This window comes from Paenibacillus taiwanensis DSM 18679 (assembly GCF_000425125.1).
In the GTDB taxonomy this organism is placed as follows: domain Bacteria; phylum Bacillota; class Bacilli; order Paenibacillales; family Paenibacillaceae; genus Paenibacillus_B; species Paenibacillus_B taiwanensis.
This window is the reverse complement of sequence record NZ_AULE01000031.1, coordinates 173015-230685: the sequence shown is the minus strand read 5'-3', so window position 1 is coordinate 230685 and position 57671 is coordinate 173015. Positions and strand designations below refer to the sequence as shown.

Here is a 57671-nt window from a genome sequence, read left to right as displayed (position 1 = left end):
CGGGAGCAGGCATCGCTCATAGCACGGAAGCTGCGAAAGATTTTGAGGCGCGTGAAATTCCAACATTTAAGCAAGTGCTGCTTGATCTTGTTCCATCGAATCCTATTAATGAGATGGCAACTGGAAAAGTAGTACCTGTCATCCTATTTGCTTTCGTTATTGCGATTGCTATTACGTGGGAAGGCGCACGCCATCCAGAGCGTGTAGAACCGGTGCGGAACTTCTTTCAATCATTCTCTCACATTATGTTCCGCGTAACGAAAATCATTATTAGGTTGACTCCTTACGGGGTGCTTGGCCTAGTCACTTCAATGGCAGCTAAATATGGCCTAGAGACGCTTAAAGAGTTGGCTTGGTTTATCGCAGCGGTCTTTATCGCTTGCTTGATCCATATGGTTGTTACTTATGGTTTGCTGGTTACTTTTGTAGCCAGAGTAAATCCTCTTCGCTTCTTTAAGAAGGCGTATCCTACGATTGCGGTAGCATTTACGACTCGCAGCAGCTATGCGACCCTGCCTGTCAATCTGGAGGTCATTACTAAGCGGATGAAGGTGTCCGAACGTGTTGCAAGCTTTGTGGCTCCGCTTGGAGCCACGATTAATATGAACGGTTGCGGCGGTCTTTATCCAGCCATCGTTGCGGTATTTGTAGCCAAAGTATTTGGCATCGAGCTTGGCATTACCGACTATTTGCTTATTATTGCAGTGGCTACGCTAGCATCGGTTGGTGTTGCAGGTGTACCAGGTCCAGCATCGATCTCTACGACGGTAGTGTTAGTTCAGGCAGGATTGCCATTGGAGGGCTTTGCGCTGGTGCTTGGCGTAGACGCTATCGTGGATATGGCACGTACTGCGGTAAACGCGACGGGTACGACAGTAGCCTCGCTGCTCGTAGGCAACAGCGAGGGTGAGTTCGACCGTGAGGCGTTTAATAACGAGCCTGACGAAGATATCGGCATCGGGCAAGAGCGTGATACCAGAGGCGGTGGAGTCGTAACGGCAGGTTAGTGGACGTATAAAATGGGGAGTCTAGCAAAGGTTTTGCCTTGCTAGACTTTTTTATGACTAATTTTGCATCACAACATGAGTAGAAATAACGCTTGATGTGCAATCTATTATAAATATGTAAATGATGACTGTGACCTAATTCTTTTAATCCGTTATAATAGAGTCTCCATCTAATAGATTAGATCGAGCCGCGGAATGAAAGGATGATCGAAATGAAACAGCATAAACAGCGGCGGTTAGCTGCCGTCTGTATGATAGTAGCACTTGGTGCGACTCTATTGATAAGCGGGTGTTCCAACGAGCCTGCGCCTACGACTGAAGGGCAAAAGACACCGCAGACAGGTTCAGGGCAAGTAGATCCAGCCTTGACACCGCAGACGGGAGAGGATGGCAGCAAAGGGGACGAACAGGTGGACAAGCTTGCCTCCGTTAAGAGTGAGGCTGCAATGGCGACTACAACGGAAGAGCACAATGGCAAGTCTGTTGTAACCAATCCTGAGTCCATCTATGTCGTGGTAAACAAACAGCGTTCCCTGCCAGATGGATACGAGCCGACAGATTTGGTGGAACCAAATGTGAAGTTCTCATTTAGTGAGGCCCATGAGAAGCGGCATATGCGCAAGGAAGCGGCAGCGGCGTTAGAGCAATTGTTTGCTAGTGCAAATGAGAGTGGCATCGAACTGAATGCGGTATCGGGATACCGTTCCTTTAAGCGTCAGCAATCATTGTTTAGTCATTATGTGGATACGCAGGGTCAGGAATATGCTTCACGTGTTAGTGCTGTACCAGGTACGAGCGAGCATCAGACAGGATTGTCGATTGATGTATCGAGTCCGAGTGTGAGCAATGAATTGGAGCAAGTATTTGGGGATTCCAAGGAAGGAAAATGGCTGGCGGAGCATGCACATGAAGCGGGCTTTATTATTCGTTATCCAGAGGATGGAGAAGCAGTCACAGGTTATATGTATGAGCCGTGGCATATTCGGTATGTTGGTGTGGAGGCAGCGACAGCTATTTATGAGCAGAAGACTACGCTAGAACAATTTCTCAGTGAATAAATGTCCGCAGGGCGAGATTTGATAAAAGTGTACCTCATCAATGGAAGTTAACGATGAGCAGCATCCTGAAAGAGAGAGCTTGCAGGCTATGTAACAGCGTGCAAGCTTTTTTCTGCGACCAGTCCGATAATTGAGCGTATAAAATGGTGCAGATGGAGCGTGGTGTACATATGCTTTTGCATGAAACGTATTGCAGCGTGTAAGATAAGGCTGGGCAAACCATTAGCGTTCAACCTTTGTGTCCAGTTTTTCATTTTAGAAGGAGGAGTCCATGTGGCATTCGGTGCGCGGGTGCTGAAGACGGGTATTGCGGTTACGCTTGCCCTTTATATTACGATGATTTTGCAGCTTCACACGCCAGTCATTGCGGCAGTAGCTGCGATTTTTGCCATGCAGCCTTCGATTTACCGTTCATGGCGTTACTTTCTGGAGCAGCTCCAGACGAACACTTTAGGCGCAGCTATAGCCTTGTTGGCGGGGATGGTCATATCCAACAATCCGATAGTGGTTGGTCTTATATGTATTCTGGTTATTATGATCTGTCTTAAAATGAAAATGGAAGAAACGGTCGGCCTAACCTTAGTAACGGTCATCGCGGTAATGGAGGCATCTGGGCAGTGGGATTTTGCATTAGCAAGATTTGCACAAATTCTGGTAGGGATTGGCTCGGCGTTTGTTATAAATATATTATTTTTCCCACCGAATCCTAAAGTTCAATTCAATCAACAACTAGAGGCTGCATTTCGTCGGATGTCGCTGCTCTTAAGAACAGTTGTATCTGATGAGATGAAAGAAACGGCGTTCCGGTCAGAGAAGGACGTGCTCGAAGAAAACCTCAAGTCGCTGGGCGATAAATTCAAGTTATTTGAAGAAGAGACAAAAAAGCTGAGACGGGCCGGATATCGGGAGTCCAGACATATCGTTGTTCACAAACAATTGCTATACACACTTCATAAAGGAATGGAAGTGCTGGAAGCGATGGACAATCATTATTTTCAGTCGGTAAGAGAAGAGGGGATCGACCGTTTATTTGACGCTCATCTGGAATTGCTGATTAAAGGACATGAGCACGTGTTGTTAAAGTTGGAAGACAAAGTGAAGCAGGATAGCCATGAAATTGAGCGGCTGCAACAAGATAACGAAGCATTTTTACATGTGCTGATGACACAATGTGTACAAGGTGAGGAAGGCTCGCGGCGCTTATCTATCGTGGCGGCGGCATGTTATGAGTATGGCTTTCAAATTTGTCGTCTGGATCGGTTAGTAGGGCATGTGGAATCAGGGCAGGATAAGAAAAAGTGAAAAAGTGAAACCTAAAGAGCCTGCATACGGTGTCAGGTGGAATTCCTTATACCATATGCGGGCTCTTCTTAATACTACTTCAGATTGTCGTAAGACACGACGACATCAGGGGTATTTCGGGACGCTAAGCAAGGTCAGATAATGACGTCACCTAGCGTCAGTCATTAGCATGGTTTCATCCGTATTGATTAATACAAGGCAATATTTAGAAACACTCGTCAAATGACCCTAAAGGAGTCTAAGACTGCGAGTGCTTGGTTACGTTAACAGCTTCAACCCTAGTATAAGGTTTAGTGTCGTTTAAGACGTCTCCCAGTCCCTCGGACAACCCCGAAATCCACTCTTCTTGATTATAGGATAAAATCTCTTTACGCAAATCAAGCATTTTGCGATCCAGCTCATCAACGGCTTTGGCGGCCTCGGTAAGCTCATTGATGACATGCTGCGGCACTTGCTGCTGGAATTTATAATAAATGATGTGCTCCAGACTGGCCCAGAAATCCATCGCCAACGTGCGCAGTTGAATTTCAATGTATACCCATCGTACATCGTCAAACAGGACAAGGGGCACCTGTACGATGACGTGTAAACTTTGGTAGCCATTTCCCTTTGGGTTGGCAATGTAGTCTTTAATGTCGACCACGCGAATATCATCTCGTGATTTTAAGTGATCGAGTATTAAATAAATATCTTTCACAAAGGCACACACAATACGCATGCCTGCTACGTCATATATTTTGCTTACAATAGAGTCTAAAGTTAGGGGTAACCCTTTGCGCTGCAATTTATTAAAAATACTGTTCGGTTCTTTTAGTCGGGTCTTGGTATGCTCAATCGGAGAATATCCATTGCGTATTTTCCATTCTGCTTGAATAATCTTAATCTTCGTCTCAAGCTCTTCCAATGCCAACTGATACAATGTAGGCAACTGCTTTACTTGTTCATACTGCTTCAAAATCATATCAGACTTGGACATGTAAAATCTCCTTCTTGCGTGTTATCGCAGATCATGGACGCCCAGCATCTCCAACCAATTTCACTGCGTCTACTGTCTATTGTAATGGATAGCAGGGGACAATTTCAAAATACAAAATAAACTTTCTCCTATTTACAAATTTATAAATCGCGTAGCCGTGCTGAGGAAGCGCCCTTGTATTCATACTATGATGTCACTTAGCGGGCGGTACAGACGAATTGGGCGCAGGACCACGCCATGCATCCATCAAGAACCGACTGACCTCTTGCTTCTTACCATGCACGATGACTGGCGAGCTAATGTAGAGCTCCTGTCTTGCACGTGTAATGCCAACATAGAGCAGGCGCCGCTCTTCCTCTAGCAGTGTTTGCTTGACATCAAGTGCGCTAGACGATGTGTCTGTGATGGCATGGACAGGGCTGTCAGCGTGAACGGCAGATGCACGTTTCCCATCTCCGTCAATACTTCCGATATTGCTGAAATCAGAATCACTGTCCTCTCTGCCCTCATAGCTCGTACGAGTCGATCCACTGGACTGTGCTGTGGTGGCTTGCATGGCAGAAAACTGTTCCTTCTCTGCGGGTGGCTTTTCCCGCAGCGATATTCGATGCGGCAGCAATTCCTCTGTGATGCCAATTAAAAATACGATAGGAAACTCCAGTCCTTTAGCACGATGAATCGTCATGAGTGTAAGCGTATCGTGTTCGTCTGAGGGCTGCTGACCGGCAGGAGCAGCTTTCGAGGCCGGCGCTGACCGCCTGTTCGCTTTTGATGGCGGGTGTAAGGCTGCTGCGGCAGCATAGCGTTCTCTCAGGTCATCAATATGGCTTAAATAGGCTTCTACCGTGTCAAAGCGCTGAGCTGAGCTTTCCAGTTCTTCTAACGTTTCAGCAATGGTCTCTTGATAGGCCGTTGCTTTCTCCCCGGCCATTGCTGTTGTATATTTATCGTAAAATTCACGGCGCATGTCACGTATAGCTAGCTGTGGCTTCATTTGAGCCAACTTTTTGATGTAACGGATACGAGGCTTGACCGCTGCTTGTTGAAATTCAGCAAGTCCAGGACAGGTCGCCAGATGTACAAGCGGGTATTTCTTTGCACGACCTTGATCTGCTTGCTGCACATACGTCATACAGGAATCTTTGGGAACGTACAAACAGGCGATGGCACTGCCGAGTGCATCAACATCACGCGGCTTTAAGGCGAGCCGCAAATGATCAAGAAGCGGCTTAACTAGTGCATGTTCATAGAACAGCGGCTCCGCACCTAATTGCTGAAAGGGGATGCCGCTCATCGTCAGATGCTCCACTAATGCACGGCTTGTATGGCCCGTACGATACAAAATAGCGATGTCTGCATATCGCCACTTACCTGATGATACAAGCTGTTGAATGTGATCGGATAATAGCCGTGCTTCTTCCTCACCATCTGCGGGTCGTAAATAACGGGGCATAAATACAGCATTCGCCCCAAGCGCGTATGAATACGTTTCTGCACCGTCTCCTCCGTTACGTTGCGGGAGAGCTGCGACACCTTGCATAGTTTTGGCTAAACGTTCTTTATTATGTTCGATGACCGCGTTTCCCAATCCGACAATGGCCGGATTCGATCGAAAGTTCATATCGAGTGTCACTTGAACTGCATCTGGGTATGTTGTACAGAACTTTGTCATATATAAATGACAGGCCCCGTTAAAGGTATAGATCGTCTGATCATCATCTCCGAATACAGCCAGATTGCGATGTCCGTCTGTTACATGGCGAAGTAACTGAATCTGGACAGGAGTCGTATCCTGAAATTCATCGACCATGACATAGCGGAAGCGACGGCGGAGCTTTGCCACGAGTGTTTCATCACGGTCTAACAGTTGGACGAGATCTACAAGCAAATCGTCGAAATCCTTTAAGCCTCGCTCTCGCTTCTGATCTTCGAAGCGCATCATGGCGCGCTGCATGTCGCGCTCCGCGTAGCCGTCCGGTCGCCAGTCCGCAGGGGACTGGCAGCGCGCTTTCAGCGCGGAGAGCGCGGCAAGCACGGTCTCGGCCTGCAGCGTGTCGTGCAGGCCAAGCTCGCGCAACACACGGCGCATAAAGCCGTGGCGCGCCCGCTCTTCCGCGAGCAGCGTGAACGGCGGCGCGTACGCCTGCAATAAGGCAAGTGCGAACGAGTGGAACGTTCGTGCTTGCACGCCGCGTGCCATGCCTGAGGTAACGCCTGGCAGTCGTGCTAGTCGCGAGCGCATCACTGCTGCGGCTTTGTTCGTAAACGTGACCAGCCACAGTGCCTCAGGTGCAGTGCCGCGCACGGTTAACAGGTAAGCAGCGCGTGCCGTCAACACGGACGTCTTGCCTGAACCGGCGCCTGCAAGGCAGAGTAGCGGTCCTTCTCCGTGACGGACCGCGTTGCGTTGTGCGGCATGCAAGGTTAGGCCCTGATCCGCAAGCCCTTGAAAAAACCAGGCATCTTCCTCAGCAGGAGCTGCTGCCGCAAGGCGGATCTGGTCAGCCGTATTTGCAACGGGGACAGGTGCTGCTGCCGTGATCCCGTCAGGTCTTGACCGCCAAGATGCAGCAGCACGATGTTCTTCTTTCTTCATGTGAGCAATTCCTTTCTTATAGTAAAGGCCATAATAACAGCTAGCCCCTAAACGTTCTGTTGTGGCTGCTATAAGAAGTATTCTTATGAAAAGCAGCCTCTTCTATTATGATAGCAGAAGGCAGACACCGCAAAGGCCATATCTTCCTGAAATTAAAAATGTTTAATAGAAGAAAAAATATAGCACAACACAAACATGTTTTTACACGTATAAGCATACGTTGTCCTTAGATCGAATGAAGGGGAGGCCCTTTTGAATATGAACGAGGGAAGGGAAGTGCGATCATTCACACGTCTAACGATACAGATGAATGCTAGGTGTTAAATAATTAGCGGATTTACGATTTCTAGTTTCAATGGTCATGTCTTTGTTTAAAGGTTATCAGGGTATGCTGAACTGTGCGAGAAGCGATAAATCACCTCCGTTTGTTGGCAGGAAGTAGCAACTTAGATGTACTTGTAAAAGCGGGACAAACATACTATGTTTATAATCGATCAATTTGAAAAGTGGATGGAAGTTTGGTGTGACAGGAAAGGAGGGGCCAGAGGATGAATCGTTTTTTGCAGAAAATGAAAGAAGGGGCGTCCAAGGCATCTGAGAAAGCTCAAAATGTAGTGGAGTTAAATCGGATTCAATCCCAAATTGAATCACTCCGCAAAGAATGGGAGCAAAATACATATGAGATAGGCTGTCTGGCCTATGAAGCATATAAAGCGAATGAACTTTCGATTCTCGAACATAAGCTGGCTGCTCTTGCTCGGGTTAATGCGCGTGTGGAGCAGGATATCGAGCAGTTGGAATGGAAAAGGTGCGAGCTGCGCCACGAAAAGCGATGTGATTGCGGTGAGATTGCGCCGTGGACGGCAAATTATTGTGCGAAGTGTGGCACGAAGCTGCCTGATCCGCCAGGCAAAGGCGACGAGGCAGCGGCTGCCACCGAGCAGCAGGGTGAAGTGGCGGAATTGAGGCCATTTGAGTATAAGTCTGGTCAATATGGACAGCCCAAGCATAACGACACAGAGAATGCTTTTCATTCATTAGTAGAGGAGCAGCAGTATCCTCGTTATACGGTGCCTCAGAAAACAGATTCGTTTGCTGACGAGGATGACTATTCATTTGACGAGGAGCAGTTCCTGCTGCCTCGCTCTCAGCATCGACAACACACGGTGACGGATACTTTCCAGAAGTCGGAAGTACCGATTCCTTACGATGGCCACATCGGCACGAAACGTTTTGAGGCAGGGCCTGAGCCACTACCGGAAGCCAAGCCTTGTACAGCTTGCGGCTCCTTTGCTCCACTGGAGGCCAAGTGGTGTGAGCGCTGTGGTTCTCCATTCGTATAAACGGTAGTCCAGCATCAACGTTTATTTGCATGAGTAGTACGTTGCCGCTGAAGCTCCACTCAAGTCTTATGATTGTGACTTGGATGAAGCTTCAGCGGTTTATTTTTATTTACAAAGTATAGCTATAACTTGTTGATGTGAGCTTATTGTTACTAATGATCGACAATTGAGCCTGATTTCAATAGATGTTCACTACATTGCAAATAAGTACCTGCAACGGTTTGTTGTTCCTGCCGTAAGGGATAATATACACAGCACAGCGTTTATGATAAAGCGAAGAAGGATACATTAACCTTTGCATAGCGTGTACACTCTGCTGTCTGATATTGTGCAAGAGGAGGGATTAGGATGAAAGAATGCATCATCCATTTTGATTTACAAGAACGTAACGGTGAAATAGAAAAACTTCGTGGTCTCGTTATGATTGAGGAGGGGAAGAAACCTACTGCTGCACAGGTACTGGATATGTTGGATATGATGGGGTATAAGGCTGCGATAGAGGACGAAGATCATTACGTATTTGCCCCTGCCAGTGGCAACAGCACATTCGACAAAATTGTAGTCAAGAAGATGGATGCTGGGGAAGAGTCATTTACGCCTGATCCGTTCTTAAAAGCGATTGCTGAATCAATGATGGAAAAAAACAGAAGATTTCTTTAACTGCATATAATTCGATATATTAAAGTCAAAAGACCGTTGCTCGCAAAGAGACGTGGATAAGCCATGCATCTCTCTGTGAGAACGGTCTTTATAGTATAATCACCTGTTGTTTAGACTGTAGCTGTTTCGGATTCGTTCAGCATGGAAGTACAGCTTGGGCAGCGTGTTGCTGCCTTTGGAATCTCGGAAACACAGTAAGGACATGCTTTTGTTGTAGGCTCTTCGACAACTTCCTCTTTATCTCTTTTGCGGTGCATGACATTGATGGCTTTAACCATGACAAAAATAGACAGCGCAATAATAATAAAGTCGATAATTGTGCTTACAAAAGAGCCGTAGGCAATAACAGCTGCACCTTGCTGTTGGGCTTGTGCCAAGGATGTGATTGCAGAACCGTCTGGCATAAGTTTGCCATCCATTTGCCAGAATAGATCCTTAAAGTTAACACCACCAAGCATATAACCGATAGGCGGCATAACGAGATCGTTCACGATGGAGGTAACGATCTTGTTAAAGGCACCCCCGATAATAACACCGACTGCCAAGTCGATCACATTACCACGCAGCGCAAATTGCTTAAATTCCTGCGCCAGTGTTCTTACTTTTGATTCTCCCACTTTCTTGTCCTCACTTTCTAATGTGTACATGATTCATTACACCACGCCGACTATTTTGAATCGACGTAAGGTGCGTATATGTTCAGCTTCCCAGGATGTATACAAGCAGTGAAGGGTGTGGTCCCAATCCGTTCTCCATCTCCGATAGATACGATAGACTGTGATGACTGCACGTGAATGGTGGACCCTCGCTTCATAGACACATAACGCAGCTTGACATGTTTACCTGAAAATACAGTTGGAAGTAGTCGAATGAAGGTAAACCGGCTACAATTATGGACAATACAAATATCAAGCTTGCCATCGTCTGCGCTGGCATCAGGACATATTCGAATCCCACCACCATAGCTGTTGACATTTGAGATAGCGGTTAACCACACGTTGCGATACAACGATTTATCGCCATCAACGTTAATTTCAACATCAGTAGGTCGATAAGTAAAGAGCATGTGGACAATACCGATTAAATAAGCGACAGGTCCTATTTTTAACAGGTTGCACCAACGTTTGTAGACACTTCGATTAACGATATCGGCGACTGCAGCATCAAAGCCATTAGCAATAGCTGTTAGTGTCCATCTATCATGAGATTTCATCAGATCAATCAAACGTCGCTCTCCACCAAGCATGACTTCTAGCGCGCCAATCGGCTCTGAGGGTATGCCAAAACCTCTTGCGGTATCGTTGCCCGATCCTGCTGGAATAATACCTAATGTGGCATGCGTTCCTGCCAACAGCGGGAGCATACGATGGATAGTCCCATCTCCTCCGATGACGATCACATCGGCATAGGGGTACGTGACCAAGTGTGCTTTAACCTGTTCTTCTGCTTGCTCTGGGGTAGTAGACATACATGCGATATATGGGATGCCTAGTTTCTTATATCTAGGCTCAATGTCCGCCCACACATGTTGTCCATTGCCATTTCCTGCATGTCGATTAATGACAAACAAATTCAACTTCCATCTCTCCCATGATAGCGTAATTTGTCGTCCTTTATAAGATTACTGCAGAACTGCTTACCTATTATAGCATTCATCATTTCCTTGCCAACCCTTTTTACATAAAACAACAACAATCATGAAACATTTTCCAAATACAACCCGTATTATCAGGAGACAGTGAAGCGAAAGAGCCTGTCATTCATATTGAGTAGTAGTTTCAATCCTTAGGCGGAGGTCATGACATGTCCATGTTTAATCGCTTGTTAGCAAGTGTAGGGATCGGTAATGCCAAGGTAGATACGCTTCTTGAGCACGCACGTTATGCGCCGGGTGATCAAGTGCAAGGTGTCGTCAAAATAGTAGGTGGGCAAGTGGCGCAGCAGGTGGATGGAATTCGATTGACGCTGATGACACAATATTTAAAGGAGAGTAACGATCATAAGCATTGGGTAAATTGCGAATTGGCACGATATCGTGTGAGTGAGGCGTTTACGCTTCAGCCTAATGAACAGCGTGATTTTCCGGTTCATATTATTCTGCCCCAGCAGACACCACTTACGATTGGCAAGGCACCGGTCTGGTTGAAGACGGAGCTTGACATCGCAAGTGCGGTTGATCCATCTGATCATGATCGAATCGAAATTGTACCTAGTGTTGAACAAAGTATCGTGATTGATGCTTTGAATCGACTTGGGTTCCGCCTTCGCAAGGCTGAATGTGAACATGCGCCGCGTCTAGGGCACAGCTATCCATTTGTACAGGAGTTTGAATTTGTACCGACGTCTTATTTTCGGGATGAGTTGGATGAATTGGAAGTAATCTTTTATCCGACAGAGCACCAATTGGAACTGCTGCTCCAGATTGACCGCCGAGCACGTGGCTTGGGCGGCTGGTTGTCGGAGGCTATGGATACGGATGAGTCTTTTGTCCGCTATCGCCTGAGCAGGGATGAATGGAGAAGACTGGGAGCGGAAAAGGTATCCACACAATTAGTTGAGCTTATCCGTAAATATGTATAAGTCCAATAAAAGCGGCCCGAGCGTAAATGCTGGGCCGCTTTTATGGGGGCGGATATAATAGGCTCCTAAAGTGATAAGACGAATGTCCGCTATTTGTCGCCGCGATCTGTATGCTTGCGAGGGTGATTCTGTTTTGGCGCGGGCATATCTTCGTCCGCCTTGGCAACGAGCCGGACGTCTGTTTGGCCGTCATGGTGGTTATCATAAATAAATTGCGTTAGCTCCCACTCCGTCGCGCCGAGCTGCGGGTCCGAAGGATAGTGTTGACCACGGTGCAGCACTTCTTCTCGACCCCATTCATTTGTGTAGATCCCGTCAACTTCCACTTTTTCGCGCGAAACCGGATTCATGCGATCGCGTTCTTTTGACATAAGGGCTAGGCTCCTTCCTGATATCGGTTAAATGTCTAAGTTTAACGTTCCCAAGAAGAAGACTGACTATCCCCTCGTATGTTCTAGGTGGTGTGATATCTTGCTTCCAGCTTCTTGCCGCCAAACCACAGCAGTGCAAACACTGCAATGGCGAGCGCAATACGCCATGGTTGATGAATAAAGCCCTGCCAGTCATGGCCGATAAAGGCCATCATAAAGATCATCAATGATTTGCCAGCAAGTACGGCAATCATAAACGTACGGAACGAAAGCGTGCTGAGACCAGCCGCAACATTAATTAAGGATGACGGTGTAAATGGGAAGCACAGCAGAATAAAGATAGGGGTAAACCCCTTAACTTCAATCCAGTGAAAGAAGCGCTTGGTACCTGGCATTTTGCGTTGGACGTATGCGTTAAATTTGCCCCCAAACAAGCGTGCAATCCAGAATATAGCAAATGAGCCTGCGCAAACTCCAATCCAAGAGTACAGAAAGCCGAACCATAGCCCATATGCTGCCGCATTGGCCATCACAAACACGATGAGCGGCAGAAAAGGTAAGAAAGCTTCCAAAAACGGAAGCAGAATCCCGGGAATCGGTCCTAAATTAGAATAATGTTTTAACCAAAGCTCTACTTGATTCATGTCGATATGTTTTAACGTTGTGACGACTTGTTGCAACCAATCCCACATGGCTAGCATTCATCCTCTCCCAGACAATACGACTGTTCCTAATCCTGGCGCTAATGTTCAGCAAACCAGCGGGATGGGAACAGCAAATAGACAATTGCAATAATGCCAAACAGCCCTGCACTAAGCCAAACGACTGTGGCCGCTGAGAACTTATCAGCTAAAACACCGCCTATGACGGGGCCAATCAATACACCAATTCCTTCTACTGTTGACAGTAGACTCCAACCTAATCCTTTTTGACCAGGTGGCACATAAAGTGCTAGCAATGCATTCCACGCTGGCAGAACAGCCGCGTAAGAGACGCCCAATATTACAGCAAGCAGGTAAGCCATCCATACAGCAGGCTGTAGGGATAATGAGGCAAGCGTTAAGGCAAAGATGCCAAAGCCGATAATAAGAAATGGCTTACGCCCATGATGGTCAGACCACTTCCCCATAGGCACCAGTCCAAGCACTGTACAGCCGCCCCCTATTAGAAGCAGTAACGAGTACTGCTTGTTAGACAGCGACAGACTGGCCTCTGCAAAAGTTGGTAGTATGGGGACGAGCATACTTGCGCCAAGCGTTTGCAGAACCATGCCTGGCAGTAATGGCTTAATGGCGCGTAATCGCTCCTTAAGTGCAACCCATTGTTCATGGAAAGGGATCGGTGTCGTTGGCGCCCCTGTCTGTCTGCCCCCTGGAACAGCAAAGCTGATTAGCCACGCAAGCCCAGCTAGCACAAGCAGCAATATAAATGCCATTGCAGGTTTGTAATCCAGAATGACGTTTAATACAACGGGACCTGCCCCCATACCGACCAGCCATATCGTATACAGAAAACCCATCTGAGCGGCACGCTGCTCTTCCTTTACTTTAGTGAGACAAACAATCCAGACTGGCGAGATGCCCACGCCATAAAGGGCCGCAGCTAATATGAATACCCAATTCAAGTCTCCCCAGGCAAAAAGTCCAATCCCGATCAAGGATATAAGTAAACCTACATTAATGATCAAACGAGCGGACCAACGATCAAGTAAATATCCGATCCCTGTCTTTAACACCGTGTCTGTCAAATAATGAGCTGTAATAGCAATGCCGATAATGGCCAGACTGTTGTGAAGTTCATTTTTACCATATATGGGGATAAAGCTGACGATTGCTGCTCCGCGAACGAATTCAACAAGGAATAAGATAACAGATAGCAAAATGATGTCAGTCCCCAAGCCTAATGCACGAATGGATTTCAATACAGGTCGCTCCTTTAATGCCGACTTCTTGTTCTCCTGTCTTATCCAAGATTGAGAACTGTACCCATTATATCGTGCTGTACAAGCCAATTCCAATGGGATTGTTAGTAACGGCATGTTAAACATTTGTATGGGCGGCGTAGAGGCTGCTTAGAGATTGTTGTGCTATCCGTGCGTTATGACGAAAGACACTAATCTCTATCCTTCATTAAGGTAAACAAGCGGGCAGTAAATACTGCTCTAACCATAGTCTCGGATGGCGCCATCTTCTTACTTGCGCATTGCCTGCCAGTACGACCACGATATCCAGCTCAGGTACGATATAAATTAGCTGTCCGCCATGTCCCAATGCACAAAAGGCGTCATATGCGTGTAATCGGTGTGACCATCCCTGATAGCCGTAGTTGCCGTACGTATGAATACCTGTATGATGGCTGCGCATCGTTTCGGAAATCCATTCGGACGGTATTACGTACGCAGTGTCTATGCTGTTGCTTACATTGTTGTCACGTATGCTCCCTTTGTTGAGCATCATTTGTCCGATTTTTAACATATCTCGCCCTGATAGATGAAGACCGATGTGACCTGTTGTATCCCCATCAGGTGACACCGCCCAGTGATAGTTGATAATCCCAAGGGGGCCAAATAAATGTCTATTGGCATATTGATCTGCGCGCATGCCAGTTATACGTGAAATCAAGACTGACAATAAATGGGAATCGACACTTCTGTACTGAAACTGATTCAACCAGGCAGCGTGTACAGGCAAACGAAGAGCAAAGCGAGTCCAACTGACACTATTGTGGAAGCGATGAATCCATCGCTCGCCAAGCTTGGGACCGGTCTGCCAGTGGAGGCCGCTTGTCATCGTAAGCAGATGATACAGGGAGATGCTGCTCCATAGTGGATCATTTCGGTTGCCTTGAGAAAGTTCTGCTTCGAAATAGGGCTTGATCGATTCGTGAAGTGTCGGCATTTGGCCGCGGCTTGATGCGATCCCAACAAGTATGCCAACGATCGTCTTCGTTGCAGAGCGAAGCTCGTGAAGCGACGTTTCGTCACAGTCGACGTATACTTCACATATAACGTCTCCCTGACGGGCTAACAGAAAGCAGCGCAGGTTGGGATGCAGCTTGTAAAGTGCCGCGATTGCTGCTTCTAGTCGGTGATGATGGATTTTATGTTTTTCGAGTGAAGAAGCCATCCAGCATTTTTTATTGGTCAAGTCAGAAGAGGCATTGCATATGGTCATAAGAGAGGATTCGCTCCTTTGAAGTTAATGAACGAGCTGTACAATATTTTTTAGAAAGGCGATAAGTTAAAAAATCAAAAATCGAAACAAAATGCTTGTCCTGTAAAGAAAAATGGAGCTGATATGGTCAGTATGCCCAATAAACAGGTGTACAAGTAAAGATTGTGTGTTTTTGTTGCTTTGGGGAATATGATATAATAGGAACTATTATGCAGTTAATTCCAGCGTTACAAGCGAGTCCGAAGTCCGTTAGTTCTCCGTTGCGGAGCCTGATCTACAACGCTTTGGGAGGGAATTTTCATGGCTACAAAAGGTCACAACGAAGTGAAAGAGAGCTTGTTGGAGATGACGCGGATCTTCCGACCTAAGAATCCTAGGAAATTCGTAAAGGAATATATCCGGAAGTATCGGATTATGGGAGGCTATGAAGACGAATTAACTCAGCTTGTAGAGTTGGAACTTGGTAAGATTGACAGCAGTGTGTCTTGACGGAATTGTTTTAGATGACACCTGATATATAACTTGTTGAACAGGGCGTCCCATAAGGGATGCCCTGTTTGAATTTGGATATAGACGTTTTGGGCACAGTGTATGCGTCTACATTAAAGTAAAGAACGGTAGTACGTCCCTAATGGCTGCGCATGGGATGTAAGGTTAGAACGACATGTCGTCACAAATTTCCACATGTCATCACACGCGACTACATCCATAAGTATCTGCTGTCATATAAAAGTTAGGCGCGGAATAAGTCTACTAGAAGGATCTCATGAGCATGTAAATACGCCTGCGGACAAATTGGGGGAGCGACTATGTTGGAGCTTAAAAACGCGGAGCAGATTGCGAAAATACAGGCCGCTGGTCGATTAGCTGCCAGATGCCATCGTGAGGTGGCTTCTCGGCTGGCACCAGGGGTCACTACTAAAGAAATTGATGCTTTTGTAGAGAAATGGCTGCAACGTGAAGGCGGATATCCGTACCAGAAAGGCTACAATGGTTTTCCATACTCGATCTGTGCTTCCCGTAATGACATCGTATGCCACGGTTTTCCTACATCCATCCCACTACTCTCAGGGGACATTGTAACGATAGATTTAGTCGTTGAATATAAAGGCTGGTTGGCTGATCTGGCTTGGACTTATAATATTGGGCGCGTACGTCCAGAAGTAAAGGCACTTGTTCGTCATACGTTAAAAGCACTTCGCTTAGGAATGGAGAAAGCACGTTCTGGCGGCCGAGTGGGTGATATTTCACATGCGATTGGCACGTATGGACGGCTGAGCGGTTATGGGGTAGTTCAAACTTTAGTTGGTCATGGTATAGGCAGACAACTCCATGAAGCACCAGAGGTGCCGAATGAGGGCAGTACGGGGACAGGTATCGTGCTCGAAGAAGGACTGGTCATTACCTTGGAACCGATATTTACGCTAGGTGGAAATGATGATGTATGGCTTGGACGTGACGGTTGGACAGTACGGACGATGAATGGCCAGTGGGCAGCACACTTTGAGCATACTATAGCGATAACGAAGCAAGGGCCACGTATACTGACAACAGCGGCGAGCTCTTTGGCACAGGTTAGCGGATTTAGCTCGCGACGCTTGCGTCAGTGATATCTGGTGAGCAGGCATTAAGGTATCGTGACCGCCAACCTAATAGGTGGCGGTCACGAAAACGGAAACGTGAATTTTCACTTCCCCGTTTCCTTGTGCAATAGAGCTGTTGGAGCTAATGCACAGAACCAATGCACATAGGACTGTTACATAGGACTGTTACACATAACTGTCACACATAACCATTGCATTTGAACATTTGATCTATTGCATATAGCGGTTAATGATCTGTTTCAAAGAATCGGTATATGACTCAAGCGATTCTTGCGGATAAACCTTCATCGATAGGGCGCTTATATGATTGAAGAAATCTGCATTTGCACTGATGTAAACATGTCGAACAGCAGGCAGCTGTTCTCTGACGGCGGTAGCGACAGTTTGTTTAAATTCGTGCGAGAGGTGCTCGCTATGCGCCTCTGAGGACGTTTGACTGCTTGGATTCACAATCTGTGGAACAGGCTGATCCACTCGTTGTTCCGAAAGCTTGCTTGGATCGGAAACGTTGGTATCCCGTTGTTCTCGCGCAGAGTGACCGCCCACACCTTTAGTGCCCAGTCCAGTGGCATCAAGCGTTAAGGCAACATAAGCATTGTGATTCAGGTCAATGACATAAGCGAGCGCGACTCCGCTTACCTGACTCACATGATGGCTTGCTGCCTTGGCAACTCTTGCAAGGGGGACAGATGGTGTACGGGCTGTTGCTTTGTACTTGTTATCGTGTAATGGTATTTCCCCAATCATATTGCCGTGTAGATCGTTATACGAAGGATGATTGGAAATACGATAGTCTCTTGTTGTACGGTCAGCATAATTGGATGCTAGGTCTTTGGTCGATTTGCCGCCATTTTCATTATACGAACGACAGCCTGACAACAGGGCTAAACACAGGATGAGAGATAATATGACAATATTGTGAACGAAACAGTTTGATTTCCATGTTTTAACTTTACAGAGTTGGCCAAAATGTGAATTCACGTCAGTACACTCCTTTCGATGTGCTGCTATTTTTCCGAAAAAGGATAAAACATATGCAACACTTGGAATTTGTAATAACTAGATAAGCGGTAAAATGACACAATTATTAGCGTTTCGACACTACTTATAGAGGTGTGAACGGTAAACTGCAAACGCTTACAAACGTTGATTTGACGCGAAAAAACAGACTTTTCGAACAATTTGTGAACTAGGCGGGAAACATTGACAAATAAAATTATGGAAATTATATTTAGGTGAGTGATTGTGTTTATTGACAGGATTAAGACATCCGTGCTAGAGCCGGTGACTCACCTTTTATGGACCGATAGGAATCTGAGGTGCCTTCTGCAAAGGTTTTCCAAGGATTTGACTCGGCCGCAGCCTCCTTCACACAGCATATCGGGCATATGTTCGCTCACCATGAACGTCATTTGTGCGTTAGAGTGTGCTAAGGAGTTGAAAAGGGCATGAGATGCGATAATCTGCGAAAAAGTAAAAAGTGGGGTTGATCAATGATGAAACGGTGGCATGCTGTGAAACGACTCCTTCCGCTATTCGCTGGGCTCGTCTTGCTCTTGAGTGCTTGCGGTCGTGCGGATCTTTCCGCTCTCAACCCGCAAGGTCCTGTTGCGGAGAAGCAGTTCGGGCTCATGCAGTTGTCCATTATAATTATGACGCTTGTCGTCATAGTTGTATTCGCCATCTGCTTTTATGTCGTTGTGCGCTACCGTCGAAAACCGGGGCAGAACGATATTCCGAAGCAAGTAGAAGGTAGTCACAAGCTCGAAATCATTTGGACAGTAATACCGATCATTCTTCTTATCATCCTGGCTGTTCCAACGCTAAAGTATGTATTCGCTTTCGCAGAGGACTACAGCAAAGACAAGGAAGCCGTCAAGGTGAATGTAACTTCTCATCAATATTGGTGGGAATTCGAATACCCTGAGTTGGGTGTTCGCACGGCACAGGATCTGGTCATACCTGTAGGCAAGAAGATTGCGATTAACTTGAAGACACAAGACGTGCTTCATTCCTTCTGGGTGCCGGCACTCGCGGGCAAGATGGATACGAACCCTGAAGGAAACAAGAATAAGATGTTCTTCGAAACAGCGAAGGAAAATGTATACCGCGGCAAGTGCGCCGAGTTATGCGGACCTTCCCATGCGTTTATGGATTTCAAAGTGAAAGCTGTAAGCGAAGCGACGTTCACTGCTTGGGTTAGCGAGATGAAGGCTGAGCCGAAGCCGTTTGTTGGTGACGCGGCTGTCGGAGAAAAGTTCAAAACAAGCTGCTTGTCCTGCCATGCTGTCGAGAACGCGGGTTCGTTGGGGCCGAACCTGAAAGGGATCGGGGCACGTGAATCGGTTGGGGGCATATTGCTGAACCGTGACAATGCGGATGAAGCGATTGACCAAGGCAAACTGGAGAAGAATCTGCACGATTGGATTGCAGATCCGGACAAGTTGAAGCCAGGCAACAAGATGCACAAAATTCCGTTGACAGATACTGAACTGGATCAGATCGTTGACTACTTGGCGAACTACAAGCTGGATTCATTAAAGACAGTTAACAAGCAATAAGGTGAACAATAAGCATCTTCTAGGGGAGGGTAACGACCTTGGCTCACACGGCACACACAGTGAAGCGGTATCGCGGCTTAATGGATTGGCTGACGACGGTCGACCATAAGAAGATCGGTGTCTTGTATCTCATTGCCGGCGCACTATTCTTCGGTATTGGCGGTATTGAAGCGATTCTGATTCGGATACAGTTGATTAAACCAATGAATGATTTCGTTGATCCGCAAACTTTTAACGAACTAATCACCATGCACGGAACCACGATGATCTTTCTCGGCGTCATGCCGATTATATTTGCATTAATGAATGCAATTGTCCCACTGCAGATTGGCGCACGCGATGTAGCATTTCCATTCCTGAATTCCCTCGGCTTCTGGACGTTTTTCTTTGGCGGCTTGCTCTTGAACTTGAGCTGGCTGATCGGTGGAGTGCCAGACGCAGGGTGGACTTCGTACGTTCCACTTTCAAGTACCGAGTACAGCCCGCATCACGGGGTAGACTTCTACACACTAGGACTTCAGATTTCCGGTATAGGTACACTTATCGGGGGTATCAACTTCCTCGCTACGATTATTAATATGAGAGCGCCAGGCATGTCCTTCATGCGGATGCCGATGTTCACGTGGGCATCATTTATTACTTCCGCATTGATTCTGTTTGCGTTTCCCGCAGTAACAGTTGGGCTTGTCTTACTAACGTTTGATCGTTTATTCGGCGGCAACTTCTTCTATATTCCGAATGGCGGCAGCATTGTACTGTGGCAGCATATTTTCTGGATATTTGGTCATCCCGAAGTATACATCTTGATTTTGCCAGCGTTTGGTATTATCTCGGATGTCATTAGCACATTCTCTCGCAAGCGCTTGTTTGGATACAGCTCGATGGTATTTGCGACAGTGCTTATCGGGTTTCTGGGCTTCATGGTTTGGGCTCACCACATGTTTACGGTTGGTCTCGGGCCAGTTGCGAATGCCTTGTTCTCCATCGCTACGATGCTGATTGCCGTTCCTACTGGGATTAAGATATTTAACTGGTTGTTTACAATGTGGGGCGGTTCCATCAAGTTTACGGCTGCCAACTTGTATGCAGTCGGCTTTATCCCGACATTTGTAATGGGGGGCGTTACGGGGGTAATGTTGGCGTCAGCTCCAGCTGATTTCCAATTCCATGACACCTATTTTGTTGTAGCTCATTTCCATTACGTAATTGTCGGTGGTCTAGTTTTGGGCTTGTTCTCTGGCCTCCACTACTGGTGGCCTAAGATGTTCGGGCGTGTACTTGCGGAAGGCTTGGGGAAAGCTACGTTCTGGATGTTCTATATTGGCTTCCAATTAACGTTCTTTGTTCAACATTTCCTTGGTTTGACAGGAATGCCTCGTCGTGTCGTCACTTATTTGCCGAATCAAGGCTTTGATACGATGAACCTGATTAGTACAGTTGGAGCGATTATGATGGGTATTGGCGTATTGATGTTCTTGTATAACATTGTTATTACAAGTCGCAAACCTGCTAATGCTTCAAATGATCCTTGGGAAGATGGACGTACGTTGGAGTGGACAATTCCGTCGCCTCCACCAGAGTACAACTTCAAGCAGACTCCACTTGTACGTGGTTATGATGCTTGGTGGAAAGAGAAGATGGACGGCAATACGGAAATGAAGCCGGCGGAACCAATTGGCTCGATTCATATGCCATCACCTTCAATATTACCGTTCTTTATGTCCATCGGTTTGTTTATTGCAGGTTTAGGTTTTATGTTTGCAAAAGATGAGTTTGGAAGCGGCATAGTCGGCTTCTTATTTAACAACTACATCATTTCGGGCTTAGGCCTGTTGATTACATTTGGCTGCATGTTCTTGCGCTCAGTAATTGATGACCACGGTTATCATATTGAGAAGGAAGAGCTGGAGGATAAGGGGGTTAAAGCATGAGCGCATCTGCACACCACGCAGAAGAGCACTGGCCTCACGAACCGGAAAAGGCAACGTTAGAAGGCCGCAACAAGGTGCTCGGCTTCTGGCTGTTCCTTGGCGGAGAGTCGGTATTGTTCGGTACGCTATTTGCTACGTTCCTGGCTCTCCGCGATCAAGTGGGAGACGGTCCTACGGCAGCAGAGTTGTTTAAGCTTCCGATGGTCGCAGCAGCAACCATGATTTTGTTGGTAAGTTCGTTAACGAGTGTATTTGCGGTTCAGGCTTTACATCGTAAAGACGTAAAGGCGATGTTGAACTGGCTAATCGTAACGGTTATTCTCGGCTTCGGATTCCTTGCATTGGAAATTTACGAGTTTGTAGAATATATACATGAAGGGCACACCTTTACCACTAGTGCTTTTAGTAGTGCATTTTACACGTTAGTTGGTTTTCATGGTGCTCACGTTGCGTTCGGGGTAGCGTGGATTACAATATTAATTGTTCAAATTTTCAAAAAAGGACTCAACTTCGTCACGGCGCCTAAAATCTATGTTTCCGCGATTTACTGGCATTTTATCGACGTAGTATGGGTATTCATCTTCACCGTCGTCTATTTAATGGGAAAGGTGGGCTAACGGATGGCAACACAACAACTCACTTCGGACGACACGAAGCGTCGTCATAAGCACGAGGGTCCGCAAAAGCATATTATTGCGTTTATTTTCTCGATTGTGCTGACGTTGATTGCCTTTGCAACGGTTGGTGCGGCTGGTGAAGTTAACCCTACATTTACCATTATCATTTTGCTTGTTATGGCAGTGCTGCAAGTCATTGTCCAGATGGGCTACTGGATGCATATGAAAGACAAAGGTCATATGCTCCCTATTGTTTTTATGATTATAGGTGCGTTTATCGCATTTACGTGTATTGTAATGGGTATATACTGGGTATGGTGGCCTTAACATTGTTAAAGAATGAGAGGTGACGCAGCGGCGTCGCCTCTTTTTCCATAAGAAGGTAAAATGTGGCGAAAGTATGACAGCAGGGGAGCAAGGGGAGGGGGCGCAGCATGTTTGGCTTGGAGCAGTTCACTTTTGCGGATCTGTGGAGTCCGTTAATTCTGGTTGCAGCCGTACTTATTATCATTTTATATTTGGGGTTAACAGGCCCATTTCGCTCTCGATTCGAGGGTGCTGAACCAGTAGGCGCTTGGAAGAAGTTTATGTTTATAATCGGTATTGTGCTGCTCTATCTTGTACAGGGTGGACCGATTAACGTTATGAGTCATATGATGTTTACGTTTCATATGGTGATGATGTCGGTTTCTTATATTATTGTACCCCCGCTGCTTATGTTAGGGATGCCTAGCTGGTTGTGGCGTTATGTACTGGATCGTCCAGTGATGCGCAAGCTCAAATGGGCGATGCACCCGATTTTGACGGCCCTGCTGTTTAATGTTCTGTTTTCGTTTTACCACGTTCCAGCTGTGCATGATTATGTGATGTTGAATTATGGTGTCCACGTTATTTACTACATCGCTTTGTTTATTACTGCTGTTATGATGTGGTGGCCAATTGTTACACCAGTTCCAGAATGGGTGATCATAACGGACGTCAAAAAGATGGGTTATATCTTTTTGAACGGTATGTTGATTACACCGGCATGTGCGTTAATTATATTTGCGGATACCCCGTTGTATTCAACTTATACAGATCCTGATACTTGGGCGCAGGCAATGGGCTATTGTGTTGCTGGTGACCCTAAGGCGTTGCTCGCTGCATTTGGAGGACCTCAATTTTTTAATTGGTTTGATGGGGCAGAAGACCAGCAATTAGGTGGTATTTTAATGAAAATGGTTCAGGAATTGATGTATGGCGCTATTCTTGCCTATGTGTTTTCACAATGGTTCCGCAGAGAGGGTAAGGATGATGAGGATGTCGTAGAATCGACACTGGAAGGCCGTCTCAACCAAGCATAATCCGTTATAATATTAGGATGACAGGTTCAAGCTATAGTTGCAGCCAGTTGCGGCAGTTGAAGCCGCGTTTCATTAGCGCGTCTTCATCGCTTAGGTAGACTGCCTATAAGCTCTGTTGGACAACCTCTATAAGGGAAGGTGCGGACATTCGTGGATATTTTCAACATTATGCCGACGATCAGCACAGCATTTATCGTCATCAGCGCCGTGTTGGTTGCGATCGGCTGGAGTCAAATTATTAAAGGCAAACGTGAACAGCATAAACGCACGATGACGATGGCGGCTATTGCAGCTATTATCTTTTTTGTTATATATGCGTCGCGAACTATCTTTGTCGGAAACACAGCATGGGGTGGTCCTGATAACTTAAAGACGATTTATTTAGTCTTTTTGTTATTCCATATCGTATTGGCGACAGTGGCTGCCGTATTTGGCTTGACTACGTTGTATACGGGGTACAAAGCCAAGTATAGCAAGCACCGTAAGCTGGGTAGAGTGACTTCTGTGATCTGGTTTATTACGGCGATTACAGGCGCAACTGTGTATGTATTACTTTACATTTTATATCCAGGTGGGCATACAAAGCCGGTAATTGATGCGATCCTAGGCTGGTAACCTTATGCTATATCAGGCATTCTAATGAAATAGATAGCTCAGCAAGTAAAGCCCGTCAGGCTCCTTCCATTATGGAACAAGTCTGACGGGCTTTACTTGTATTGCGGAATTGCTTGCAATTAGCAAATGTAAGTGTATGTGTATGTGGAGCATTTGCCGTGGAACTCTACAGGCTGGTCGTAAAGAGAGACGTTATCAATAGGATGAATGGAACTGAATAGGGTCCCCCACACGAATGAGCCCTGGTGTCTGGACAGCTGCGTATACTCCAAAATGGATTGCATTTTGTCGTGCCACATGTTTGAGCAAATGAGGGGTAATGATGCCGCTTAACGGTTCCACATTAATGATAGAACAACGTGGACAATTACCTGTCACTTGGATTACGGCTTCGCCCACAAGGAGGTGACGATCCTGCCATGAGCCTTCCACATAGGCTGTTGCGTCTTCGGTCGTCAGACGAAGGTGTAAGTTCGGTCGGAACCGTCTTATATCGACAGGGACGCCGTGTAGGGAGCTTAAAGCGGCTAAGCTGTGGCTAGTCGTTAACAGCAAGTCCCCATCTTCAATGGCCCCTTTGGGAACATGGCCACTAGGCGCTTCCCAGCGTTGCATCTTGATGCCGGCTAGCTGCTCCAGTTCAGCGAGCCATGTTTCTTCTTCCCAATTGTACGCCCTTCCATCAGGCGTATAGATGGTGATCTCCGGCCAACCCGGTTGATGGCATGTCTTGATCTGTAGCTCCGCTCGATAAGCTGCAAGTTGTGGTATTTGTGTAATTGTCACAAATTGATCCGGGTTGTCTGCACGGACGAGACCTCTGGCTCGGTCACCGTATAAGCCATAGGATTGGACCGAAGCTTCTTGCAGCAACTGTCCGGTCATAGACTTTACAGGGTGCACGTACAATTCCTCAACAAGCCCAATTATATTTGACATAAACATCATCCTTCTCTCTCAGGATGCAGTCCCTGAATGTGCTTATCGTTATTGACGATTCCATTCCTATCATACAAAAACGCGTATCTTATTTTCTACAAAAAAGAAATTTGAAATCAAAAATTCCCTTAAAATGTATTGACATCAATTGGATGTGGTCTTTATACTGTATATAAAGATATACACAGTAGTCACAGTGATCATAACAGAAGATTACACGACATTTGTAAACTCCATCGTGCGACAACGATTGTGGATCAGACACCTGATGGCATAATCGTGAAGATAATAGAGATAAAGCGAGGGTGTGCTTATGAAAGGGAAACGCTGGAAAGATGCATGGATGCTTTGCAGGAGAGACTTGCAACGGTATTGGGTAGGCTTACTGTTTACATTTTTATTTGCCGCGTATATGGCAGTATGCACGTTGCCGATGTTAGGAGCTAACTTGGGCCAAGAGGAAGATTCAGTAATTATACGATGCATGCTGGATTTTGTGAGCTTAATAATGATAGGCAATCTAGGCTTTGTCTTTAATCGAAGAGGGCGCAGATATTTGGCTGATGACTCGCACCGAAAGCATATCGTGAAGTTGAGAACGTTGCCAGTGGAACTTAAAACGATAGTGCTCTCGCGTTTTATGCACCTCAGTCTTGCAACACTAATTAATGGAACGATATATTTTTCCATACAATATGTGTTTATGCGGGATTTAAGACAATTGCTGCCTATAGGTAATTTTCTTGTATATGTGTTGGCTTTAATGACGTTTGCCGTACTTATTCATATGTTCTATCTTGCTTTCGAATGGAGCGTAAGCGGGAAACGTTACATGATCATCGTGTTGCTGATGATGATTGGATATTTGCTCATTTCAATCGGGGTGTCCTTTACAGGGCAAAGTCTGATGATCATGCTCATCAATAGCTCGAATCAGTATGCGCTCGCCGTTGGCGTGATCTCGGTTGCTGTACTGATCCAGACGTATACATATAGCGGGAAAATTATGCTTGGCCTGCTTAAACGAAAAGATCTGATGTAAGATGATGCGCGGGATATGAACTGTGAAGTCGCTCCTTTGAGTAACTCCTTTGAGCAGCAGGGACGAAGTAATTCAGGATAGAGAAAACATCAGGGTACATCTATTATTTTTAACATTCAATCCATGATTCCACTAGATAGCACGACATAGGCAGGAGGTGAGACAGACTGTGTTTATGCCCATCCAAGTGAACGAAAACAGTGCAGAACCCCTTTATGCACAGATTAAGAATCAACTCAGAGCGCTTATTCTTTCTGGGCAGCTAGAAGTGGGCACGTTGCTGCCATCAATCCGCGAGTTTGCCAGCCAGTTAAAGTGCAGTGTGATTACGGTAAGACGTGTATATCAAGATCTGGAGGTTGAAGGGCTGCTGCGAACGAGACAGGGAACAGGTACTTTTGTTGCTCACGTGCAGGAGGATGATAAGGATAAATATCGGAAGAAAGCTGTGGAAGAAGCTATCTTGGCTGCTATACAAGCAGCACTGCAAGTCCAGATGAGCGAGGCGGAACTGCGGGCGTGCTTTGATGAGATGATTATGCGAACATGGGATGTTTCCAGCAGAGGCAGACCAAAGGGAACCACAGAGGAATGATGTGGGCTAGAGGGGTCCGATAAATGGTTGTGAGGAGGAGACAACGTGGCTCAACCGCCGGTAATTGAAATGAAAAGTATGGTGAAGCAGCGAGATACGCTAACAATCGGTCCGCTTAATTTCGAAATCCCGCAGGGCTGCGTGACGGCCATCGTAGGGATGAACGGTTCAGGTAAAAGTACGTTGATGGGAGCCTTGATGGGATTCATTCATCTGGATCAAGGAGAGATGCATATTGAAGGGGAGCGCTATAACATCGAAGATGACGCTACCTGGAAGCAAAAAATTGGTTATGTGCCTGAGCTACCCAATTCAGAGGACGATGACCAGACTCCAGATGAGCTAGCTACATTAGGTGCTTACTGGTATAACAACTGGGATTGGAACCTTTACCATAAGTTGATGGCTAAATATGAAATTAGCCCACGTATGAAGCTGAGTAAGATGTCCAAAGGCATGCGTCGCAAATTTGAGATCATTCTTATTTTGTCCTATCGCCCTGACCTTTTACTGTTGGATGAGCCGACGTCTGGCCTTGATCCAATCTCTTGGAAGCTGCTGATCGAGGATTTACAGCAAGTGATGGAAGATGGAAAGCACACAATTATTATTGCTACTCATGTAATTGAGGAAGTAAAGCGACTAGCAGATTACATTTTGTTTATGCATAAAGGTCAGTTGTTGGTATGGGCTGAAAAAGACGAGTTGTTTGACGCATGGAAAGAATATTGGATTGAGGGCTTGGATGCGGGGGATCTAAAGGGAGCACCAGGTGTTTCATGGGCGGAGCAGGAGTGGAAGGTAACACGGGTTATCTCAAATGATCCGATTCAACTGGAAGGTTATTTCCGTGATCATGGTATCCATCCTACTCGCATTCAGTCTATGCCGCTAGATGAAATTATGATTCATATGATCCGAATGGAAGATGAGAGGAGAGGGCGTTTGTGATGAAGACATTGGAATTAGATCAGGTAGTTAAGCAGTATGGAGATAAGACTGCGGTTAATGGGGTGAGCTTTGACGTAGAAGAGGGCGAGATATATGGCTTGCTTGGTGCCAATGGTGCGGGCAAAACAACGACAATGCGGATGGTGTTAAGCCTCATTTACCCGGACGGAGGCAGCATTAAATACAACGGTAAGCCTTACTATAAAGGGCTGGAGAAAATTTTTGGATACCTTCCTGAAGAACGTGGATTGTACCCTAAGGTTAAGGTCAGTGAGCAGTTGCTTTACTTGGCGCAACTGCGTGGAATGGCGCGCAAAGACGCGGACAAAAGCTTAAAATATTGGCTTGAACGGTTTAATGTGCCCGAAAATTATAACAAAAAGATTGAAGAGCTATCAAAGGGAAATCAACAAAAAATTGGATTTATTGCTTCGATTTTGCATAACCCTAAAATTGTCATTATGGATGAAGCGTTTAGTGGGCTGGATCCGGTTAACGTTGAGCTGATGAAGGAGACAGTGAAAGAGCTGCGCGACAACGGTACAAGTATTTTGTTCTCGACGCACCGGATGGAGCACGTTGAGGAGTTATGCCGTAACATCTCCATTTTACAAAAGGGCAATGCGGTCATTCAGGGTAATTTGCGTGAGCTTAAAAGTAAATATCCACGTGAGAAAGTTGTGCTGCGGACAGTAGGCGCAGTGGAAGGGTTGGAGCAAATTGCAGGTGTGAGTGAGGCAACAAGAACAGAAGAGGGGTACTTTATTCGCATTACAGATGAGTCTGCTGGCCAGCACATTTTGCAAGCGGCCATGAGCCAGACGGAAGTAAAGCATTTTGAAATAAAAGAACCAACATTAAACGAAATCTTCATTAAAGTGGTTGGAGGCGAGTCGAATGCGTAATCTGGGAACGGTTATTGGCTTTACATTACGTACTAAAATGATGACTAAGGCGTTTATCGTAACTACGATCATTTTGGCGCTTATTATGACTATTGGTGTTAACGTGCCATATCTCATCTCGTTATTTTCAAAAGATGAGCCAATGAAGATCGGCTTGCTGCAGGGCAATTATCCAGTCATTGAGCAATCGTTGGAAAAATCAATGGCAGAACAAAAGAACAAGGATCTTATGCTGCTATCTTATCCAAATACAACAGAAGATCAATTAAAAAAGGATATTGAAGCTGGAAAAATAGATGGTTATTTGAAGCTGGAGAAGCAAGTGGAGGGCACAACAGAGCAGTTCCCAAAAGTTATTTATACAGGTACAGACAGCTTGGGCATGTCCAAGGAAAATGTGCTTACGAGTACGTTAACGTTGTTAAAGACCAAGTGGGTAGCTAAAGGTGCTTTATCTGAAGAACAATTTAGACAATTAAATGAGCCTATATCGTTTGAATCTGTCAAATTGCAAGCAAATGGTGAAAGCAAGGACCCAGAAAAGGAAGACGCGAACAAAGGTATATCTATGATGGTCGTTATGGTGCTGATCGTGTTGTTCTTTATGACAAATCAGATGACGGGCAACATGATTGCATCTGAAGTGACACAAGAGAAAAGCTCGCGAATTATGGAAATTCTAATTACGAGTGTGTCACCATTGGCACAAATGTTTGGCAAAATTATTGGTATGTTCTTATTAGGATTAATTCAGATTGTTGTCTTCCTCGTCGTTGTGTTGGCTAACTTGATGCTGCCGCACAACATCGAGCCGTTAAAGGAAATGAACTTTGATATTTCCATGATCGATCCTGCTGTAATAGGCTTGGGCTTGCTGTTATACGTACTTGGCTATTTCTTATATGCTACTTTGTATGCAGCTGTGGGCTCTATCGTAAGCCGTACAGAAGATTTGGGGCAGGCCATTATGCCGATTGCCTTGTTATCGATGGTTGCTTTCTATATTCCGATTTTCAGCATTTCTGCACCGAACACGATGCTAGTTAAAGTAGCCTCTTACATCCCGTTCTTTACCCCTACAACGATGCTGCTTCGAATTGGTGTCGGTGATTATGCTTGGTGGGAATTGGTGGTGTCGATCGCACTGCTGCTTGTATCGGTCTTGTTGTTTGGTTACTTATCGGCAAAAATCTATCGCACGGGTGTGCTGATGTACGGTAAACGTCCGAGCTGGAAAGAAATCCGCAAAGCGATGAAAGCTTACAAAATCTAATCTATATCTAACTGACTACAAGGAGGAATGGAACATGAAAAATGCACGTTTGAAGCTTATTTCTGCAACGTTGGCGGCCGTGATGGCCGTCAGCGCTCCAGCTGCTGCAATAGCAGCGAATGGTCAGGCGCAAGGTGCTGTTTGGTACAAGGCGGGAGTAGACGCCCTAGTAACAAAGGGAATTCTGGACAAAGGAACAGCATTAACTACTACAGTAACTGTTCAAGATTTTGTCCGGTATGTCGTTCAATCGCAAACTTACCAGCATGGCACCGATACGATGAAAGTTGCCCTTGCAAATGGATGGGTGAAGGACGGCGAATGGTCTCAGACCTCGGTTGCGCTGAAGCGTGGAGAAATGGCACGTATATTGGTACGTGTCCTTGGCAAGGAGCAGGGAGAGCAAAGCCTGACTGATTACGCGGATCGTGCGAAAAAGCTAGGTCTCATCACAGGTTATCAGGATGGCAGTTTGCAGGAAGATCGTCAAGTGACGGTACGGGAAGCAGCCGCAGCGCTTGGCAACCTAGGAAAGCTACGTATAGCGGGGATTGGCAATCAGGGTGTGCCGCAAATTTCTGTTGAAGACTTTATGCGTAGTCCTGGTAACTTTGCCTATCAAATGTCACCGGATGGCGATTACATTTCTTATGTGGCGCCTTGGGAAAGCCGCGCCAATGTGTACGTGAAGAAAATGGACGGTTCAAGTGAGCCTGTTCGGGTTACTAGCTCGAAGGATCGTGATATTGCAGGCTTCTTCTGGAAAGGCGATCATATTTTGTACTTAAAGGATAAGGGCGGCGATGAGAATTTTCATTTGTATGCAGCGGCCTTTAATGGCAATGAGGAACGAGACTTGACACCCTATGACAAAGTAAGAGTGGGTCTAGTTAGTTCATTGTCCAGCGTCAAGGATGAAATTTTGATTACGATGAATAAAGAAGATGCCAAGGTGTCAGACGTATACAAGTTGAATGTGAAGACAGGGGACACAAAGCTGGTTGCGAAGAACCCAGGTGCTATTCAACATTGGCTTGCTGACAGGGAGGGTAAGATTCGGCTTGCGCTTACAACGGATGGTGTTGTTAGCTCCCTTTTATATCGGGACAATGAAGAGCAGCAATTCCGTACACTAATCTCGTTGAAAGCAGGGGATTCGATCAGTCCAGTTGCTTTTTCAGCAGACGGAAAATCTATTTACGCAGCTTCTAACCAAGGACGCGATAAAGTTGCGCTTGTGAAATTGGACCTGAACGGTAAAGAACAAGTGTTGTATGAACATCCAGAGGTGGATATATCCAACGCGTTATACGATGCCAAAACGGATAAAATTCAAGCAGTTACGTATGTAACAGACAAGGCTCATATTAAATTTTATGACGATAAGCTTGAAGCATTGTACAGTAAGCTGGAAGGCAAGCTTGGTGCGAGCCGGGGCGAGATCAGCATTAACGACTACAACAAAGAGATGACCAAGCTGATTGTTACTTTATCTAACGATAAAACGTTTGGTAGATATTATTATTACGATGCCGCGTCAGACCAGATGACACAGCTCGCCAACTTGAGCGACTGGCTGAAGCCGGATCAGTTGTCGGATATGCAGCCGATTTCGTTTAAGAGCCGAGATGGATTGACGATTCACGGATATTTGACACTTCCTAAAAATAAGAAGCCTGAAAATTTGCCGCTGATTGTAAATCCGCACGGTGGACCTTGGATGCGTGATATGTGGGGCTTTAACCCAGAGGTACAATTGCTGGCGAATCGTGGTTATGCCGTGCTTCAAGTCAATTTCCGTTCTTCTATCGGATATGGTAAAGCATTTGTGGATGCTGGTGACAAGCAATGGGGCTTGAACATTCAAAATGATATTACCGATGGTGTGCAGTGGGCGATTAAGCAAGGAATTGCTGATAAAAAGCGTGTCGGCATTTATGGAGCTTCGTTTGGGGGCTATGCTACATTAGCGGGGATAACGTTTACACCTGATCTTTATGCAGCTGCGGTAGATTATGTAGGGGTGTCCAACATCTTTACGTTGTTGGAGACGTTGCCTCCATACTGGGAAAGCTTACGCAACATGTTCTACACACGTGTAGGCGATCCTGTTAAGGATAAGGAATTGTTAAAGTCGGTATCTCCTGTATTCCACGCTGACAAAATTGTTACGCCGCTCTTTGTTGCACAAGGGGCTAACGATCCGCGTGTAAATAAGGCGGAATCGGATCAAATTGTGGCCGCACTTAAAAAGCGCGGAGTCGTTGTGGAGTACATGGTGAAGGACAATGAAGGACACGGCTTTAATAACGAAGAGAACAAGATCGAGTTCTACAATGCTATGATTAAGTTCCTAGATAAGCATTTAAAAAAATAATTGACATCATCAGTATTAGGAGCAAGGACGGGTATAATATAGCAATAGGGCCTAGCTTGGTCATGCAACGTAACTGAGCTAGGCCTTTTTTCTATGTGCAAGTTTGTCCATTTGCTGCATGAAAGCGGGCTTACGTCTGAATACGATCTTATCTGCTACTACAATGGTGAGGATGAAGCTGATATGATGATACAGAATGAAAATAACGGACATGTGATGACGTATAACAATAGGTGATCCTATAAAAAGCAGGTGCAGATATGAAGGACATTCGTATTCTTGTAGCAGATGATGAGAAAGAAATACGGGACCTTATCCACAAATATTTACAACGGGAACTCTATACAGTAGATACGGCTGCGGATGGTGAAGAGGCAGTCCGTTTATTTGCACAGCATCGTTATAACCTGGTCATTCTGGATTTAATGATGCCAAGAATGGACGGCATAGAAGTGTGTAGACAACTGCGGCAATCAACTAACGTTCCTATATTGATGCTAACCGCTAAGGATCAAGAAGTGGACAAAATTGTAGGTCTTGGTGTAGGGGCCGACGATTATGTAACAAAGCCATTTAGTATTCACGAATTAGTAGCGCGTATCAAGGCACATTTACGACGTTTTTTCGTATTAGGCAGTGAGCGTGGCAATCAAGAAGAACAGCTGTTTCTTCAATATGAGGGATTAACAATTGATCTCAAAAAGTATGTGGTCATTAAGGATGGCGCAGAAGTATCGTTAACGGCAAAAGAGTTTGAGCTGCTTAAATTTCTGGCTGCACATCCAGAGCAAGTTTTTACGAAGACACAAATATTTCGGCATGTTTGGGATAGCGACTATGTAGAAGACGATAATACGGTGATGGTGCATATTCGCAAGCTGCGCATGAAGATCGAAGCGGACCCTTCCGCTCCTAAGTGGGTGCAAACCGTGTGGGGAATCGGTTATAAGTTTGTAGGTGAGAAAAATGAAACCTGACAAGAACATGCTGCTGATCGGCCTCTTGCTGCTGGCCGTTACAGCTCTTTTGGTTCAAGAGATGTGGATTGGCCCCTTGGGAACGGTACGAGGGGCTTTATTTATCGTAATTTATGGATCAGTCAGTCTGCTGCTGCTGGCTCGAATGCGATTAGTGGCTAGGCTAAAGGATGCTCATGACGGATTGAAACGCGCCGTTCAGGGAAATCGGAACACACGAATATTGGCCAATGGAGAGCCTTTACTTAACGAGGTTATATTCTCGATTAACGAGTTAATCGAGGAAATGGATCAGCTTCAGGTACAGACTATCCGCTCAGAGGCTGCAAGAAAGAGTCTATTATCTAATATCTCACACGATATCCGCACCCCTTTGACATCGATTATCGGTTACGCGGACGCTTTGATGGATGAGATCGCTGACGATCCGGCGGAGAGACAAGCCTATACCACCATTATTTTAAATAAAGCGAATAACCTAAAGAAGCTAATTGATCATCTGTTTGATCTTTCAAAGCTGGATGCAGACGAAGTTGTAATGAAGCCTGAGCGCCTTGATTTGGCAGAGCTGGCTAGAGCGTGTGTGATTGAATTTATACCAGAGCTGCGCAGCCAGCAGCTTGAGGTTAAGGCTTTGATTCCAGACAACCCGTGTTTTGTTGTAGCTGATCGTGTAAGTATGAATCGAGTTTTAAGCAATATTATGAAAAATGCCGTGCAGTATGGCAAGAACGGTAAAGTAATCGGCCTAGAGTTAACCGAACATAATCATGCGTACGAACTGCGTATATGGGATCAGGGAGCGGGAATAGCGCAAGCAGACAGGGAGCGGATATTTGAACGGTTATATCGTACAGAGCGATCCAGAAGCTCTTTCCAGAACGGGAGCGGGCTGGGGCTTGCGATCTCTAAAGCATTGATAGAGAAAAATGGAGGGACGATTTGGGTAACGAGTGATCCCGGGGTTCGCACGACGTTTGGCATCTCGATTCCGAAGCTGGCTTAACGGTAGTCATTTAAGAGTTAATTAAGAATTGGTTAAGAGCTATTTAAATTGGCCTGCTTATGCTATTCATAGGAGTTCTGAATTGATTACGCGAGGCAGGAGGGGTGCAGCATATGAGCAGCATTATTCGCACGACAAATTTGACCAAATTATACGGTACAAAAGCCGTAGTCGACGATTTGAACGTTCATGTCATGCAAGGACAGATTTATGGCTTCCTTGGTCGAAATGGCGCAGGCAAGACAACAACGATTCGAATGTTATTGGGCTTGATTAAGCCTACGCATGGTGAGATAGAGATTTTCGGGGAAAGCCTGTATACCAGGCAGAAAGAAATACTTAGAAGAATAGGATCGATGGTTGAGCATTCAGGTTTCTATGAGAACCTGACTGCCAGAGAGAACCTGCTTATTAACGCCAAACTTATGGGGGTCCATAAGAGAAATGCGCTTGCGGATGCGCTTGAAATTGTTGGACTTCAGCATGAGACCAGCAAAAGAGTCGGTCAATACTCGATGGGCATGAAACAAAGGTTGGGCATCGCAAGGGCCATTCTCCACCATCCTGAGCTGTTAATTTTGGACGAGCCGACGAATGGACTTGATCCGATCGGGATTAAAGAAATACGAAAGCTGATTACTTCTCTGGCTTCGGAAAGAAAGATCACGGTGCTCATTTCCAGTCATATTCTTTCAGAGGTGGAGCAGCTAGCTGATTATATCGGCATTATTCATGAGGGGAAGCTGTTGGAGGAAGTGTCGTACGAAGAGCTGCGAGTCCGTAATCGCAACTATATGGAATTTAAAGTATCCAACGACAATAAGGCTGCAATATTGCTAGAGCAGCAATGCGGCATTGTGGATTATGAGGTGCATGACGAAGGACATATCCGAGTGTATTCGCAAATTGGTCAACAAGGTCGCATAAACCAACTGTTTGTGGAGCACGGAATTGAAGTGTCCAAAATTACAGTGAGCGAAGACAGGTTGGAAGACTACTTTGTCAAGCTAATAGGTGGTGGGACTATTGGCTGATCTCCTTTATACAGAACTGCTCAAGCTAAAGCGGGCTAAAATGTTTCTGGTCAGCGTCATCGGCGCCTCGGCGGCACCGATAATGATGTTTATCGCTTATTTGAATATGAAAAGCAAGACGCCGGATGAACCGATTTCATTTGAGCTGTCCTTCTATAATACTAACTTAAACGTGCTATTGCTGCTTGGACCTTTATTATATGGAGTCATTACAGCGTATCTCTATAATCGTGAATATGTAGAAGATACATTAAAAAACTTGCTCACTATACCTGTGTCACGAACCCATTTAATTGTAAGCAAGTTGATTCTGCTGCTGGGATGGATTCTAGTGTTGACGCTGGAGGCGTGGGGGTTAACACTGTTGTTTGGCTTATTAGGCGGATTTGAAGGCTTGAGCGCAGCAGTGCTAGTTCAATCGCTAACAGAGTATTTGATTGGGGCTTTCCTCTTGTTTTTGCTGTCTACACCAACGATGTTTATTACGTTTTGGTTTAAAAATTATGTCCCGACCATTATATTTACTGCTGTGATCACATTGGGGAGTGTATCCGTAGTAAATTCCGATTTTAAGCCACTGTACCCGTGGGCGGCTGTTCATGTAATTACGATTAACGGCTACCTTCCGCAATATCCCCCTGTATACTCTTATTTGGCGATTGGGATCACTTCATTGGCTGGACTTATCGCTACAATTGTATATTTTAAGAAGGTGGATATTCATTGACCTTAAATGTAGAACTATTTCGGGCGATTAACAATTTAGGGAAGCAATATGCCTTTCTTAACCCCGGCGTGATCGTTATGGCAGAATATACGATATATATATTGGCGTTAAGCATGCTTGTGTACTGGTTGACCAGAACTGCGGCCAATCGGAAGATGGTTATTCAGGCTGGCTTCGCTTTTGTGCTTGCAGGGTTAGGCGGCAAAGCTGTAGGGCTTATCCATGCGCACCATCAGCCGTTTGCTGAACTGCAAGGGGTTAATCAATTGATCGATCACGGCATTAATAACGCCTTCCCGAGCGATCATACGATTTTATTTTTCTCTGTTAGTATGTCTTATTGGCTGATCCGTAGAAGTTGGGGATGGCTATGGTTAGTTCTGGCCTGCTGCGTTGCGATAGCTCGCATTTGGGTAGGTGTCCACTATCCAGTCGATATCGGCGTTGGGCTGCTGATAGGCATCATAGGAGCCGTGTTTTCCTATTGGCTGGTGCCCAAGCTTTTATTTATGACAAGGCTTCTCAAATGGTATGAGCATGTAGAACGGCGAATTTGGCCGATGAAGGGCGGATAACACATAGCTATTATCGGTTGGTGGATGAGTCAAGTGGTGATTCCACTGAACTGATACCACTAGGCGGGAAGCATTCCTAAGGAAGCAAAAAGCACCTTCTATGCCGTAGACTGCGGGGAGCCAGAACGTCTATTGTTGAGGCATTGCCGTTTTCGCGGATGGAAAGGTGCTTTTGTTGTATAAGCGGTGACTTGAGTTTATACGTTTAAGATTAAATACAGGATAAAGGTTCCCGCAATTGCATACATGATAGGGGAAACTTCTTTCCCTCGACCTATACATAATTTAATGAGCGCATAAGCGATGAAGCCGACAGCGATACCGTTTGCGATACTGAACGTTAACGGAACAAGTGCGATCAGCAGCACCGCAGGAATCCATTCGCTCATATCCGTGGTGTCGATCAAGGTGATTTGCTGAAGCATCAAAGCCCCCACAATAATGAGGATTGGTGCTATCGCGCTTGCAGGTATCCATTGCAGGAGTGGAATACAAAACATAGCGGGAATAAAGAGCAGCCCCGCAACTAACGAAGTAAGTCCTGTTTTGCCACCAGCAGCAATACCTGTAGCGCTTTCAGCTGCGGTAGAAGCAGGGCTGCTGCCTAGTAGTCCAGCCCCGATAATGGATACCGCTATCGCTCTGAAAGAATAGGTGAAACGGTTGCGATCAGGGATCATGCCTAGCTGCGCCCCCATATTTTCAAACAATACCGTTATCGTTAGTGCAAACACACCAATCCAAAAGGAGAACGATGTCCATCCGCTAAAATCCACAGCACCAAGCAGGTCGCCGTATGATGCGAATGAGGGCAGCATGCTGTCAATCTTGTCCCCTTTAACGATGCCCATCAGCCACCCGACTAAGGTTCCAAACAGGATGCCGAGTAAAAATCCGCCTTTTACCTTTCGTAAAAATAACCAGATCATCACAAGCAAAGTAATAAGTGTTGTTGCTACATAAGGATCATGGACGTTGCCCATTTTGACAAATGTGCCAGGATTAGCAACTACCAGTCCGCCATTTTTTAATCCGAGAAAAGCAATAAAGAAGCCGATACCTGCTGTCATCGCATGAATGAGTGATTTGGGAATGGCCGCAAGCAGATGTTTGGCGAACGGAGTTACCGTAATCAGGAGGAAGAGTCCGCCGGCTGTAATGACGACAGCTAGTGCCTGCTGCCAAGGAAGCCCTAGCGAGGTGACGAGTGTAAATACGAAAAAGGCACTTGTGCCGAGTCCGGGTACAACGATAAAGGGTGAATTGGCATAAAAGGACATCATCATACATCCGAAAAAGGACACATTTGCAGTTGCAATCATCGCTGCTTCATAGGGAACGCCTGCTTGATGCAACAAACTCCCATTTACCGCAATAATGTAAGAAACCGTAATAAATGCTGTTAATCCCGCCATCACTTCGGTACGGACAGTCGTACCTGCGTCTTGTAATTTGTACCATCGATGCAGCATTATTGATACAACTCCTTTACACATTTGTGCCTGATTTGCAATTGGTTTAGACTTCTACTTCTATTCGATTTTTATACCGAACATTCATAAGTTATAACGTCGATCGTAAATATGCAATAGGAGAAATTATGAAGGTCACATAGGTGGGTTTCGGGACCATTTTCTAGTGAGAAAAATGCGAAAAGCAAGGCTCTGTTCACAGGTGAACAGAGCCTTGCAGCCCAAGCTAGCATAGCTAGTATTGGGTATGATTTTGAGTTTGAAGCAGACGTTAGTGGTGCGAATTGCTTGCATTTACAGCTTGGGACGCGGGCTGCGGTGTAATATCAATCCACGCAGCTGGCTTATGGTCAATCAAATCGAGGCTCCGAACCATTTGCTGCGTTCCTTTACATATTTGCTGCACGCCGTCTGTAATGTCTTCCCGAAGTTCGCGTCCAGGCTTTGGCGCCAGAAGCAGGGCTGCGGCACCTCCGATTACGACTCCGACTATCGAGCCGAGCAAAAATGCACGGTTGGATGAGGGTTGGGACATTGTCATTCCTCCTCGTTTAAGATTTATATTGAATATATCACGAGGCGCTAAGGAATTGCACATTTCGAGCACTATGACAGGAACAAGATGTCGAGGTGATGTCGGAAATTGTGGATGTTACATGTGGAACAGTCAACATTTGTAAAAATATGAAGGCAGCAATGATAAGGATGCGGGTGAGCGGCTGTCTAAGCAAGGGAATACAAAAAACCTTCCCATTTGCACGACACAAGCAGATGGAAGGTTATTTGTGTTCACATACTTACTAATGGAGCTGTGACGTTTATAGCTCCAATTTAGCACGTGTATCTCCTGAAGACGTCAAAGCCGCAGCACAATTGTTTCGATAATCGCAGCGACTCCGGCGGCTGCCAATATGATGAGCAGCCACCAAGCACCTGGAACAAATAGTACAAGCGCTGTCAGGAGCAATGTAGACCAGATTCCTGTACACCAATGGCACAACATGATCAAACCGATGAAGCGGCGAATTCCAGTGCCACGTGGCTCTAGCACCTTGCTGATATGGCCTTGCTCGTCCCTTTGGGCAGATGGTTCGATAAAGTGACGGCGCAGAGGGATCGATATATCATCGTATACGAGCAGATGAGTCAGGCGGAAGCTCGCAAACGCAAGAATAACAAATTGAAGCCAGCTAAGTTCAGTGAGCATCATTTAACCCTCCTTCAAAGGAAAATGGGATATATAAGCGTTATCCGATAACGGAATGTGTATACGGCATCATAAGTTCGTCCAATCCTATTATTCTATTATTCATATACTATTTAGTAGGAAGAGTAGGAGGAGGTGAGCACAATGTGTTTCTGTAATTCCGTGAATAGAGCTAATCAATCTGTTAATTCTACATGGTGGAAAAACGGTTCCCAACCAGCGGTACCCATTACGCAGGCTCAACCTGAAATTGTTCCATCTGTACCTCAACCCATCTCACTTCAGGCGGTTCCTGTGAAAAAGTAAAATGAAGAACTATATCGTAATATATTCAAGCCTGCAAAGTTGGTGCGCCTTTTCTATCACTTTTGCAGGCTTTATTGTGTGCTAAAGTATTTGGAGCGTAATAAAATGTGCGATTTCATATGAGGTACAACCGTTTACGGTTGCAACGTTTTATTTGCATTTGATGTATAATATTGCCTCTTGTGCACACGATACGTGTACAGGAGGTGGAGGCGATGTGCCGCCAATATTCAATTAGTGCGAGTGTCGTTGAGTTACAAACCTTATTTCGTATCGATCAGGTTCATATGAATTATCGCCCCCGATACAACGTAATTCCGACACAAGAGGTACCTGTCGTTCACTTAATGGACGGGCAACGCATACTGGACAAATTCAGGTGGGGGCTTGTCCCATTTTGGGCTGCTGATGCGGTTAATGCCGATCTTTTATCTGTTTTTGAAAACGTAGCGTATCGCAAAGTGATCGAACGTCAGCGCTGCATTATTCCGTGCACGGGTTTCTATTATTGGCGTACGACGGATAAGCGGAAGCATCCGGTACGTGTAGTGCTGCGCACACACGGTGCTTTTGGTATTGCAGGTCTATACGATATGTGGCGTAATGCTAAAGGTGAAACGTATCGTACTTGTACGCTGCTTATGGCACCTCGCGGGAATGCACTAACAGTGGAGTTTGATCGTCGTATGCCTGCTATACTGGAGCCAGAGGAGTATAACCAGTGGTTGGAGCCGGAGTCACTTGAGGTGGAGTATTTTCAGCGTATGCTGAAGCCTATTCATGAGAGCCGCATGCACCTCTATCCTGTATCACCATTAATTCAGCATTCGTCATATGATGATGAAGCTTGTATTCAGGAACTCGACTTAAAGCAGGCATGGGTGAAAAGCTAGCAGGCTGAAATAAGTGAATATAGATGAAATCTAACTGAATTGAACGTTACATGAGGCTAGCCCAGTTACTGGGGGGCCTCTTTGTTGCGCAGAAGACCGTGATCCGTATTGGTACAGCCATTGTAGCGCTTCCCGATACCATATAAAATGGAATAATATAGATATACTTCATGCAAATGATCTTAATGAACGGATGGTGAAAGTAATGCGTGATCAACAGCCCTTCAGGTTAACACTCGTTATATCTCTTATTGTATTTACAGCTATCGCAGTCATACTTTCATCGTTAATGTCTGTGCAGCAATTGGCTCCGAACATACATCTGGAGCAATCCGTATCATGGGGGCGCGGTGAAAGTTTAATTGGTTTACGAACACTACCTATCGGCATGCTCACGTACGGTCAAGTGTTGTCACAAGAAGTGGAACTGGGTCAAGATGCAGTACAGCAAAATGTAGATTCACGACTGTGGTTAAGCCCAGACAAGGCGGATCTATTACTACGCCACCTCTATCCTTTCCCCAATGTACAGTAGATAGTAGCGACATCCCATCGTTTATAACCTCCATGATATAATAGTTCATAGTTGCATCAGGTTCCTGGGGGGAGCCTGTTCTTTACATTGAAGATGTTATATATCCAAAGGAGTCGAAACTTCATGCCACCAAGACCTTATCCGGATTGGTCGTGGTCGCCTTCGCGCCATAACCTGTTTGAAGAATGCCGCCGCAAATACTACTTCCACTACTACGCTGCGCATAATGGCTGGTATTTGGATGCTCCGCCTATGGCGAGGCAGGCGTATCGATTGAAGCAGATGACGAATCTATACCTTGTATTCGGAGATGCAGTGCACAAGTTGGCCGAGGAAGCGGTGAAGACTTATCATCACTATGGAAAAATGCAGGAGCGAGAGGAAATGATTAAGCGAATCCGCTTTCTACTAAACCAGGCCTACAAGGATTCCAAAGACATAGAGGCGTGGACAGCGCAGCCTAAGCAGCGACAGATGCTGCACGAGATGTACTATAGAGGTGGTTTGCCGCCGCAGTTAACGGAAACGATTAAGACACGCTTGCCGATTTTAGTTGATCGGCTGCTTGGCAGTGAAAGCTTACAGCATTATATGCATGCAGATAGTTGCCATTTAGTGGAGCTGGAGAAGCTAAACACACTTGATCTTGGCGATACGATGATCTACGTCAAGCTTGACTTTATGTACCGTCAGGCGGGGAGGTACATCATTGTGGACTGGAAGACGGGGCAGGAGGACGAACGCAATGTCACACAGCTTCGTTTGTACAGCTGGTATGTCCATGAGAATTATGGAATTCCGTATGAGCAAATCGATATTCGCACGGAATATTTGTTAAGTGGGCAGTGTAAGCTGGACCAAGTACAAGAGGATGAAATGAACGAGCTTACAGCTTATGTGGAGACGAGTATCGCAAAGATGCGTCATTATTTGTCAGATACAGCAGCTAATGCTCCCAAGTCTCGAATGGATTTTGAGGTGACGGATGACGAGCGAAAATGTCGCCGCTGCTCTTATCGTGAAATGTGCGAAGGGGCTAAAGCACGTCCAGAGGAATAAAAGGGAAGGAGGCAAGCAGATGCCGCGAAAGAAGCATGATTTACTTGTAGAAGCTGCCAATGGATGTGATTTGGCAATAGACGGCAGGTTGTCCCGATCCTGGTTTCGGCAGGGGGCGCTGCCGCTAGCACCACAATTGCTCGGACAGACAGTGGTGAGACGAACGTCCGAAGGGCTGATTCGCTGCCGAATTGTGGAAACGGAAAGTTACGTTGCGCCACTTGATAAAGGCAGTCACGCCTATGGCAATCGGCGTACGAAGCGAACTGAAACGATGTTCCAGGATGGTGGCAAGGCTTACGTTTACTTGATATATGGTATGCACTATTGCTTAAATGTAGTTGCAGCGGAGCTAGAACAGGCTGAGGCTGTATTGATCCGTGCCGTTGAGCCTTTATCACCAACAGACGTGGCTTGGATGCGCATACATAGACCGATCCGCTCGCGTAAAACGGCGGATATTAGCAATGGTCCAGGGAAGCTGTGTGCTGCGCTTCAAATCGACAAGCAGTTTGATGGGGCTGATCTGGTGATGGGAAAAGAACTTTGGATCGAACGAGGAATTGACATTCCATATGAGCAAATTGTATGTGCAACTCGTATTAACATTCCGTACGCAGAAGAGTATGCGGACAAACTTTGGCGCTTTTACATTGCGGGCAATCCGTATGTTTCAGTCGTAGATAAGCAGGCTGTGCCTTTATCGAATCCCGCCCGACTACTGGAGACGTTTCAAACTGAATCTGGTGAATAGTTTCAGTTCGGATGGTAGACAATGAATTCAAGAGTAAATGCATGACAAGCGATGGAATGTGCGCAGAGCACGACCCATCGCTTTTTATATGTGGCGTAGGCAAATAAACAATTTTGAATAACATTATAAAAATCATTTGAATATATGAATTTGTAGTGCTATAATTCAGTTAAACAAACAATCAAACGAATACTTGATTAATACATTTTTCATTTATTTCAATTCATTATGGTTTATTTAGTTTTACGATTATTAATTTTCAGCAGCTAGGGGTGTAAACAATGGTACCTAAACCAATTAAAGAAGATACGCAACAAGATGTGTGTGAGCTTGTATGTTATGACCTGGCAAAGATTAATACACTCAAAGGCCGTGTCGTTGAACATGAAGTGAGCAGTATGGCTCAAATGTTCAAGGCGCTGTCTGATCCGACAAGGATGAAGATGGCGGTTTATTTGGATGAGGGTGAAGAGTTATGTGTGTGTGATATGGCTGTATTGACAGGTCATTCGATCGCAACAACTTCGCATCATCTGAGATTAATGAAATCGCTTGGTATCGCAAAGTCGCGTAAAGAAGGGAAAAACGTATTTTATTCACTGACTGACCATCATATTCGTATGCTGATTCGGATGACTCAAGAGCATATGAGAGAGGAGCATTGTCATGACTAGACCACTCCCTAATCAACTAACAGAAGGTGACGAGCGGCAGTCGTTTCAGGTAAAAGGCTTATCTTGTGCCAATTGCGCTCGTGAATGTGAGATCGATATTCGACGGTTGGAAAATGGTAAGGACGCGGAATTACATTACAACAGCGGCACGTTAAAGATTCATCCGTCTGTTAATCGCAAGCAGGTGGAACGCATTTTGCGGCGGGATGGTGCATATCTCGTCGAGGCGGGTGCTCTGACGGGAGAAGGTTTTACGAGAGCCGGGGATAGCAAGGGCAAGCAAGCTCACGATTATGATTCGCTTCATGCAGTAGGCCATGAGCATGAACACGGGCATGAGCCCCACAATTGCGAGGGGCATTCACATGACGCGCATGCGCATAGCAACACGCACAATCATACACACGATCATGCTGATGCCAGTCACGGACACGGAGAATCGCATAGCCACGATCATAGCCACGGACATAGCCATGAGCACGGCTCGATGAAACGAATGAAGTGGTTTCTCGGCATATCATCGGTGCTTTATGTATCTACTTTTTTATTGGACGGTCGTATACCACAGTGGTCCTTAATTTCGCTTTACCTCATTGCCGTGCTATTAAGTGGACATACCACATTTATGCAAGGACTGCGCAACCTGTTCCGGTTACGATTTAATATGGATACTTTGATGACAGTAGCACTAACGGGCGCAGTAGTGATGGGCGAATGGAAAGAAGCTACGCTAGTTGCTATTTTGTTTGGGCTTAATGAGATTCTTGAAGGTTATGGTATGGAGCGGGCCCGACAATCGGTTGCTTCACTGTTAGAGGTGGCGCCTAAGCAAGCTAACGTATTGCGGCACGGTGAGACGGTTACGATTCCAATCGATCAGCTCCAAGTCAACGATACCGTCGTTGTGCGGCCAGGCGAGAAGATTCCGTCTGACGGCACTGTGCTAGATGGAATTAGCGGGGTCAACGAAGCTGCTATTACAGGTGAATCGCTGCCAGTAGCCAAAGAGGTCGGAAGCAGTGTTTATGGAGGCAGCATCAACACGTCCGGGCTGTTAAAAGTTCGGGTAGACAAAGCGTATCAGGACTCATCTTTAGCTAAAATATTACATCTTGTTCGCGAAGCGCAAGATACCAAGACACCGACGGAGTTGTTTATTGATAAGTTCGCGCAATATTATACTCCTGTCATTATGATTATTGCAGCGCTAGTAATGGTTGTGCCGCCGCTCTTGCTGGACGGGGATTGGTTCAAATGGGTCTATCAAGGTTTTGCTGTCCTCATTGTTGGTTGTCCTTGTGCCTTAATTCTGTCCTCGCCAATTGCAATTGTGAGCGGCATAACACGCACTGCACGTATGGGCATTCTGGTCAAAGGTGGCGTCCATCTGGAGCAGCTCGGCAAAATTAATGCCCTTGCTTTTGATAAGACCGGAACTTTAACCAAAGGTGAGCCTGCTGTAATAGCAGAGGCTGTGTATGATCAGGGACGCTGCTATGAGGTCATCGGAGCTGTTGAGCAGGGCTCGCTTCACCCGCTTGCGAAGGCAATGATTCGATATGTCAATGGGAAAGGCATGGCGAAATTTGCAGAGCCTTCCCATGCAGAGACTGTGGCGGGCGAAGGTATCGAAGTTATTATTGAGGGTATGACTTATCTAGTAGGCAGTGAGCGTATATTAAACCGGGATGGTGCTGCATTCGAGCAGGCGCGAGCAGATGCCGAACGTATGAAGGCACAAGGCTATACCATCGTTGCGGTCGCGGAGCATGGTCGCCCCCTTGGCGTATTTGGTCTTGCTGATGAGATTCGGGAAGAAAGTCGGGCCACAATACAAGCGCTCCATGATGCACATATTACCCATACCATCATGCTGACAGGTGACCACAAGCAATCCGCTGCGCGAGTGGCAGAAGCGGTTGGTGTGTCAGAATGGCATGCAGGACTGTTGCCAGAGCAGAAAGTAGAGCAAGTGAAGGAACTGGCCAAAAAGTACCGTGTAGCAATGGTGGGGGATGGCATTAATGATGCTCCGGCTCTAGCTTCCGCACAATTAGGTATCGCAATGGGCAAGGGAACGGACAGTGCTGTTGAGACGGCCGATATCGTGCTCATGCAGGATCATTTGGGTAAGCTGCCAGCGGCTATTCGGGTATCCCGTCTTGTCAATCGGGTCATTCGCCTGAACATTGGTTTATCGCTCGGACTGAAAATAATTGCTTTGCTGCTCACCATACCTGGTTGGTTAACTCTTTGGATCGCAATTCTGTCTGATATGGGCGCTACCATTGTAGTCACATTGTTAGGACTAACGATACTGCTAGGTAAAGATCGAGAATGATTGAAAATGAATAGAAATACTTGATACAGGTTGGTACTTGGGCAGCAGCTCAGGTACCTTTTCTATTTCAGGTGGACATTTATTTGGAGTATAGCTAGTCTATGCCAATGCTAGTTCGTACGAGATAGGACTTGTATCTTTTATACATATATTTTGAAAAATGGGGGACGCTGTGATAAGGAAATCATTTGCTTGCGTAAACTTGCATACTGAGATAAGAAAGGTGGAGCTCTCACTTGAATGTTAACTTTCCTCGATTACCATTTGTCACAGCCAGCACCAAAAGAAGGATCATTATAACTCTACTTGCCCTTGTATGCTTAGCGATTACCGTGAAGAGCGCAGCGGCTCATGTACAAGCACGTACGACAGCTGTTACAGAAGATGAACGTTATGCAGCATATACAAGAAACATGATGACAGCCTCCGCCAATGAACCGTGGATAGTGACCAACAATACGGTGCGTATCAATCAAGATGACCCTGTTTTGGCAGCAATCGCGGTCTCGAGAATCGCTTGGCCTGCTTTGACAGAGGAAGGAAGACCTAACGGCATCGTATTAGTGACCAAAGAACATTGGGGGCTAGCAGCCGCGGCTGCACATCTGATTCACCATCCGCTGAACGCGCCGCTACTTTATACAGATCAAGATCGGATTCCTGAGGCTACGCGACAAGAAATGGTTAGACTAAGGCCTAAAGGGATCGAAAAAGGAGCTTACCCGCAAGTCATTGTCGTCGGCCATGTTCAACAGGCTGTGCGGGAACAATTAAAAGAAATGGGCTTTGATGTGCGGCGGATTGCTAGCAGCGAGCCCGCGCAGGCTGCCGCAAATGTAGATCTATATATGTCGCGTACAAGTGGACAGCTATCTCCAACCGTGGTTATAGGCTCACTAGATGCGCCTGCATTTACGGTGCCTGCTGTAAATTGGACCGCACATATGGCTGAGCCGTTGTTGTTTGTTACAAAAGACGGCATTCCACAAGCTACTGCTGATGCGCTTGCAAAGCGGCGCAAGCAAGCCGTTATTTATGTAGTCGGCCCTCGCACCGCGGTGTCAGCAGAAATAGCAGCGCAGCTATCTGCATCTGGAAGAGTGGAGCGGATTGAAGGGGCGGACCCTGCTGCTAATGCGGTGGCTTTTGCCCGCTACAAGGACAAGCAGACGGACTTCGGGTGGGGCATTACAACACCTGGGCATAACTTTTCACTTGCTCTGGCCGATGAGCCGCTGCTCATTGCGGCAGCTGCACCTTTTGCTCATAAAGGCAAGCATGCACCCTTACTACTGACCGATGGCGATCAAGTTTCCCCCGTGGTGCGTCAATACCTTGAAGGGATTCGACCAACGTATGCGCGCACACCAGCGGAAGGACCGTACAATGCCGCATGGTTGCTCGGCACGACATCCAGTCTAACACGTGCATTACAGGGAGCCGTTGATGATTTGCTCGAAATTAGCAGCAGCAACGGAAACCACGCAGCGCATCACGGCGGGCACGGGGCATAGCTTGTCCGTGGAGTCGCTCATCCTTGGTTTACCTGACCCGAAACTAACGTTTTGGGTTTTTGCTTTGTGTAGTTTTGGTATGAGTATGCTTAAATGTTACCAATCGATGACATAGATCACATGGAAATGACGATTCTAGTAAAAGAAATAGAAAAATTGTCGGTTTTCGTATACATTAGAAAGGAGTAGATGTTGGTGTCAGCGAATATAGATATCAAGACATACATACTAAAAAAGCAATGAAGAGGTGAATCTGTTGGGTAAAAGTACGTCGAAATCAAAGTCATCTTATAACAGCAAGAAAAGCAACAAGCTGATGCTTATCTTGTTTCCAGTCGTATTGGTTGTATTGCTGGGTCTTATATTTGTACTAAATCAACAAAGCACAGAGATTGGTAAGCAGCAGCGCGAGGAGCGGGTCGTTGATTTTAAATTGGAAGGTCAGCCGATTCTCGGTTCTCCTGAGGCTAAAGTCACAGTCGTCGAATTTGGGGACTACAAGTGCCCTGCCTGCAAGTTCTGGGAAGATACGAACTACAAGCAATTGAAGGCAGACTTTATTGATACAGGTAAGATTCAGTTCTCCTTTATGAACTATCCATTTATAGCACCTGATTCACGGACCGCAGCACTGGCTGGTGAAGCTGTTTATGCACATAATCCAGAAGCGTTCTGGGCTTATCATGAAGCGATTTATGCAGGACAAAAGGATGAGCGTGAGCAATGGGCAACGCCAGAATATTTAGTTGAAATCGCCAAGCAAGCGGTGCCGGATTTGGATTCCGCACAGTTGCTAAAGCAGATTCAGGATGAAACGTACAAGAAGGAAGTAGATCAAGATTTAGCTTTTGTACAACAGGCCAAGCCTCAAGGAACACCGGCCTTTTACATTAACGGCAAAGAGTTTACAGGGCAGTGGGACAGCTATCCTGCGTTAAAGCAAGCGATCGAAGATGCTTTAGCGGCCGCGAAGTAATAAAGGAGGTCATTTACATATGACATTTATTCGTAAGTATGCACTTTACTTTGCCTTTCTCATTGCACTTCTGGCCACAAGTGGAAGTCTTTACATGAGTGAAATTTTATTGTGGGAGCCGTGCAAATTGTGCTGGCTGCAGCGGATCTTTATGTATCCGCTAGTCCTTTTACTTGGAATAGGGGCATACCGCGAAGATTACGGCATTATTAAATATGTGATTCCTCTTGCTATTATCGGGGGATCGATCTCCACGTATCATTATTTGGAACAGAAAGTGCCAGGCTTGGCTGCAATCACTCCTTGCCGTGTGGGCATTCCATGTAACTATGATTACTTGGATATGTACGGCTGGATTACGATTCCACTCCTCGCCTTCACTGCCTTCCTTCTCATTACGATTTTGTTGTTTGCAGCGCGCAAGCCCGAATCGCAATCCGATGTCGAAGCATAACGCTAGATATAGAAAGGTTACCAGACATGGGGGATGATCAATGATGAAATTTGGTCTGCAGAAGAAAATGGTACTCGGCATTCTAGCTGTATCAACGGTGACGTATACGACTAGCGGATTTTTTATTTTTGTACTGAAGCCTTACATCGCGCCAAGTATGAGCGAATTAGCTTTTGACGCGATCATATTTTCGTTAGGTATATTTTGGACGTGTCTGTTAGGGTGGCTTGCAGCTCGCTTTATTGTAAAGCCGCTCGTCCGTCTGACCAGGGCAGCGGAAGAAGCGGCGGAGGGCAATTTGAACGTCATGCTGCCAACATATCCATTCCACGATGAAGTCCAAGTTCTTAACCATGCATTTGGCAAGATGATTGGCAATCTTCAGCGTATGATTCAAGAGATCAAGTCCAGTGTTGATGTTACTACTCGAAACACGGTTACACTTAGCGATGCTATGACCCACGCAGCCCACCAGATTGAGCAGATTTCAGAAACCGCCGATGGCATGAGTCACGGTGCTGAACGCCAGGTGTCATGGTCCGCACAGACGACCTCTACCGTAGAGCATATACATACGTCAGCCGCCGCGGTTCGTAAGCGAGCAGATGAGACAGAACGTATGACCGCGCATATGCTTGAGACATTGTCAGAGAGTGAACGATTGCTAGCCTCCATTATTGATGGCATGTTAAATGCCGCATCCTCTGGACAAGCCTCGATTGCAACGGTTCAACGCCTCAACGGACAAGCCGAGCAGATAGGCAGCATTTCCACTACCGTAAGAGAGATAGCAGATCAGACTCATCTATTGGCACTAAATGCTTCGATTGAAGCGGCGCGAGCGGGTGAACAAGGTGCTGGCTTCGCAGTTATTGCCTCACAAGTACGCAAGCTGGCAGAGCAATCTGCAACCGCAGTAGACGATATTAATGATCGAATCGTACAAATGCAGGCAGAAGTTGTAGAAGCAGTACGCTTAATTACACAGCAGGTGGAGACCGTTAACGCGGAGGCGGACAAGAAGGAAGATGCCGAGCAAGCCTTGCAAAATATCGCATTAGTAACACGTCAAGCCTCAACTGCCGTTCATGAAATCGTCGAATCAGTAAACGAACAGACTGAGCGATTCGCCACTACTTTGGAGCAAACACGCCAAATGGTAGCGATTGCAGAGGAAATCGCGGCAGGTACCCGTCAGGTCGCCAGTGCTACGCAAGAGCATACCGCCGTCATGGAAGAGATGGCAGCTTCGTCTGATGTACTGCGTGGACAAGCGGATCATTTACGTGCACAGATTGCCATTTTTAAGGCATGATGCGATCCATATCGTTATGTATTGACTTGAGTGTGGGCGTTACACGAATCCATACCTCGTTAATAGGTAAGAAGCACCGTTTGTTTGTACGGTGCTTCTTTGCTGTGTAGATTTAGGATACCGCCATCATTATTCAGTTGGTTATTTCCCACTCTATTTTCGGTTACATATTGCAAGGTTCTTGATAAAGCTGCTCCCTGATCACACATTTGTACATGTATAGGTGAAGATATGACATGGTCATTCCTATAAAACAAGCTATCATAAACGTTATATCTAACCTAATGGATGTTTCGGGAGGAGAACAGATGACACAGCTGACGTGGGAAGGTCAACAAATGCTCTTGCACGGTAAACCGTTTCGTATCATTTCTGGGGCGATGCATTATTTCCGCATCGTACCTGAGTATTGGGCAGATCGTCTTCGCAAGTTAAAGGCGATGGGATGTAATACGGTGGAAACCTATGTGGCCTGGAATGTACATGAGCCTCGGGAAGGACATTTTAACTTTAACGGTATAAATGATATAGCTGGTTTCGTGCGGTTGGCGGGTGAAATGGGGTTGTATGTGATTGTTCGACCCACACCATATGTGTGCGGGGAATGGGAATTTGGTGGTTTGCCTGCTTGGCTTTTAAATATACCGCTGCATCTTCGCTGTAGTGATCCTCGTTATTTAGCGAAGGTTGCCGCTTATTATGACAAACTTATTCCCTTATTGACTCCCCTATTGTCTACACAGGACGGTCCGATCATCGCGATGCAGGTGGAGAATGAGTATGGCAGCTATGGCAATGATAAAGCCTACTTGCATGCTCTGCGCGATATGCTAGTAGAGCGAGGAGTGGATGTGCTGCTGTTTACCTCTGACGGGCCACAGGACGAATTGCTTCAGGGAGGTATGGCAGAGGGCGCTTGGGCCACAGTGAACTTTGGTTCTCGCTCGGATGAGGCGTTTGATAAATTGCTAGAGTACCAGCCTGATGCTCCGCTTATGTGCATGGAGTTTTGGAACGGCTGGTTTGACCATTGGTTTGAAGAGCATCATACCCGCAGCACCGAGGACGCAGCTCACTCGCTTGATGAAATATTGGCACGTGGTGCGTCCGTTAATTTTTACATGCTGCACGGGGGCACTAACTTTGGCTTTATGAATGGGGCTAATTATGGGGTCAAGTATGAACCAGCAGTGACAAGTTATGATTATGATGCTGCTATTAATGAAGCAGGGGATTTAACACCGAAGTTCGAAGCGTTCCGTCGTGTCATCGGGAAATATGTAGAGCTGCCAAAAGGGCCCTTGCCTTCGAATTTGCCGAAGGCAGCCTATGGTGAGGTTACACCGTTCCGAAGCGTGCAACTATGGGACACGCTGGACACGATCTCTGGTCTCCATCACAGCATATGTCCTGAACCAATGGAGCATTATGGACAAGGGCTAGGATTTATAATGTACTCGACTACAGTTACGGGTCCAAGAGCGGAGAGTCAATTGACGATCCAAGATGTGCATGATCGGGCACTCGTATTTATTGATCGACAGCTGATTGGTGTCATGGAGCGGTGGCATCCGACGTCTCTCCCAGTAGTCATACCGGAGGGTGGAGCAAGATTGGACATTCTTGTGGAAAATATGGGACGGGTCAATTATGGCCCTGAGCTGTTGGATTGCAAAGGTATAACAGATGGTGTACGTCTGAACAATCAGTTTCAATTTCATTGGGAGGTACGGACGATACCTCTTGAATCTATTGCAGCGGTTCAATTTAATCGATCCGCTTCAACACTTGACGGTGAGCAGCCTGCCTTCTACGAGGCTGAGCTTGTTATTGAGGGTGAGCCAGTGGATACGTTCTTGTATTTGGACAATTGGCGAAAAGGTGTTGTGTTCATTAATGATTTTAATTTGGGTCGGTATTGGGAAGCAGGACCTCAGCGCTCCCTATACGTTCCTGCTCCTCTTTTAAGACAGGGGACTAATCAAATCGTTGTATTTGAACTTCATGCACCAGGCCATACACTGGAATTTCGAAAAGAATCGCAATTGTAAGCGTTTCTAAGCAAATGGATTCCTTGTTCAGGTCCAGGTTCAGGTTCAGGCTGATATGAACAAGTTATCGCTAAACCTGACTTATTGACGTAAAACAGGACACCGTTTACGATTAAGCCTGTAATTCAGCAACTGAAGAACACGGTACTCAGCAGAAGGAAGGGTTCGACGGTAATGGACGTTTATTTAGGTGTGGCACTTGTACTATGCTCGGCGCTTACCCATGCGATATGGAATTTGTTTGCGAAAAGGAGCTTGCACAAGTCCACCTTTTTATGGTCTTTGCATGTATTGGCGAGCATTATATTTATGCCGTTTTTTATTCAAGATATGATCGTTATGGATGCAAGCTTGGCTGAGCTTGGAATGCTGGCTTGTACATTTATTTGTCAAGGACTTTACTTCTTGCTGCTTAGTAAAGCATATCAGTATGGAGAGTTATCTCGTATGTATCCCATGATGCGGGGGACGGGGGCACTTCTCGTTCCGTTGATGAGTATGCTGCTGTACGGGGAGAGATTAACGGTACTGGGATGGCTGGGCTTGCTCTGTATTGTTGGCGGTTTATTTGCAATTGGCGGATTACTGAGCTCCACTTGGCGAGCACAGTTAGGTGCAATGAAGCTGACATTTGCTATTGGACTATGTATTACTGGCTACACACTGATCGACAAAAGTGTGGTGACCTTTATGTCACCGCTAGGATTGTTACAGCTTTCCAATCTGGCAGCGTTAGTTATGCTGTTCCCAGACATGCGCAGAGCCAAGCGATTGAAGGAGGAGTGGAGGCATAATTGGAAGACGATTTTAGTTGGCGCCTTCTTAACTCCAGGCTCGTATTTAATCTTCTTGTTTGCCCTGAAGCTAGCACCGCTCGCGCAGCTTGCTCCACTGCGTGAATTCAGCATCGTATTTGGCACCGTGCTGGGTATGTGGGTGCTTAAAGAAAAGCAGGGAATGTCACGCATAATGATGTCGCTTGTTATTACGTGCGGGATGCTGCTCGTTGGCTTATTTGGCAGCTCTATATGAGAACAGACAGGAGACTTAAGAGGCGGCTGTTTGTAAAAGTTGACCTGTCTGTCTGCCTGTCTGTTAACGTTACTTTAATAATTATGGCTATGGTGCGGTGTCCAAGTCGGACTTTTCATGAGATGATACGGTTGCAGCTTGGGCGGCCATACTGGAATTAACAGCATAGTATTTTGGAGTAGAAGAGTGGTCGTTCTCTGGCGCACAAGAATATATCACACCATATTCGTCTCGCTTGGCTAAGCCTTCCGATAGCCCAGCATATGTTCCAACATGCTGCTCCACAAATCGAGTGACTTCTGCTGCGTATAGTTCCTGATCATAGCAGTAAGCTACACCGTGGGTTGCTTTGTTAATGAGCAGTAGTTGCTTAGGCTCTGGTTTGACGTTAAACATTTCCTCACTCATATACGTAGGCACAAAAATGTCGGACTTTCCGTGTATAAACATAATCGGCAGCTTGCTATGCATAACAATGTGAATTGGACTTACATCCTCCATCCTAAATCCAGCCTTGCGTTTTAATAAGCGATTTACCAACTTCATCGTCGGCCATGCAGGCATATGATTAAGCTTCGTAACCTGATGGCGAATAAGTCTTGTCAGATCAGAGTAGGGGCAATCGGCGACAACAAAACGCACTTGGGGGCGATGAATGGCGACATATTCAAGTACGGTTCCTCCACCTAAAGATTGACCGTGCAGGCCAAGGATACAATCGTCACCTTTACGGTTGACAACCCAGTCAACCCAAGCCTGAACGTCATATTTCTCCTTATATCCAAACGTTGTATACTTCCCTTCGCTATTTCCGTGTCTACGCTGGTCAATTAACAAGGCGTTAAACCCCAATTTTAAAAATAAGGGCAAAAACTGCGCAGACCACGGAAGTGCGGCTGTGTAACCGTGAATCAGTATAACTACACGTTTAGATTGAGGATGCTGCTCAATATATACGCCGCACAATTTCAACCCGTCATGGCTCATGATGGTAATATCTTCTTTTAACAGCGCCTCATATTGTTTGCGACTATAGACGTTGTATTCCTCCAGCATATCGAAGCAACCTTCATATGTAGAACATTTCATCTGCGTCATTCGATTGACAGCATAATGCGGGAGCAGCCAGATTGACAAAATCATAAAAATAATAATTCCTGCTGCTATCCATGCCAACATAATGATCACTCCTTTGGTTTCACTTCAAATCGTTGGGATCGGTATTTCTTAATTTGTTCAGACAAGTAAGACGGTATTCGCTTAACGATGCAGGAATATAACGATGTATAGGTCAATTTTAGTCGGAAGCCTTGTTTATCTTTATATCTTAAATTATACATATGGTATAAAAATTTACTGTAAAAGTAGGTTGGCATAGAGCCTTCACATGTACTATGATGGAGAGTATGATTTTTGAGTAACGATTGTTGTCGGCGGTGTCGTTTTCCGTCAAAAAGGTTTATAATGTAGCGAAGGCTGTATCAAGGATCAGCAACGCCCTCCGCGTAAGTCGCAGGGATTTCATAATATGAATTAATTCGACACTGTTATACGTGTTAGCGAAGGGGTTAAGGAGAACAATGTGTGGAATAGCGGGCCTATTGAATTTTGACGGTCAACAACCGTCTGAACATATTATTAGCAGCATGATGTCGGTCATTCATCATCGTGGACCGAATGATGGCAAGTTGTGGATCGGGGATCGCGTGGGATTGGGATTCCGTCGTCTGTCTATCATTGATGTGGCGGAAGGTGCTCAACCGCTTAGCAATGAAGACGATTCGGTATGGATTGTTTTTAATGGGGAAATTTATAATTACATGGAGCTGCGCAACGATCTGATCCACCGTGGTCATCAGTTCAAGACCCATACAGATACAGAGGTTATTGTGCACTTGTATGAAGAACATGGCGAGGATTGTGTTCATCATTTGAGAGGCATGTTCGGATTTGCCATCTGGGATCGCAACAAGCAGCAGCTGTTCTTAGCACGAGACCATTTTGGAATTAAGCCAGTGTATTATTTTTATAACCGTGATATGTTTGCGTTTGGTTCAGAGATCAAAAGCTTGCTCACCGTGCCTGGCATGCCACGCCAATTAAATATGAACAGTTTCTACAATTATTTGACGTTCCAATATGTTCCAGACCCAGATACGATGTATGACGGCATACATAAGCTGCCGCCGGCTCATTCCATCACGATTCCATTTGAGGGTGCTCCACAAATTCGCAAGTACTGGGACCCGATGTTTGACCCGATGGATCGTCCATTGGCACAAGTACTTGAAGAAATTCGTGATGTTATGACGGATTCCGTGAAGCATCACTTGCATAGTGAAGTTCAGCGGGGATGTTTCTTGTCGAGTGGTATTGACTCTACAATTACTTCAACATTGATGCGTTCAATGGAGCCTATCAAGACGTTTAGTGTTGGCTTCGAGGGTGCGAATAATGAGACCATTATCGCCCGTGATACTGCGCGTCAGATCGACACTGAGCATTATGATCGCATGATTACTGAGGAGATGTACTTTGACGCGGTTCCTCGTGCCATCTGGCACTTGGATGAGCCGATTGCGGACCCGTCCGCCATTGCGCTTTATGAAGTAGCCAGACTGGCTCGTGAGCACGTCACGGTAGTATTGTCCGGCGAAGGGGCAGATGAATTGTTTGGGGGCTATCGGATTTACCGGGAACCCCACTCTTTACGCTATCTTTCCTGGATGCCAGAGGGGATGCAGCGCTCAGTGAATCAGATGCTGAAGAAGATGCCTAATTTCTACGGCAAGAATTACTTGATGCGTGGCACTACTCCGCTTGAAGAGCGTTTCCTGGGCAATGCTAATATTTTCTCTGATGATACGAAGCTAGGTTTGTTGCGTGCAACAGAAGAGCAGATTGAGACATTCTCTAAACCGTTTGACAAGGCTAAGTTATATTATGATCGGACAAAGCATCTGGACCCCGTATCCCGCATGCAGTATATTGATATGAATCTGTGGATGCCTGGTGACATCTTGATGAAAGCGGACAAGCTGACGATGGCGCATTCGATGGAACTGCGGGTGCCGTTCCTGGACCGTAAAGTGTTTGATGTCGCACGCCGTATCCCGATGAAATATCGTATTGCAGAAGGCACGACCAAATATGCACTGCGCAAGGCGATGCAGGGTGTTATTCCGGATTCAGTGCTAAACAGACCGAAGCTTGGATTCCCAGTGCCAATGCGCGACTGGATGCGTACACAGCGGGCTGATACGATGTGGGAGCATATCTCTGCGAGCGGTATCGATCCAATCATTAACTTAAGTGCGGTTGAAGATATGTTCCGCCGCCACAAAGCCGGACAAGGTGATTACTCGCGTAAGCTATGGGTGTTGTATGTGTTTGCACTTTGGCATGCGACATTTATTAAACACGTGTAATGTTTATACTCTAAATCATGTACAAATCGACCGTCACGGGGCATTCATCACAAGATGAGTAAGCCGCTGGCGGTCGATTTGTTTATTTAAATCCTTTTGATATATGGTATGAAATGGTATATTGATATTGTGGTGGAAAAACTTAGAATAGAAAGGTGTGGATGTAGCATGAGAAGGACTTTGTTTTTTGGATTTGTTTCTGTTTCAAGCTATTTTACAGGAATTCTATTTTATATTTGTCTTTTTTTATTTATATACCAACAAAATATCGTCCACGAAATAGGAAAACTTATAACTTGGACGGCCCCGTCTTACATTTTTATCGTAATAGCTTGTTATTTAGGTATCGACATGGTACTTAAAATAAAAAACGTGCCGTCATTTTTTATACGCACCGTTATATTTATACTGGTGGGAATTATCCCAACTTATATAGCTGCCGTCATGATGGGATTTCGTTTTTTTGTAGATATTAGCTACTTTGTATCTTCTGAGGCGCTTCCTTTTTATGTGTTTTTTACCGGGACAGCTTTATTATTCTCTTATGGCTGTCATGTTGCACACAAAAAGCACGGTGTTAAGATTTATTCGGCTATTTCTATACTTGTCATCGTGGTAACGTTAGGTGTACTTAATCAAAGTGTAAATTAAAACAGGTCAAGCTTGTGGAGAGGCTTGACCTGTATTTTGATTATACTGTTTTATCTACCTTGTACTCCATTTTTCCGCCTAAAGAAAGTGGAGTATCACCCGTTTTTCTAGGGTCGTGTGTATAAATCTTAACAGGGGTACCGTTATCAACACGTTTGTAAATTTCATGTGCAGGATAGCCATCATGCTCACCAACTATAGTGACAGTACCGTTGCTTTTTACAGTAACGTCGTATTTCCAATCAATGTTTGGTGCATCCGTAAACAATGGATTCCCAGCTGATGCACGAATGGAGAAAGATGCAGAACTGCTGCTAATACTTTTTTGGGAAAAAGTTAATCCTTCATCTCCTGCTTGTTTATGTGCATAACGAGTTGCCTCGCCTTTCTTGCTAACGGTCTTCTCCGTTGTCGGTCCTACACTCTTATAGGGTGTAATCACCTTGTTCTTAAAATCAACGACAATATGCTGGACCATTTTTGAAAGACTTGGCTGGTTCTCAGTAAAATAAGTAAACTCCCTGTTGTTTCCATTATAATACACATCAACAGCAGAGGTTGATAAGAAAAGAATCCAATCTTGAGGAATAAAAGCAGCTACCCGTAATACTACAATATTAGCCATTTGATCCACTCCTTTTTATTTGATGCTGCATAGGGAATTTCCGAATGAATACAATTCCCCTGTATTCATTCTTTTTTATGCGCTCATATATAAGGTGTTTTAGAGAACCAATTAACAACCTTGATTTAAAAAAGGAGCAAAATAGGATAAGTGTTTACAGTCATATTATTAGAATTATTAGTAATGGCGGGGATTCGTATTAGTATACAAATGTTGATGTATAAGGTTAAACGTAATATCTGGAGA

At 45.7% G+C, this 57671-nt stretch carries 54 protein-coding genes (1 of these 54 cut by a window edge); 39 read left to right on the top strand and 15 right to left on the bottom strand.

Features of this window, described 5'->3' with window-relative positions; translation table 11 throughout:
- The 3 genes from H509_RS0108710 to H509_RS0108700 form a co-directional block, all read left to right on the top strand.
- On the top strand, positions 1–1007 hold the 3' portion of the coding sequence (locus tag H509_RS0108710) for a dicarboxylate/amino acid:cation symporter (protein WP_051286905.1). The gene continues 388 nt to the left of window position 1, outside the view; 1007 of the gene's 1395 nt are visible here — the last part of the coding sequence; the start codon falls outside the window, past its left edge; its stop codon occupies positions 1005–1007.
- Between the two features lie 212 nt (positions 1008–1219).
- A complete protein-coding gene (locus H509_RS0108705; RefSeq protein WP_028544745.1) occupies positions 1220–2065 on the top strand; it encodes a M15 family metallopeptidase in 846 nt (281 codons plus the stop codon).
- A gap of 273 nt (positions 2066–2338) precedes the next feature.
- The gene (locus H509_RS0108700; RefSeq protein ID WP_028544744.1) at positions 2339–3367 is read left to right on the top strand and encodes an FUSC family protein; all 1029 of its coding nucleotides are present in this window, start codon (positions 2339–2341) and stop codon (positions 3365–3367) included.
- Positions 3368–3605: 238 nt separating this feature from the next.
- Here H509_RS0108700 and H509_RS24735 read toward each other — a convergent pair whose 3' ends face one another.
- Both H509_RS24735 and H509_RS0108690 read right to left on the bottom strand, forming a co-directional pair.
- Complete coding sequence (locus H509_RS24735; RefSeq protein ID WP_051286904.1) at positions 3606–4343, bottom strand: GTP pyrophosphokinase; 738 nt, start codon at positions 4341–4343, stop codon at positions 3606–3608.
- A 193-nt stretch (positions 4344–4536) separates the two neighbouring features.
- Complete coding sequence (locus H509_RS0108690) at positions 4537–6939, bottom strand: ATP-dependent helicase (protein WP_028544743.1); 2403 nt, start codon at positions 6937–6939, stop codon at positions 4537–4539.
- 548 nt (positions 6940–7487) lie between these two features.
- On the opposite strand from H509_RS0108690, the gene H509_RS0108685 reads away from it, so the two are divergent.
- Positions 7488–8282 carry a hypothetical protein gene (locus H509_RS0108685; RefSeq protein ID WP_028544742.1) on the top strand — a complete coding sequence of 265 codons (795 nt, stop codon included), beginning with the start codon at positions 7488–7490 and terminating at the stop codon, positions 8280–8282.
- A gap of 348 nt (positions 8283–8630) precedes the next feature.
- A complete protein-coding gene (locus H509_RS0108680) occupies positions 8631–8942 on the top strand; it encodes a hypothetical protein (protein WP_036696764.1) in 312 nt (103 codons plus the stop codon).
- 110 nt (positions 8943–9052) lie between these two features.
- Here H509_RS0108680 and mscL read toward each other — a convergent pair whose 3' ends face one another.
- Together mscL and H509_RS0108670 are read right to left on the bottom strand one after the other, a co-directional pair.
- Entirely contained in the window at positions 9053–9589 is a 537-nt protein-coding gene (gene mscL, locus H509_RS0108675) for a large conductance mechanosensitive channel protein MscL (RefSeq protein WP_245596008.1), read from the bottom strand.
- Between the two features lie 20 nt (positions 9590–9609).
- Complete coding sequence (locus tag H509_RS0108670) at positions 9610–10518, bottom strand: diacylglycerol/lipid kinase family protein (protein WP_028544739.1); 909 nt, start codon at positions 10516–10518, stop codon at positions 9610–9612.
- A gap of 227 nt (positions 10519–10745) precedes the next feature.
- Between H509_RS0108670 and H509_RS0108665 the strand changes: the two genes are divergently transcribed.
- Positions 10746–11522: a sporulation protein gene (locus H509_RS0108665; RefSeq protein WP_028544738.1), complete on the top strand. Its 777-nt coding sequence runs from the start codon at positions 10746–10748 to the stop codon at positions 11520–11522.
- Positions 11523–11611: 89 nt separating this feature from the next.
- Here H509_RS0108665 and H509_RS0108660 read toward each other — a convergent pair whose 3' ends face one another.
- From H509_RS0108660 to H509_RS0108645, 4 genes are all read right to left on the bottom strand, one after another.
- The gene (locus tag H509_RS0108660; RefSeq protein WP_028544737.1) at positions 11612–11893 is read right to left on the bottom strand and encodes a hypothetical protein; all 282 of its coding nucleotides are present in this window, start codon (positions 11891–11893) and stop codon (positions 11612–11614) included.
- A gap of 83 nt (positions 11894–11976) precedes the next feature.
- Positions 11977–12585 (bottom strand): TVP38/TMEM64 family protein, encoded by a 609-nt coding sequence (locus tag H509_RS0108655; protein ID WP_028544736.1) that lies wholly within the window; start codon positions 12583–12585, stop codon positions 11977–11979.
- Positions 12586–12635: 50 nt separating this feature from the next.
- Complete coding sequence (locus H509_RS0108650; RefSeq protein WP_342663638.1) at positions 12636–13931, bottom strand: MFS transporter; 1296 nt, start codon at positions 13929–13931, stop codon at positions 12636–12638.
- A gap of 91 nt (positions 13932–14022) precedes the next feature.
- Positions 14023–15066, bottom strand: coding sequence for a serine hydrolase domain-containing protein (locus tag H509_RS0108645; RefSeq protein WP_157277575.1), 1044 nt, complete (start codon positions 15064–15066; stop codon positions 14023–14025).
- 300 nt (positions 15067–15366) lie between these two features.
- Here H509_RS0108645 and H509_RS0108640 point away from each other — a divergent pair, with 300 nt between their 5' ends.
- Both H509_RS0108640 and map read left to right on the top strand, forming a co-directional pair.
- On the top strand, positions 15367–15555 hold the full coding sequence (locus tag H509_RS0108640) for a hypothetical protein (RefSeq protein WP_028544733.1): 189 nt from the start codon (positions 15367–15369) through the stop codon (positions 15553–15555).
- Between the two features lie 320 nt (positions 15556–15875).
- Positions 15876–16676 (top strand): type I methionyl aminopeptidase, encoded by an 801-nt coding sequence (gene map / locus H509_RS24730; protein ID WP_051286903.1) that lies wholly within the window; start codon positions 15876–15878, stop codon positions 16674–16676.
- 204 nt (positions 16677–16880) lie between these two features.
- Here the strand turns inward: map and H509_RS0108630 are convergent, their stop codons facing one another.
- Positions 16881–17549, bottom strand: coding sequence for a YhcN/YlaJ family sporulation lipoprotein (locus H509_RS0108630; RefSeq protein WP_157277573.1), 669 nt, complete (start codon positions 17547–17549; stop codon positions 16881–16883).
- A gap of 614 nt (positions 17550–18163) precedes the next feature.
- On the opposite strand from H509_RS0108630, the gene coxB reads away from it, so the two are divergent.
- From coxB to H509_RS0108600, 6 genes are all read left to right on the top strand, one after another.
- Complete coding sequence (coxB, locus tag H509_RS0108625; protein ID WP_028544731.1) at positions 18164–19231, top strand: cytochrome c oxidase subunit II; 1068 nt, start codon at positions 18164–18166, stop codon at positions 19229–19231.
- A gap of 80 nt (positions 19232–19311) precedes the next feature.
- Positions 19312–21162 (top strand): cytochrome c oxidase subunit I, encoded by a 1851-nt coding sequence (gene ctaD, locus H509_RS0108620; RefSeq protein WP_157277592.1) that lies wholly within the window; start codon positions 19312–19314, stop codon positions 21160–21162.
- Positions 21159–21779, top strand: a complete 621-nt coding sequence (locus H509_RS0108615; RefSeq protein WP_028544729.1) for a cytochrome (ubi)quinol oxidase subunit III — start codon at positions 21159–21161, stop codon at positions 21777–21779. The genes ctaD and H509_RS0108615 overlap by 4 nt, the downstream gene beginning before the upstream one ends.
- A 3-nt stretch (positions 21780–21782) precedes the next feature.
- The gene (locus H509_RS0108610) at positions 21783–22106 is read left to right on the top strand and encodes a cytochrome C oxidase subunit IV family protein (protein WP_028544728.1); all 324 of its coding nucleotides are present in this window, start codon (positions 21783–21785) and stop codon (positions 22104–22106) included.
- 107 nt (positions 22107–22213) lie between these two features.
- Positions 22214–23122, top strand: a complete 909-nt coding sequence (ctaG, locus tag H509_RS0108605; protein WP_028544727.1) for a cytochrome c oxidase assembly factor CtaG — start codon at positions 22214–22216, stop codon at positions 23120–23122.
- 150 nt (positions 23123–23272) lie between these two features.
- Positions 23273–23737, top strand: coding sequence for a DUF420 domain-containing protein (locus H509_RS0108600; RefSeq protein WP_028544726.1), 465 nt, complete (start codon positions 23273–23275; stop codon positions 23735–23737).
- Positions 23738–23932: 195 nt separating this feature from the next.
- Here H509_RS0108600 and H509_RS0108595 read toward each other — a convergent pair whose 3' ends face one another.
- The gene (locus H509_RS0108595; protein ID WP_036696761.1) at positions 23933–24676 is read right to left on the bottom strand and encodes an MOSC domain-containing protein; all 744 of its coding nucleotides are present in this window, start codon (positions 24674–24676) and stop codon (positions 23933–23935) included.
- Positions 24677–24989: 313 nt separating this feature from the next.
- Between H509_RS0108595 and H509_RS0108590 the strand changes: the two genes are divergently transcribed.
- From H509_RS0108590 to H509_RS0108540, 11 genes are all read left to right on the top strand, one after another.
- Positions 24990–25718 (top strand): hypothetical protein, encoded by a 729-nt coding sequence (locus H509_RS0108590; protein ID WP_028544724.1) that lies wholly within the window; start codon positions 24990–24992, stop codon positions 25716–25718.
- A 175-nt stretch (positions 25719–25893) separates the two neighbouring features.
- Positions 25894–26313 carry a GntR family transcriptional regulator gene (locus H509_RS0108585; RefSeq protein WP_425414228.1) on the top strand — a complete coding sequence of 140 codons (420 nt, stop codon included), beginning with the start codon at positions 25894–25896 and terminating at the stop codon, positions 26311–26313.
- A gap of 45 nt (positions 26314–26358) precedes the next feature.
- Positions 26359–27264, top strand: a complete 906-nt coding sequence (locus tag H509_RS0108580; RefSeq protein WP_028544722.1) for an ATP-binding cassette domain-containing protein — start codon at positions 26359–26361, stop codon at positions 27262–27264.
- Positions 27264–28169 (top strand): ABC transporter ATP-binding protein, encoded by a 906-nt coding sequence (locus tag H509_RS0108575; RefSeq protein WP_028544721.1) that lies wholly within the window; start codon positions 27264–27266, stop codon positions 28167–28169. The genes H509_RS0108580 and H509_RS0108575 overlap by 1 nt, the downstream gene beginning before the upstream one ends.
- Positions 28162–29442 carry an ABC transporter permease gene (locus tag H509_RS0108570; RefSeq protein ID WP_028544720.1) on the top strand — a complete coding sequence of 427 codons (1281 nt, stop codon included), beginning with the start codon at positions 28162–28164 and terminating at the stop codon, positions 29440–29442. The genes H509_RS0108575 and H509_RS0108570 overlap by 8 nt, the downstream gene beginning before the upstream one ends.
- Positions 29443–29476: 34 nt before the next feature.
- Entirely contained in the window at positions 29477–31819 is a 2343-nt protein-coding gene (locus H509_RS0108565) for a S9 family peptidase (RefSeq protein WP_028544719.1), read from the top strand.
- Positions 31820–32079: 260 nt separating this feature from the next.
- Positions 32080–32796, top strand: coding sequence for a response regulator transcription factor (locus H509_RS0108560; protein WP_028544718.1), 717 nt, complete (start codon positions 32080–32082; stop codon positions 32794–32796).
- Positions 32786–33802, top strand: a complete 1017-nt coding sequence (locus H509_RS0108555; protein ID WP_028544717.1) for a sensor histidine kinase — start codon at positions 32786–32788, stop codon at positions 33800–33802. Before H509_RS0108560 ends, H509_RS0108555 begins: the two co-directional genes overlap by 11 nt.
- 113 nt (positions 33803–33915) lie before the next feature.
- Positions 33916–34836, top strand: a complete 921-nt coding sequence (locus tag H509_RS0108550; RefSeq protein WP_028544716.1) for an ABC transporter ATP-binding protein — start codon at positions 33916–33918, stop codon at positions 34834–34836.
- The gene (locus H509_RS0108545; protein ID WP_028544715.1) at positions 34829–35563 is read left to right on the top strand and encodes an ABC transporter permease; all 735 of its coding nucleotides are present in this window, start codon (positions 34829–34831) and stop codon (positions 35561–35563) included. Before H509_RS0108550 ends, H509_RS0108545 begins: the two co-directional genes overlap by 8 nt.
- On the top strand, positions 35560–36138 hold the full coding sequence (locus H509_RS0108540; RefSeq protein WP_028544714.1) for an undecaprenyl-diphosphatase: 579 nt from the start codon (positions 35560–35562) through the stop codon (positions 36136–36138). Before H509_RS0108545 ends, H509_RS0108540 begins: the two co-directional genes overlap by 4 nt.
- Before the next feature lie 197 nt (positions 36139–36335).
- Here the strand turns inward: H509_RS0108540 and H509_RS0108535 are convergent, their stop codons facing one another.
- From H509_RS0108535 to H509_RS0108525, 3 genes are all read right to left on the bottom strand, one after another.
- Positions 36336–37610 carry an NCS2 family permease gene (locus H509_RS0108535; RefSeq protein WP_051286902.1) on the bottom strand — a complete coding sequence of 425 codons (1275 nt, stop codon included), beginning with the start codon at positions 37608–37610 and terminating at the stop codon, positions 36336–36338.
- Between the two features lie 271 nt (positions 37611–37881).
- The gene (locus tag H509_RS24725) at positions 37882–38145 is read right to left on the bottom strand and encodes a YtxH domain-containing protein (protein WP_036696759.1); all 264 of its coding nucleotides are present in this window, start codon (positions 38143–38145) and stop codon (positions 37882–37884) included.
- Positions 38146–38466: 321 nt separating this feature from the next.
- Positions 38467–38817, bottom strand: a complete 351-nt coding sequence (locus H509_RS0108525) for a DUF1360 domain-containing protein (RefSeq protein WP_036696755.1) — start codon at positions 38815–38817, stop codon at positions 38467–38469.
- A 521-nt stretch (positions 38818–39338) separates the two neighbouring features.
- Here H509_RS0108525 and H509_RS0108515 point away from each other — a divergent pair.
- The 12 genes from H509_RS0108515 (at position 39339) to H509_RS0108460 (ending at position 52721) form a co-directional block, all read left to right on the top strand.
- Complete coding sequence (locus H509_RS0108515) at positions 39339–40016, top strand: SOS response-associated peptidase (RefSeq protein ID WP_028544711.1); 678 nt, start codon at positions 39339–39341, stop codon at positions 40014–40016.
- A 193-nt stretch (positions 40017–40209) separates the two neighbouring features.
- Positions 40210–40551 carry a hypothetical protein gene (locus H509_RS0108510; protein WP_157277570.1) on the top strand — a complete coding sequence of 114 codons (342 nt, stop codon included), beginning with the start codon at positions 40210–40212 and terminating at the stop codon, positions 40549–40551.
- Between the two features lie 123 nt (positions 40552–40674).
- Positions 40675–41610: a PD-(D/E)XK nuclease family protein gene (locus tag H509_RS0108505; RefSeq protein ID WP_028544709.1), complete on the top strand. Its 936-nt coding sequence runs from the start codon at positions 40675–40677 to the stop codon at positions 41608–41610.
- Between the two features lie 19 nt (positions 41611–41629).
- Positions 41630–42364, top strand: a complete 735-nt coding sequence (locus H509_RS24720) for a DNA-3-methyladenine glycosylase (RefSeq protein ID WP_084159124.1) — start codon at positions 41630–41632, stop codon at positions 42362–42364.
- A 281-nt stretch (positions 42365–42645) separates the two neighbouring features.
- Positions 42646–43038 carry an ArsR/SmtB family transcription factor gene (locus H509_RS0108495; protein ID WP_028544708.1) on the top strand — a complete coding sequence of 131 codons (393 nt, stop codon included), beginning with the start codon at positions 42646–42648 and terminating at the stop codon, positions 43036–43038.
- Positions 43031–45379: a heavy metal translocating P-type ATPase gene (locus H509_RS0108490; RefSeq protein WP_036696752.1), complete on the top strand. Its 2349-nt coding sequence runs from the start codon at positions 43031–43033 to the stop codon at positions 45377–45379. Before H509_RS0108495 ends, H509_RS0108490 begins: the two co-directional genes overlap by 8 nt.
- Positions 45380–45615: 236 nt before the next feature.
- Positions 45616–46893: a hypothetical protein gene (locus H509_RS24715; RefSeq protein ID WP_051286901.1), complete on the top strand. Its 1278-nt coding sequence runs from the start codon at positions 45616–45618 to the stop codon at positions 46891–46893.
- Positions 46894–47149: 256 nt separating this feature from the next.
- Positions 47150–47869 (top strand): DsbA family protein, encoded by a 720-nt coding sequence (locus H509_RS0108480; RefSeq protein ID WP_051286900.1) that lies wholly within the window; start codon positions 47150–47152, stop codon positions 47867–47869.
- Between the two features lie 19 nt (positions 47870–47888).
- Positions 47889–48323: a disulfide oxidoreductase gene (locus H509_RS0108475; RefSeq protein ID WP_028544705.1), complete on the top strand. Its 435-nt coding sequence runs from the start codon at positions 47889–47891 to the stop codon at positions 48321–48323.
- Between the two features lie 40 nt (positions 48324–48363).
- Positions 48364–49638 (top strand): methyl-accepting chemotaxis protein, encoded by a 1275-nt coding sequence (locus H509_RS0108470; protein WP_245596007.1) that lies wholly within the window; start codon positions 48364–48366, stop codon positions 49636–49638.
- Between the two features lie 308 nt (positions 49639–49946).
- On the top strand, positions 49947–51689 hold the full coding sequence (locus H509_RS0108465; RefSeq protein ID WP_028544703.1) for a glycoside hydrolase family 35 protein: 1743 nt from the start codon (positions 49947–49949) through the stop codon (positions 51687–51689).
- 174 nt (positions 51690–51863) lie between these two features.
- The gene (locus H509_RS0108460; RefSeq protein ID WP_028544702.1) at positions 51864–52721 is read left to right on the top strand and encodes a DMT family transporter; all 858 of its coding nucleotides are present in this window, start codon (positions 51864–51866) and stop codon (positions 52719–52721) included.
- 87 nt (positions 52722–52808) lie between these two features.
- On the opposite strand, the gene H509_RS24710 is transcribed toward H509_RS0108460, so the two are convergent.
- Positions 52809–53900: an alpha/beta hydrolase gene (locus H509_RS24710; protein ID WP_084159123.1), complete on the bottom strand. Its 1092-nt coding sequence runs from the start codon at positions 53898–53900 to the stop codon at positions 52809–52811.
- Positions 53901–54301: 401 nt separating this feature from the next.
- On the opposite strand from H509_RS24710, the gene asnB reads away from it, so the two are divergent.
- The gene (asnB, locus tag H509_RS0108450; RefSeq protein WP_028544701.1) at positions 54302–56149 is read left to right on the top strand and encodes an asparagine synthase (glutamine-hydrolyzing); all 1848 of its coding nucleotides are present in this window, start codon (positions 54302–54304) and stop codon (positions 56147–56149) included.
- Between the two features lie 108 nt (positions 56150–56257).
- Complete coding sequence (locus H509_RS0108445) at positions 56258–56800, top strand: hypothetical protein (protein WP_157277567.1); 543 nt, start codon at positions 56258–56260, stop codon at positions 56798–56800.
- Between the two features lie 40 nt (positions 56801–56840).
- Here H509_RS0108445 and H509_RS0108440 read toward each other — a convergent pair whose 3' ends face one another.
- Positions 56841–57425 (bottom strand): DUF3238 domain-containing protein, encoded by a 585-nt coding sequence (locus tag H509_RS0108440; RefSeq protein ID WP_028544699.1) that lies wholly within the window; start codon positions 57423–57425, stop codon positions 56841–56843.
- Positions 57426–57671 lie beyond the last annotated feature (246 nt).

Excerpts from the sequence above, each read along its gene's own strand:
- H509_RS0108475 (WP_028544705.1), top strand. The coding sequence starts at position 47,889 with ATGACATTTATTCGTAAGTATGCACTTTACTTTGCCTTTCTCATTGCA.
- H509_RS0108515 (WP_028544711.1), top strand. The coding sequence starts at position 39,339 with ATGTGCCGCCAATATTCAATTAGTGCGAGTGTCGTTGAGTTACAAACC.
- ctaG (WP_028544727.1), top strand. The coding sequence starts at position 22,214 with ATGTTTGGCTTGGAGCAGTTCACTTTTGCGGATCTGTGGAGTCCGTTA.
- H509_RS24735 (WP_051286904.1), bottom strand. The coding sequence starts at position 4,343 with ATGTCCAAGTCTGATATGATTTTGAAGCAGTATGAACAAGTAAAGCAG.
- H509_RS0108560 (WP_028544718.1), top strand. The coding sequence starts at position 32,080 with ATGAAGGACATTCGTATTCTTGTAGCAGATGATGAGAAAGAAATACGG.
- coxB (WP_028544731.1), top strand. The coding sequence starts at position 18,164 with ATGATGAAACGGTGGCATGCTGTGAAACGACTCCTTCCGCTATTCGCT.
- H509_RS0108610 (WP_028544728.1), top strand. The coding sequence starts at position 21,783 with ATGGCAACACAACAACTCACTTCGGACGACACGAAGCGTCGTCATAAG.
- H509_RS0108660 (WP_028544737.1), bottom strand. The coding sequence starts at position 11,893 with ATGTCAAAAGAACGCGATCGCATGAATCCGGTTTCGCGCGAAAAAGTG.
- H509_RS0108555 (WP_028544717.1), top strand. The coding sequence starts at position 32,786 with ATGAAACCTGACAAGAACATGCTGCTGATCGGCCTCTTGCTGCTGGCC.
- H509_RS0108440 (WP_028544699.1), bottom strand. The coding sequence starts at position 57,425 with ATGGCTAATATTGTAGTATTACGGGTAGCTGCTTTTATTCCTCAAGAT.
- H509_RS0108595 (WP_036696761.1), bottom strand. The coding sequence starts at position 24,676 with ATGTCAAATATAATTGGGCTTGTTGAGGAATTGTACGTGCACCCTGTA.
- H509_RS0108470 (WP_245596007.1), top strand. The coding sequence starts at position 48,364 with ATGATGAAATTTGGTCTGCAGAAGAAAATGGTACTCGGCATTCTAGCT.
- H509_RS24725 (WP_036696759.1), bottom strand. The coding sequence starts at position 38,145 with ATGTCCCAACCCTCATCCAACCGTGCATTTTTGCTCGGCTCGATAGTC.
- H509_RS24720 (WP_084159124.1), top strand. The coding sequence starts at position 41,630 with ATGCCGCGAAAGAAGCATGATTTACTTGTAGAAGCTGCCAATGGATGT.
- H509_RS0108665 (WP_028544738.1), top strand. The coding sequence starts at position 10,746 with ATGTCCATGTTTAATCGCTTGTTAGCAAGTGTAGGGATCGGTAATGCC.
- asnB (WP_028544701.1), top strand. The coding sequence starts at position 54,302 with ATGTGTGGAATAGCGGGCCTATTGAATTTTGACGGTCAACAACCGTCT.
- H509_RS0108655 (WP_028544736.1), bottom strand. The coding sequence starts at position 12,585 with ATGTGGGATTGGTTGCAACAAGTCGTCACAACGTTAAAACATATCGAC.
- ctaD (WP_157277592.1), top strand. The coding sequence starts at position 19,312 with ATGGATTGGCTGACGACGGTCGACCATAAGAAGATCGGTGTCTTGTAT.
- H509_RS0108685 (WP_028544742.1), top strand. The coding sequence starts at position 7,488 with ATGAATCGTTTTTTGCAGAAAATGAAAGAAGGGGCGTCCAAGGCATCT.
- H509_RS0108495 (WP_028544708.1), top strand. The coding sequence starts at position 42,646 with ATGGTACCTAAACCAATTAAAGAAGATACGCAACAAGATGTGTGTGAG.
- H509_RS0108615 (WP_028544729.1), top strand. The coding sequence starts at position 21,159 with ATGAGCGCATCTGCACACCACGCAGAAGAGCACTGGCCTCACGAACCG.
- H509_RS0108650 (WP_342663638.1), bottom strand. The coding sequence starts at position 13,931 with ATGCCGTTACTAACAATCCCATTGGAATTGGCTTGTACAGCACGATAT.
- H509_RS0108550 (WP_028544716.1), top strand. The coding sequence starts at position 33,916 with ATGAGCAGCATTATTCGCACGACAAATTTGACCAAATTATACGGTACA.
- H509_RS0108680 (WP_036696764.1), top strand. The coding sequence starts at position 8,631 with ATGAAAGAATGCATCATCCATTTTGATTTACAAGAACGTAACGGTGAA.
- H509_RS0108490 (WP_036696752.1), top strand. The coding sequence starts at position 43,031 with ATGACTAGACCACTCCCTAATCAACTAACAGAAGGTGACGAGCGGCAG.
- H509_RS0108465 (WP_028544703.1), top strand. The coding sequence starts at position 49,947 with ATGACACAGCTGACGTGGGAAGGTCAACAAATGCTCTTGCACGGTAAA.
- H509_RS0108510 (WP_157277570.1), top strand. The coding sequence starts at position 40,210 with ATGGTGAAAGTAATGCGTGATCAACAGCCCTTCAGGTTAACACTCGTT.
- H509_RS0108585 (WP_425414228.1), top strand. The coding sequence starts at position 25,894 with ATGCCCATCCAAGTGAACGAAAACAGTGCAGAACCCCTTTATGCACAG.
- H509_RS0108535 (WP_051286902.1), bottom strand. The coding sequence starts at position 37,610 with ATGCTGCATCGATGGTACAAATTACAAGACGCAGGTACGACTGTCCGT.
- H509_RS0108505 (WP_028544709.1), top strand. The coding sequence starts at position 40,675 with ATGCCACCAAGACCTTATCCGGATTGGTCGTGGTCGCCTTCGCGCCAT.
- H509_RS0108570 (WP_028544720.1), top strand. The coding sequence starts at position 28,162 with ATGCGTAATCTGGGAACGGTTATTGGCTTTACATTACGTACTAAAATG.
- H509_RS0108565 (WP_028544719.1), top strand. The coding sequence starts at position 29,477 with ATGAAAAATGCACGTTTGAAGCTTATTTCTGCAACGTTGGCGGCCGTG.
- H509_RS0108705 (WP_028544745.1), top strand. The coding sequence starts at position 1,220 with ATGAAACAGCATAAACAGCGGCGGTTAGCTGCCGTCTGTATGATAGTA.
- H509_RS0108690 (WP_028544743.1), bottom strand. The coding sequence starts at position 6,939 with ATGAAGAAAGAAGAACATCGTGCTGCTGCATCTTGGCGGTCAAGACCT.
- H509_RS0108445 (WP_157277567.1), top strand. The coding sequence starts at position 56,258 with ATGAAATGGTATATTGATATTGTGGTGGAAAAACTTAGAATAGAAAGG.
- map (WP_051286903.1), top strand. The coding sequence starts at position 15,876 with ATGTTGGAGCTTAAAAACGCGGAGCAGATTGCGAAAATACAGGCCGCT.
- H509_RS24710 (WP_084159123.1), bottom strand. The coding sequence starts at position 53,900 with ATGTTGGCATGGATAGCAGCAGGAATTATTATTTTTATGATTTTGTCA.
- H509_RS0108460 (WP_028544702.1), top strand. The coding sequence starts at position 51,864 with ATGGACGTTTATTTAGGTGTGGCACTTGTACTATGCTCGGCGCTTACC.
- H509_RS0108645 (WP_157277575.1), bottom strand. The coding sequence starts at position 15,066 with ATGACCATATGCAATGCCTCTTCTGACTTGACCAATAAAAAATGCTGG.
- H509_RS0108590 (WP_028544724.1), top strand. The coding sequence starts at position 24,990 with ATGAAAGGGAAACGCTGGAAAGATGCATGGATGCTTTGCAGGAGAGAC.
- mscL (WP_245596008.1), bottom strand. The coding sequence starts at position 9,589 with ATGTACACATTAGAAAGTGAGGACAAGAAAGTGGGAGAATCAAAAGTA.
- H509_RS0108640 (WP_028544733.1), top strand. The coding sequence starts at position 15,367 with ATGGCTACAAAAGGTCACAACGAAGTGAAAGAGAGCTTGTTGGAGATG.
- H509_RS0108575 (WP_028544721.1), top strand. The coding sequence starts at position 27,264 with ATGAAGACATTGGAATTAGATCAGGTAGTTAAGCAGTATGGAGATAAG.
- H509_RS0108525 (WP_036696755.1), bottom strand. The coding sequence starts at position 38,817 with ATGCTCACTGAACTTAGCTGGCTTCAATTTGTTATTCTTGCGTTTGCG.